Raw genomic sequence first — 57,671 nt, 5'->3', positions numbered from 1 at the left:
TTTTATCCAAGCGGCACGTGATAAAGAATGTGGCTGATATTTTTCAGCCTTACGTGCTAAAGGAACTTGGAAAGAGCGAGGTTTTTATAGGGGTTGAACAACCTTTCTCCGGGACACGAAGAAATCTTCTTTACCGGGTGAAAGATGATTATTTGGTGCAAGATCTGGATGCATTGGTGGATAAGGAGAGTAAAAAAGAGTGAGACGGAAGGACAATACTAACATGGCGTAATCTGTGAGGAAATATGTGGTTACTGTAAATGTTTTTTGTTAATATTGCGAAAAACTATTTTCAACATGGATTTGTTTACGATCGTGACCGCACGTGCGGATTATGAGCTGGGTGCGTTGGTGATTATTGACCAGACGCAACTTCCGGAACGGGAAGTTTATTTGGCGTTGAAAACTCCGGAGGAAATTTGGGAGGCCATTTATTTGTTAAAGGTAAGGGGTGCGCCTGCCATCGGGGTGGCTGCCGCTTACGGGATTTCTGTGTGTATGCAAAAGGTGGACGAGGTTGATGATTTCTACCGGGAGTTTGCAAGGGTGAAGAATTATCTGGCATCTTCCCGGCCTACGGCGGTAAATTTATTTACGGCATTGGAGCGAATGGAAGTTGCGTTGTTGAAATGTCAAGGTGCGGGGGTGGAAGTTTTGAAACAAGTCTTGCGGGAAGAGGCCGAGGCGATTCGGAAAGAAGATGCGGCGGCGTGCCGGAAAATTGGAGAACATGGATTGTCGCTGTTGAAACCGGGAATGGGCTTGCTCACGCATTGTAACGCGGGGCATCTGGCGGTTTCTGAATACGGTACGGCTTTGGCCCCGATTTATTTGGGACAGGAACAAGGATTCGGTTTTTCGGTTTTTGCCGATGAAACCCGCCCGTTATTGCAAGGGGCGAGGTTGACGGCCTTCGAATTGCAGAAAGCGGGAGTGGATGTAACCTTGATATGTGATAATATGGCCTCTTCGGTGATGAAACAGGGATGGGTGCAGGCCGTGCTGGTTGGGTGTGACCGGGTGGCTGCCAATGGAGACACGGCAAATAAAATCGGTACTTCGGGGGTAGCCGTGTTGGCTAAATATTATGGGATTCCGTTTTACGTGCTGGGGCCGACGTCTACCATTGATATGGATTGTCCCACGGGCAAAGAGATTAAAATTGAGGAACGTGATCCGGCAGAGGTGACCGAGAAATGGTATGCTCGAAGAATTGCACCCGAGGGGATTCACGTGTATAATCCCGCCTTTGACGTGACTCCTGCCGAGTTGATCACTGCCATTATCACGGAGAAAGGGATCGCTTATCCTCCGTTTAGTGACACATTCCGGGGATGGAAAGAATGTAAATAATTAAGTCATTTTGTCATGTAATTTGTAAAACATGAAGACAAAATGACATATTTGTAATGCCTCTTGTTTTAGAAAACGAAAATCAATAGTTCGTTTTTTTATTGATTGTTAATGTTATAGGTTGAAATGTTTTTTCATTTTGTCCAGATGAAACTTTTGGATAAGAGTTTCGGTATATACTTTGTAAAATTGAAGGCAGAAAGGAGAAAATGAGACTATGAACATGAACAATTATACAATTAAGTCGCAAGAGGCCGTGCAGTCAGCCGTGCAACTTGCGCAGGCAAAAGGTCAGCAAGCCATCGAAACAGGTCATCTGTTGAGAGGCGTGATCGAGAAAGGCGAGAACATCACGAACTTTATTTTTAACAAGTTGGGTGTAAATAGCCGGAATGTCTTGGCAGCTTTGGATCGAATCGTGGATGGATACCCGAAAGTGTCGGGAGGTTCTCCCTATTTGTCCGACGAGGCTAATAAGGTGTTGGAGAAAGCCACGACGTTGGCGGGAGAGATGGGTGACCAGTATGTTTCTTTGGAACATATTTTATTGGGATTATTATCAGTGAAGGATCCGGTTTCCGGTATGTTGAAGGATGCGGGAATGACCGAGAAGGAAACCCGTGCGGCGATTGACGAGTTGCGGAAGGGGTCGAAAGTAAATTCTCAGTCGGCAGAAGATAATTATGATGCGCTGGGGAGGTATGCCATCAATTTGAATGAAAGAGCCCGGAACGGTAAGCTGGATCCTGTAATCGGACGAGATGATGAAATCCGTCGGGTATTACAGATATTGTCCCGGAGAACAAAAAATAACCCGATTTTAATCGGAGAGCCGGGTGTTGGTAAAACGGCTATTGCCGAGGGATTGGCACAGCGTATCGTGAACGGGGATGTGCCTTCAAATCTGGCATCCAAGAGTATTTACTCGCTGGATATGGGAGCCTTGATCGCGGGGGCAAAGTATAAAGGAGAATTCGAGGAACGTTTGAAATCGGTTGTGAACGAGGTGTTGTCTTCAGAAGGAGAAATTATCCTGTTTATCGATGAGATTCATACCTTGGTGGGGGCTGGAAAGTCTGACGGGGCAATGGATGCGGCGAATATATTGAAACCCGCTTTGGCTCGTGGTGATCTAAGGGCTATCGGTGCAACCACGTTGAACGAGTACCAGAAATATTTTGAACAGGATAAAGCCTTGGAGCGTCGTTTCCAGAAAGTGATGATTGACGAACCGGACGTGATGAGCGCGATCAGTATCATGCGGGGATTGAAGGAGCGTTACGAGAATCACCATAAGGTACGGATCACGGATGATGCCATCATTGCATCCGTGGAGTTATCTCACAGGTATATTTCGGATCGATTCTTGCCGGATAAAGCTATCGACTTGGTAGATGAGGCGGCTGCCCGTCTGCGTTTGGAGATGAATTCCGTGCCGGAGGAGATTGATGAACTGGACCGTAAGATCAAACAGTTGGAAATCGAGAAAGAGGCGATTAAGCGGGAAGGGAAAAGTAAGAAACTGGACGAGATCCAGAAAGATTTGGCCGATTTGAATCAAGAGCGTACGAAATTGCGAGCCCAATGGGAGTCTGAGCGTTCTTTGATTGACGAGATCCAGAAGAATAAGGATGCGATTGAACAGTACCGTTTCGAGGCAGACCGGGCCGAGCGGGAAGGCGATTACGGAAAGGTTGCCGAGATTCGTTACGGTAAGATTAAGGAGGCCGAGCGTCGTATTGAAGAGGTGAAGGCCAAGCTGGCGGATATGAAACATGGAGAGTCGTTGATTCGGGAAGAGGTGACGGAAGATGATATCGCGGCTGTCGTGTCCAAGTGGACGGGCATTCCGGTGAGCCGGATGATGCAGAGCGAGCGTCAGAAATTATTACACTTGGAAGACGAGTTGCACAAACGGGTAGTCGGTCAGGAAATGGCCATTACGGCACTGGCAGATGCCGTTCGTCGTAACCGTGCAGGATTGCAGGATGCGAAACGTCCTATCGGTTCGTTTATCTTCCTCGGAACCACGGGTGTCGGTAAGACCGAGTTGGCAAAGGCATTGGCAGAGTTCCTGTTTGACGATGAATCCTTGATGACCCGTATTGATATGTCCGAGTACCAGGAGCGTCATTCTGTTTCCCGGTTGATCGGGGCGCCTCCGGGGTACGTGGGATATGATGAAGGTGGTCAGTTGACGGAGGCTGTTCGTCGGAAACCCTATTCCGTGGTATTGCTGGACGAGATTGAGAAGGCTCACCCCGACGTGTTCAACATCTTGTTGCAAGTGCTGGATGACGGGCGTTTAACTGATAATAAAGGTCGGGTAGTCGATTTCAAAAATACGATTATCATCATGACTTCGAATATCGGTGCGCATATCATTCAGGAACGTTTGAAAGGCATCGATGAGAATAACCGGGATGAGGTACTTGACAAGACGAATCACGAGGTGTACGAGATGTTGAAACAGACGATTCGGCCGGAGTTCTTGAACCGTATCGACGAGATCATCATGTTTGCCCCGTTGAAGAAGTCGGAAATCGTGGATATTGTACGTTTGCAATTCAATGGCGTAAAGAAGATGTTGGAAAACAATGGTATTGCCATCGAGATTACCGACAAGGCTGTTCAATGGCTGGCAGATGCCGGGTATGATCCGCAGTTTGGCGCTCGTCCCGTAAAACGGGTTATTCAACGTACATTGTTAAATGATTTGTCAAAACAGATTCTTGCAGAGGAAGTCTCCAAAGATAGCCGTATCGTGGTAGACGTGAAGGATGACAAGATCATTTTCGAAAATAAATAAGGATTCTTAAAATCATATGAGGTAGGTCGTTTTTCTTTTGAAACGGCCTACTTTTTTGTGGGTTAGTAATATGTCGATAATTTTGATTCTTGGCGAGAATGTCTATCTTTGCATGAATCATAATTGTCGATTTAGATTTTTGTATGGTATATAGCGAATCGGAAATTGTACACGAACTGGAGGCAGGAAATGAGGTCTGTCTGAATATGCTTTTTGATAATTATTATCGGGCATTGTGTGTGTATGCGTTGCGGTTTGTTTCGAATGCGGATGATGTAGAGGATATTGTGCAGGAGGTGTTTGTTTCTTTCTGGATGAACAAGAAACGAACTGTTTTTTCCGGTTCCGTTCGTTCTTATCTTTTCGGGGCAGTAGCCAAGGCTGCCTCAAAGTTTGCGACACGTCGGGGAAGGATCATGTTTGACGACGTGGAGAAGTATGTGGATCAGTTTTTAGAAGAATTGGCAGAGTATGATGAGAGCGAGTTTGCTCGATTGCGTGATAAGGTATATGCCCGGGTGGAGGCTTTGCCGGAAAAGACAAAAGAAATATTTAAAGCCGTGGTGTTGGATAACCTGACCTACCAGCAAGTGGGCGATCGTTTTGGGATAACCGTGAATACCGTGAAAACGATGTATTACAGGGCATTGAAGCAGTTAAAAGAAGAGTTGGGTGGAAACGCTTTGGCGTTGTTTTTTATTATTCTGCGATAAATTTTTACTCCTTCATTTTGTTAAAATTATTTTTCCTGCAATTTTTCCTAAAAAAGTTGTCATCTCTTTTTCAATCTTCCGGTATATAATATAAAAGAGATTGAGATGAACAATAAAATTTGGCACTGGATTGGTGATTATTGCTCCGGACTTTTGGATAAGAGCGAGGAACGGGAGTTGCGAGCGTGGATGGATGAGGCGGAGGAAAACAAACAACTTTTTATGGAGGGAGTGAAAATGGTGCGTGAGTATCAAATGGTTGCTTGTTCAAGCAAGGGGGCTCCTGATTCATTGAAACGTGTACAGGAAAAAATTCGGGCTCGCAGAAGAAAGCAACGATGTATTCAAGTTGTTGTAGCAGCTTCTGTTGTGATCTTGTTCGCTTTATCATTTGTATTCTTTTATACTCCGGAATCAGAAGAGATGTCTCCCGTATTGGCGAAGGTGCATGCCGGAGGAACGAAAGCGACTCTAATCGTGGCTGATGGGATACAAGTCGATTTGACACAAGATAATTTACAAGAGGTAATCGGGCAGTACGGGGCGACTGTTTTGAAAGACAAAAAGAATGAATTGCGATATGATAACGTGGAGGTAAATGACGAGATAGAAGAGAAACCAGTATATCACACCATTTCGGCTCCGGTTGGAGGGGAATATCATTTCACGTTGGCAGATGGCACCATGGTATGGTTGAATTCATCTTCGCGATTAACATTCCCTACTCGTTTTACGGGAGATATGCGAGAGGTGCTTGCTGAGGGGGAAGTGTATTTTGACGTGCGGCATGACGAAAATAAACCTTTTATCGTGCGGGTAAATGATGTGAGCGTGCGAGTGTTGGGAACGAAATTCTGTATTTCAGCTTATCCGGAAAATGAAGGAATTCTGACAACTTTGGAGCAGGGTGCCGTGCAAGTAACCTCCGGAGATAATTATGCGGTATTAAAACCGGGATATCAGGCCGTGGTAGATCAATATTCCGGAACAATCAGCCAGCGAGCCGTGGAACTTTCTTTGTACACCTCGTGGGTGCGGGGAATATTTGAGTACGAGAATATGGAATTGGATGATATTGTGGTGCAATTGGCTCGATGGTATGATGTACAATTTACTTTTTCGGCATCAGAATATAAAAAGCGTCGTTTTACCGGAGTGGTGCGGAAGTATGAAGATCTAAATGGCGTGCTAGATATGATAGAAAAAACAACTAACGTAAAATTTATTATCAATGGAAGAAATGTGACAATAACTTCAGTGATGCAATAGAAGAAACATAAAAACGGGAAATGTTTCCAGCATTCCCCGTTCTATGTTGAAAATTTAATAGCAGCCTTCGGCAAAAGGCTACGTTTATTAATCAAAGTATCCAAATGTATGAAAAAAAGACGAAATTCTACACAAGCCTCGCCTGAAAATGCGAGGGGAAAAATTTATTTAGCAATGAGATTGACTTTGCTTTTGACTATGTTCTTCTCTTTTACGGCGATAGCCAGTGTATCGTCACAATCTGTGACGTTGAAATTAGAGAATGCAAGTCTCAGGGAGACTATTAAAGAGTTGAAGAATCAGACAGGAGTTTATTTCGTGTTTAACGAGGAAGAGATTGCAAGTTTGAACGTGAAACTCAATATGGTTCTGACGAATGAACCTTTCGAGAAAGCGTTGGATCGTATTTTCGAGGGTTTGCCTTTTAGTTATGAGTATGCAGAGGGAGTGGTAATTGTTAAGCCGTCTGCACAAAAAAAGGATGATGTTAAGCTAAAATTGATTAAGGGAAAAGTGGTCGACACGGATGGGATGCCTCTTCCGGGAGTTTCTGTTGTTGTGGAAGGAACAACTCGTGGTGTGGCATCGGATGTGAACGGTTTATTCCGGATGATGATTGAAAATAAAGTCGGGCAAAAATTACTTTTCTCTTTTGTGGGGATGGAGCAAAAGGTAATTACTTGGCAGGGACAGGATTCTTTGCATGTCGTAATGAAGTATTCTGCGGTGGATATGGATGAGGTTGTTGTGACCGGGTATCAGACATTAAATCGGAGAGAGTCAGCCAGTGCGGTTTCGGTAGTGAAAACCGATGATATATATATGGCGGGAGCTGCTTCTATTGATCAAATGTTGCAGGGACAAGTCCCCGGATTGATGGTTATGAATACTTCGGGAGAGCCGAGTGCTACGCCTAAAATTCGTATTCGGGGTACTTCAACGATTAACGGTAACAAAGCTCCTGTATGGGTGGTTGATGGAGTGATTTTGGAACAAGATGTTCCGATTACAGCCTCGGAGTTGAATAGTGAAGATGCCGAATATTTAGTAGGTAATGCTATTTCGGGAATTAGTCCGCAGGATATAGAGTCCATTACGGTTTTGAAAGATGCTTCTGCCACGGCGATTTATGGAGTAAAGGCTGCGAATGGGGTGATCGTGTTGACGACGAAAAAAGGAACAGTTGGCAAGCCCACGGTTTCGTATCATGGTGAAGTGGTACTAAACGAACGTCCTTCTTACCGGAATTTTGATCGTATGAATTCTGCGGAACGTATGCAATTGTCCAAGGATATTTTCGAGCAAGGATTATCATATAGTTCAAATATATCGTTGGATCCGGATGATTCTTACGAGGGACTATTGAACGAGTTGGTTAATCGTCGGATGTCGAAAGAGGAGTTTGCACTTCGGTCAGAGGAGATGGCGAAGCGTAATACAGATTGGTTTGATGTGTTATTCCGTAATGCGGTAACTCATTCGCATAATTTGAGTATTAATGGAGGTTCTGAGGCAACAAAGTATTATTTCTCTGCTGGTTATAATAATAATCAAGGAGCTGCAAAAGGTTCTGTTAGCGAGCGTTTCACTACTTTAGCTCGTGTGGATGCATCCGTGGGTAAGTATGTAAATTTTATGGCGAAAATTGATTTCAGCACGACGAAGAATGAAGGTTATTCTGTTGTAAACCCGTTTAGTTATGCGTATAATACTTCTCGGACAGTGCAGCCATACGAGGAAAATGGGAAATATCACTTTTACAAGAAAGATTCAAAATACTTGTATAACGTGTTGAACGAGTTGGCAGAAACAGGTAAGGAGAGTAAATCGAATGATTTTAACGCGTTGTTAAATTTGAATGTAAAGTTGTATGATGGACTATCTTATCAAGGAACTTTTTCTTATCATAATTCATCGACGAATCAGCGGGATTGGAAAACAGAGGAATCTAGTAGTGTTGCTTCCATTCGTACCTATGATTACAAGCAATATGATGAAAATGATGATGAATATTGGAAATCTCCTCTACCATACGGAGGTGTTTTGGAGCAGGGAAATACGGTGAAGACAGGGTATACTGTGAGAAATGGTTTGAGCTATGTTAAGGTTTTGGCTGATGTTCATGATATGAATATAATTGTTGGTTCTGAGTTGCGAGGAACGAAGTACGAGGGGGTACGTTCGACGGGGTATGGTTGGACTCCTACTTATGGAGAACGATTTATGCCAGTGCATACAGACAATTTTGTAAACAATTATATTGATAGAATGCTTCCAACGAATACGAACTCGATTTCGAGAGTGGCTTCATTTTTTGGTTCGGCCACGTACACTTATAACAATCGTTACGTGATGAATTTCAATATTCGTTCGGATGGGGCCAATAAATTTGGGAGTAACCCGAAATATAGGTGGTTACCTACATGGTCCATTGCGGGTAAATGGCTATTGACGAATGAAGGTTTCATGGCTCGATTTGCTCAAAACGGACATTTTGTATCTGTAAGAGGTAGTTACGGTATCCAAGGAAATATTCATGATGATGCTACTCCTAATTTGATTTTGGAAGTAGGAGATCGTAATACAACAAGTAACTTGGAACAGTCAACGATATACCGTTTACCTAATCCAGATTTGAGATGGGAGAAAACGACCTCTTGGAACGTTGCAGCAGACTTTTCTTTTTGGAATGGAAGGCTTTCAGGTAGTTTGGACGTGTATAAAAAACATACGGAAGATTTGATCATGGAAAAAACAGTGGCAACATCTAATGGAAAATCACGTTTGTACATGAATGCAGGAGAGATGGATAACCAAGGATTTGAAGGTAATTTGAGCGTGGAGATCATTCAAAGAAAGAAGTTGAATTGGAGGTTTAACGTAAACTTCGGAAGAAATACAAGTGAGGTGACCTTGGCAAACGATGAATTATACAGCGATTTGGAGGTCATTAATAAAATGTTGGATGGTAATTTAGCGATTAAGGGTGAGAAGTTAGGTTCAATGTACTCTTTCCGTTATGGGGGATTGTCTAGTGAAAACGGGTATCCATTATTCTACGGGAAAGATGGTAAATTGTGGCATACAGCTGACCCGAAGCGCATGGAACTGGTGAAAAGCGGGTCCATTTATCCGGATCTTTCCGGAGGGTTCGACACGCAGTTGACTTTTGATAAACGTTTATCGCTATCCGTGGGTTTCACGTATAATTTGGGTGGAGTGAAACGTTTACCGAGTGTGTATGCCGATAAAAATTCTGCATTGAATCCGGTTGCCAATGTATCTACGAATTGGAAAAAAAGGTGGAGAAAACCCGGTGATGAAAAATACACGGATGTGCCTGTTCTGTATAATGATCGAGTAGCTTCGGATTTTGAACGTAATGTTTCAGCCGAGGATCGGGGTGCTGCTGAAGAGTGTACCTATTTCTATGATTTGTCGGATTTCCGCGTGGCGAAGGCTGATTTCTTACGTTTACGTTCTGTGGGGTTAAGCTACATCATGCCTGAGAAATTATTGAAGGGAATGGGAATATCTTCTATGATGATTCGTTTCCAGGCTTCGAATTTGTTCGTGTGGGCGCATAAGGATTGGAAGGGGCTTGATCCGGAGACTCCGGAAGCGAATATTCCGATATTACCTTCTTATAGTTTGGGTATTAATGTTTCATTTTAATAGGAAGTGATTATGAAAAGATTTGTAAAGATATATACCTACTGGCTTTTAGGGATACTTTTGTTCACTGGGTGTGACGATTATTTGAAAGAGGATTCGGGAGATTTGTTGATTCCCGGGAAAGTGGAAGAGTTTTTACCGATGTTGTATAGAGAAGGTTTTCCCCGAAATTTTGATGACGAGGTGGCTTGGTTATATTTGATGACCGACGATGTGGAGATGGGACAACTGGAATTGGATCCGGATGATGAAAATAATGATACCCGGGATAAAAATTCCGTGGATGCTTTTAGCGTGGGAGAAGGCGAAGAACCTTACAAGTGGGAACGAGATATAAAGAGTTATGCGGATAATTTTTGGGAGCGTCGTTACGGGAATATTTTGGCTTGTAACTTGGTTATAGATGCGTTGCCTGAAATGGTGTACGTGGAGGCCGATTCGGGAAGTTATAATTTTCTTGCAGCCCAAGCTTATGCGATGAGAGCTTATCATTACTGGTGTTTGGTGAATTCATACGCTTTACCTTGGTCTAAAGAGAACTTGGATGAGCCGGGAGTGGTTATCCGGACGGAACCGCAAATAGATATAGCTGCTAGAAGACGTTCATCCATTCGGGAGGTGTATGATTTGATTAACGAGGATATTGAGAATGCGGAGAAATATATTAAAGTTGCCACGTTTGACGGGAATATACACCGGCTTTCTGAACCGGCGATCCTGTTGCTAGCTTCTCGTATTGCTTTATTCCAAGAAAATTGGGATGAGGTTATCCGAACCGGTAAATTGTTTTTGGCTCAGAATTCCATTATTTTGAATCTGAACGATCAAGATACAACGTTATTCGGAACGGAGAAAGGTCTTAGTAATAAGATATTTACAATGATGGATGGAACTATAAATAAGGAAGTCGTTTTTACATTCGGAACCTCTAGTTATTCTCCGTATCAATATTTGTCAACCTCGGGAGAGCTTTTCGGATTGGGATTCAGACCTTCACATAATACGGATGCGTCATTGATTCGCTCTTATGAAGAGGGAGATTTACGGAAAAAAGCTTATTTCTTAAAGGACATTCCGGCTAAAAAGGCAGAAAGTATGTGGGAAGAAGATAGACCCTATAAGTACAAGTATTATTATCCGATAAAATATCGTCAAATGTCGGGTTCAACATCCACAAAACCGAGCGAAAATCTTCTCCATGAGAATTGGCGGAGTGTGGAGGTAATGTTGAATCTGGCGGAGGCCTATACACGTAAGAATAATGAAGTGACGAGTGATGCTCTTGATTTGTTGAATAATTTACGGCGGTGTCGTTTGGACCCGAAAGTGTATGTGGAAAAAACGTCAGCGGATTTTTCGAATGGACAAGCTTTGTTGAAGTTTATCTGGGAAGAGCGGCGTCGGGAACTTTGTTTCGAGGAGGCCATGCGTTTTTGGGATTTGCGAAGACAGGGGATGCCGGAATTGAAACACAAGTGGTATTCGAGTTGGGATAAATACGAAACCTATACTTTGCCGCAAGGAAGTAAAAATTATGTGCTTTCAATTCCTCGCAGTGAACTTGATTATAACAATGGATGTTATGATAATGAGCGCAATTTGATTAAACCCGAATAGTGATATTAAAATTTGTAAAGTATGAAAAAGATTACAATATATTTGATAATGATCTTGTTCCTAGGGATTTCCTGTTCCGAGGAGGTTAAGGTAAATCCCGAGTTAGCCGGTCCGTTATATGGTTTGACGAAGGGGGAACCTGGTTCGGTGGATGAGTTGATTTATAATACTTGGGAAGAGTGGGGTATGTATTATTTGTATAAATTTGAACCCTATGCTTTTCAGGTAACGAATTGGAGTGGTTATTTTAACAAATGGTATACTCCAGTAAAAGAAGAGAACACTGAAGTGATTCGGAAAATTATTAACCATATACAGGATGGAATATTCGTGGGGTTAGATAAAAGTTTGGTACAAGGAAGTTGGTTTGTACGTACGTTTTTGTGTGATTCGCTTTGTAATGATTATGATTATAATCCGGACAAGGTGGTGGATATTTACTTAGATAATGGAGATTGTATTATTCTCGCTGGTATTGGGGATAGAATGAATAATTTTACGGATGAGGACTGGGATAAGTGGAAAGCGGAGTTGTCAAGTTTGTTGATTTCGCGCTTGTATTTGGGAGCAACGGAGCAACCAGATGATTTTTTTAACTTACGCATGAAGAAAGCCAATGGAAAAGAGGAGATAATGATATTAGCTCCTTGGCCAGAAGATCCGGCAGGCAAATATTCCCCCAATGTTTATATATTCCGTTCGAATGGTTATGTTCGTTCACAACCGACTGGCTTTCAGGTTGAGACTATAAAAGTGCCTGGTCAACAAATGGATTTAGCTGATTATATTTCTTTCTTGACGGCCACGACAAAGACAGAGTTGGATTATAATTTTGAGGTATTCCCCCGTATGTTGGAGAGGGCTGTTGCGTTGATCCCTTATCTACAACGGGTATTGTCAATGGATCTTGAAGCGATGCAAAATGCTAATTGTCCTAATGATCCGGTGGGTGCTGATTATTTTAAGAATCTGAAAAAGTGATTCGTCTGTATAATATAAGAGATATGTTGAGAAAGACAATCATGATATTGGTTTGTGTCGGATGCTGCTTAGCAGCATCTGCACAAACTGACCTAGAAAGTTTGAAAGAGAAATACACGGTAAACAAGCGTGACATTAAGGTCGTGAAGGAATACGTGGAGGCCTTGGAGGATGCGAGAAAGGGAAAAGAGGCAGAACAGGTGATAAAGGAATATATGTCTCGGTGTCCGGTGTTGCAGGTGGAAGATAAGGATACTTACTTGCTATTAAATAAATATGTATTTGCAGACCCTTATTCCAATGTTTTTGAGTATGGCATTTATGCTGTGAAAAAAATGAAATGGGATCGGGAAGAAAGCTCCGCTCCGGAGGATAAGGCTGCACGTTTGAAGAGACTTTTCAAAGGATTGGGAAGTGGGGTTAGTGGGGATAATGAGATTGATAAGAGATATGAGGTATTGATGGTGTTGAGTCGAAATTTGAACAAAGAGATCGAGAAACAATGCGAGCCTCATTTCCAGGATGAACGGTATGTTTGGCCATTGTATGATTCATTAAAACTGGAACGATTGACGTATCTGGTAAATAAAGGGCAATTATTGGGACAGGATGGAATGCGTTTAAAACTCGCTATTATTAAAGCTTTGCATACAGGAGATAACGAACAGGTGTTTCGAGACTTGGAAGTAGCTGCGAACTTGCACATGACAGATGTTCGGGGTGAATATATTGTAGCAGTTTTGACCCTCCTTTCTGAAAGAAATTTGAATAAGAATTTAATTGACAGCGTCTTGTCATTCGTGTTGAGGATAAGTGAACAGGAGAAGGCGGAGGGTGGTTCGACCAATTATTATAACTTGTTAGGTCGTTTGTATGCTCTTGTGGGCGATAGGGGTAACGCTGATAAATATAAAAAGATGGGGGATGCCATAGAAGCGGAGCGGATGGAACGGTATAAGGATTTGTTTAAAGCAACTCAGTCTAATTAATCTGGAAATATGATGAAAAAACGGATAGTTGTAATGTTTGCCGTTTGGCTGTTTACGACTTGTAATTTATTGGGGGTAAAAGCTCAACAGGTTCGTGACTATGTGGTTGTTACCTCGAAAAAGGTTCAGGCTGACGGGGAATGGATGAAAGTGGTAGAGGCTTTAGCTAAAAGACATAAAGCAACCGTGTTATATTACGACAAACAGCCGCGAGAATTGTTGGCGGAGTTACGGCGTTTAACTCCCCGTTACGTGGCAGTGGTGGAAAAACCGGAAAACCTCAATCGGGAGTTTGCCATGGAAGGGCATCGTTTGAGTCGGGAAATAGATGATGATATTTATGCGGATTACTTGTGGGGAATTATCACGGGGTATTCAGCTACAGATGCTATGCGAATGGTCGAGGGGAGCGCTAAACCTTTTGTGATTCATACAGCATTGAACACGACGGCAGAATTGAGCGGTGGAAAATATTTTGATCGTTTTGCATTTATGAATGACGGGGGAACACCCGGCGGTTGGGGCGAGAAGACAACCCGCAACGGGGAAGTGAAGAATGAGCAGATCAATAAATGGGAAATACTGAATAAATGGGTAGAGAAATATAAAGAAATTGATCCCGATTTGCTGGTAACCTCTTCACACGCAACCGAGAAAAATCTTGAAATGCCATTTACGGTTGGTAATCTGAAACCACGGGGAGGGCGGTTGTATGCCGACTTCATGACTCCTGAGTTTTTGGAAGGGACGGCTCACCCGAGAGTTTATTTTGCGGCGGGTAACTGTCTGATCGGGAATATTGACAATGACCCGGAGAGTATGGCTGTGGCTTGGTTGAGCGGAATGGATGCAACTTCCATGGTGGGATATGTCGTTACAACTTGGTATGGCCGGAACGGTTGGGGAGGTTTGAAATACTGGGTTGCCAATGCCGGGCGGTTGACCTTGGCGCAGGCCGTTTATCTGAACCAGCAGGATATGTTGAGGACGGAAAACGAGTGGCATCCGAAAATGTTGACCGTAAATTATCCTTTTTCGGAAATAGATTTTGGGGAGAGGGAGATGTTTGAAAAACAATTCAAGGCGGTGACGGGTCAGCAGCCGACGAAAGACCAGATGGGATTTGTACATGACCGGGATGTAGTTGTTTTGTATGGCGATCCGGCTTGGGATGTAAAGATGCAAAATCCGAAACCATTAGGATTCCGTGTAGATTTCAAGATAAAAGGGAAACAATGTTTCGTGACGATCACGACCAATGAATATTTTGACGGAGGATTGATGAGAGGAGGAAAATTGAAACAGGAACACGTGACGGATATTCCGTTTGCCTATTATTTCCCGAAACGTGTAAATAACCCGTGTTTGGCGGGGGGACAGAAATGGGAAGTTGCCGTGGCAGAGGATTTCTTGTTGCTTTATAATTGTGATTTTGAGAGGAATAAAAAATATACAATAGTATTGGACATAAACTAAAGGGATTGTAAGATGAAAAAATTAGTATTGTTAGTGACGATTTTAATCACTGGTTTAACCGTGTTTTCACAGGGGATCGACTTCCAAAAGGGGCGTTATGCAGAGGTACTGGAAATGGCGAAAAAACAGAATAAACTGGTATTTATAGATATATATACCTCATGGTGTGGACCTTGTAAGCACATGGCGGATAATGTATTCCCGCAAGCTAAAGTCGGCGAATATTATAACGCTCATTTTTTGAATTTGCAATTGGATGCAGAAAAGAGTGAAGACGGGAAAATGGTTGCGAAAACATTTGGAGTATCTGCTTATCCCACGTTCCTTTTTGTTAATGGGGACGGGGAATTGGTTTATCGTTTCCTGGGCGGTAAAACCGTGGATATGTTTATCAAGGAAGGCGAGAAGGCCGTGGATGCGTTTGCCGCACAACCGGAATTGAAGAAATACATGAAAAAATACGAGGAAGGCAACCGGGATAAAGAATTTTTGAATCAGTATTTTATATTGAAAGACAAATCCGGATTGGATTGTAGCGATGTATTACTTGATTATTTTGCATTGGTGGACGATGCTCATTTATTGGATTCTGTCAATGTTCCTCGTATTGCCAAAATCACGGTTTTCGACAAGAAATTAGCCAACCGCTTGGTGGATGCGGCTTGTGCGGAGGCTGTCAATCCGGCGAAGGACAAAAAACATTCTACTGCCGTGAATAAAGCGATTTGTACTTTCTTGAGTGCTAGCGTTCAAAAGACGGCACAAGCCGATCAAGAGGAAAACTTTGAGGAAGTGCTGGCTTTGAAAGATCGTTTATTTAAGGCGACGGGAGGTAAGGATAGTGCCACGGCGGCTTCATTGGGGGGAGGAAATATCTATATCCCTTCTGAATTACTACGTTTAAATTATTATTCGGCTAAAAAGAAACTGGATAAGTTTAATCAGCTTTTTATCAGTTATATAGCGGAACTTCAGAAAAAATATGAGGAAACTCATAAGGAGAAAATTGCCATGCTAAAGGCCATGGAGGCTAAGTTGAAAGAGGCAAAAGAAAGTGGGAATGAAGAGGAATATCAGGCAGCGAGAAAACTGAACGCGATGATGTTCGCTTTTTCAAGTATCGATGATTACTATACTTCAACGAGTATGGTTGAGAACGTGGAACGTTACGAGGAGATATATACAGGAGAGAAAGATGCGGCATACAAGGATCGGGTTGCCGGTTGGTACGTGTTTTTACATCAGTTGAGCCCTTCCGCAAAGACGGCGGCATACGTGGCCGATAAGTTATTGGCCTTGGATAAAAAGGAACAAGCGAAAGAAGTTTTGACCTTGGGATTGAAAGATGGAAGTTCAGCGGCCGGGGTCGAAGAGAGTGACGTGAAAGCTTGTCAGGCAAAATTGGATGAATTAAAATAATAGCATATTTGTAAATAGGATTGATTATGAAAAAGATTGGATTTATAGTACAATTTTTATGTTTGGCCTTGTTTTCGTTCGGGCAGTCGGCCGGAGACGGGATTCGTTTTATCGAAGGCGAGAAATGGGAAAATGTCTTGAAAATGGCTCAAGAGCAGGACAAATATATCTTTATGGATTGCTATACCTCTTGGTGTGGCCCGTGCAAGGCTTTAGCCAAAGATATTTTTACTCGCAAAGACGTGGGCGACTTTTTTAACGCGAATTTCATCAACGTGAAATACGATATGGAAAAGGGTGTGGGGAAAGATCTGTATAAACAATATAAATCCAATATTATTGGTTTCCCGACACTCTTGTTAATTAATAAGGAAGGAAAAGTTATGCATCAAATGGCGGGATTCCAAGAGGCAGATGTATTGATTGCCGGGATGAAAGCGGGTAAGGAAGGTAAAAGTTTGTTTGCTTGTCGTGATAGGTACGAGGCAGGAGAACGGGACTTGGCGTTTCTGAAAGAATATGTTGCCGCGTTGGAAGGAGCCTTCTTGAAAGATGACATCGAGAAAATCGTACTTGATTACATGAATACGATACCTGTGGAAAAATTGCAGGAAAAAGAAATCTGGGATTTTGTGGGGGCTTTTATCAAAAACCCTTATTCTCCGCAATTTGACTACGTGATTTTCAATATAGACCGTTTGGCTCATAAAGTGAAATTTGATCGCTATAACGTGGAGAGACAATTAAGTTGGGCGCTGGAAAAAGCAGTAGATCGAGTGGTTGAAATTAAATTTGATGAGAATGGGGTTCCCTTGCGTTTGGTTGCCGAGCAAGGAAAAATAGATACTTTGTTACGTTTGATTGACCGCGGGAATTTGAAACGTGCAGAAACGTATCGTGCCAAAATAAAGATTTATGAATTGGAGTTGGCTCAAAAGTGGAATGAAGTATACGAAAGCCAGATGATGTATCGTGACATCAAGGCTTTGGGTTATTCTGATCGTGATTTGGATGAAACGGCTCGATACCTTGTGGCATATTGTCAAGATAAGGGCATAATAGAGAAGTACTTGGTTTTAATTGAAGGTTTGCAGAAAGAAGAAGATAAGGGAAGTGCTAAACTAAAATCTAATTATTACGGAACTCTTTCTGTTTTGCATGCTAAACTTGGCAATAATGCAAAGGCAAAAGAATTCAAAAAGATGGACGAGAAAATCAGAGCCGAGAAAGCGAAAGAGTTCGAGTCATTTTTGAAAAAATCAGAATAAATATAAACGATACTTGATTTAAAAATGTTAAAATAATTCCGGAAGTATGAGAAAAATTATCAGTGGATTATTGATAGGCTTGTTGTTCATGGGGTGTGCCAAACAAGAGACAACTTATACCATTCAAGGAGAGTGGGAAGGTGGAGATGGAAAAGTAGTCTATTTAAAAAAGGACTTGGGAGACAAAAAATATGAGATATTGGATTCCGCTATCGTGGCAAACGGTAGTTTTAAAATGCAAAAGCCGCTTGGAGACGTGGATGAGCGGATTTTGGAAATAAATGGTAGTACGAATATCGTTATTTTGGACTCTATTCCAATTCATGTAAAATGCATAACCGTGAAAAAAACGGTCAAGGGAAAAGAGATTGAGAATGTCAGAGCAGAAATATCGGGGAGCGTGGAGCAGGATATTTTTAAAACAATGCTGTTAGCACAGCGGGATGAGATGTTGATGATGCTGGGACTTTCCTTCATGGGTAGAGATGAGAATACGAGTGCTGCCATGCAGGACTCTTTAATACAGATGTATACGGCTATGAAGGAGAAAACCGTGCGGACGATTGACAGCTTGGTTACAAATTATCCCGATTGCCATGCAACTGCGTTGATTATTAATAATTTCGTGATCAAGGATAGAGATTTGGCGGAAGTTGAAAAAATGTATGAAGGTTTGACTCCCCGTATCAAAAATGCTTATTTAGGACGTAAATTGAAAACATCAATAGATAATATTAAAAAAACATCCATCGGTAGTGTTGCCCCGGATTTCACCTTACAAGCTCCGGACGGAAAGGATGTTTCTTTATCTGATTATCGTGGGAAGATCGTTTTGCTTGATTTCTGGGCATCCTGGTGCGGTCCTTGCTTGCGTGAAGTTCCCAATGTGAAGAAAGTATATGACAAGTTTCATGATAAAGGATTTGAAATACTGAGCGTGTCACTGGATGATAAAAAGGATAATTGGGTAAATGCGATTGAAAAGAACGATTTGAATTGGGGACATGTTTCTTCCTTGAAGGGATGGAGTTGTCCGGTGGCAAAATTGTATAACGTGAGCGGGGTTCCGGCTATGTTATTGATTGACAAGGAAGGGAAAATTGTCGCTACCAAATTGCGGGGAGATCTGTTGATGGAAAAAGTTGCAGAACAATTTGGAGAATAACGATTGATAGAAATAATGAGAAGAATATTTTTAACAATAGTCGTTTTGCTTTTCTCATGGAATGTTTTTTCACAGGGGATTCAGTTCGAAACCGGTAGCTGGAAAGAGGTTTTACAGAAAGCAAAACAGGAGAATAAACTGATCTTTGTAGACCTGTACACGACGTGGTGCGGTCCTTGTAAGAAAATGGCTGCGGAGACTTTTCCCCAGCAGGTCGTGGGGGATTACTTCAACAAAAATTTCGTCAATTACAAGATTGACGCGGAGAAAGGTGAAGGACCGGAACTAGCGGGTAAGTACGAGGTTTCGGCTTACCCGACGTTGGTTTTCGTGAATGCTGCAGGCGAGTTGGTGTATAAGTTTATGGGAGTCCGTACAGCCGATAAACTTATCGCTGAAGGAGAGAAAGCTGTGCGTTTGTACGCGCTGGCTCCCCGTATTGCGGCAATGGAGAAGGAATACGAACAAGGAAAACGGGGAAAAGTTTTCCTAGGAGAGTATTATGCTTTATTGAAAGAGTCCGGGGCAGGCGGTGGCATTGTCCTGAACGAGTACTTGAAATGCCTCTCTGATGGGGAGTTGTTGTTGGAGGAGAACGTGAGTAATATAGGTAATATTTCTACTTTTGATCCGGTTCTTTTTGATCGTTTGGTGAAGGGCATCAAGAAGGTCGAGGGCGAAAACAAGAAGTTGGGTAATCGTTTGAATGCATCCGTGATGAAGAGCTTGAGCGCTTGTTTTGCCACTTGCGTGAAAGAGAAGGATGAAAAGGCGTTAGAAGGAATTCTTGGCGTGAAGGCCGGGTTGGGAAATCTGGAGAATGGAATGTCTGCCATGATGGGTGGCGGTAAATCTTATCTTCCGGCAGAGCAGTTGCGTTTGGATTTCTATTCGAACAACCGTCTGGACGATAAATTCAAGACGTTGATGAACGAGTATATGATTGCCCAGCAGCAAGAGAATAGCATTGATTCCCTGAGAAAAACGGAAGAGATAACAAACCAGCATTTTAAGATGCTGATTGATTCAGCTAAAATGAAGAATGATTCAACCGCGATTGTGAGTATAAAGAAGACGATGGGTATGGCGAGTTTGTTTGGCGGGGTGAAGTATAAACTATTGTCCTCTTTCGTGATCAGTGCTACCCGTCATTACTGGAAGATTACCGATCAGCAGAATGTAGGAGAGAAAAAGAAATGTATCGATTGGGTAAATTATGCTTATCAGTTGGATCGAACTCCGGCGACGGCTTGGGGATGTGCGGATCTCATGGAAGAGATCGGGGACAAACAGGGGGCGAAGAGGCTCTTGATTGATGTGTTGGAAGTTATTAAAAATAACTCGCTAAGTGATGCTGAGCCGAAGGATATTCAATCTGTAAAGGAACGTGTGGAAAAAATGTAGCATGTGTTTTATTTGAAATAGGCTATTGTAGTATAGTACAGAACTGCCTCCAAAAAGTGAACAAAAAACTTTCAGGGGCAGTTTGTTTTTGAGCCAATTTTAGTGCCAGATGAGAATAACGAAATTGGCTTAATGCTGGCATAGGTTTGCTTGGGTTTACGGCAAACTTTTTCAGGGTAATATACGGTGTTTACCCGTTGCATATTCGATGTACTTAGGGGTTAAAGACGTATCAACTTCGTTACAAAGACGTATCAAAGACGTCCACGAACGTCTTTGATACGTCTTTGGTAGATCTTTAATCTGTGATTATCTGGTAATTATCTTAAGTGTTCATCCTTTCTTCATTTGATAACAGGGGGTAATACATATTGTTGTTATGATCGATTATTTTATCGGGTACGATTTATTTGTTGAGGGAAATATTTTTTTGGTATTTTTGCCTGAAAATAGAAGAATGAGAAACGTGTTATTAGAAACGGGACGGTTGGTTCTAAGAAAGTTAGAACAGGGTGATTTTGACGAGGTGTGTAAATTGTTGCAGGATCCCGTGGTGATGTATGCTTACGAGGGCGCTTTTAGCGATCAGGAAGTTCAGGCATGGTTGGATAAGATGTTTCGGCGGTACGAGGATGACGGTTTTGCCCTGTGGGCGGTCATAGAGAAAAGCAGTGGCGAGCTTATCGGACAATGTGGTATTACGTACCAGGAATATAACGGGAATAGGGTGCCGGAAGTTGGTTATTTATTCCGAAAAGAGTTTTGGCATAAAGGATTTGCCACAGAGGCGGTCATTGCTTGTAAGGAGTACGCTTTTCAAGAGTTGAATTTTGACGAGGTTTATTCCATTATTCGGGATTCGAACGTGGCATCCCAAAACGTGGCTCGGCGGAATGGAATGGTGGAGGTCGATACTCTTGTCAAACACTACCGGGGTGTCGAGATGCCACATATCGTTTTTAGGGTATCGAGAGGGAATAATTTAAAAAAGTGATTAGAGTTTTCTGGATAAAATAAAAGGAGTTAGTGATTACTAACTCCTTAATATTCCGTGTACTCGAGGCGGGACTTGAACCCGCACAGCCGCAATGGCCACGGGATTTTAAGTCCCGCGTGTCTACCGATTCCACCACTCGAGCAACTTGGAGCGAAAAACGGGACTCGAACCCGCGACCCTAACCTTGGCAAGGTTATGCTCTACCAACTGAGCTATTTTCGCATGATTGCTTGCAAAATTTTCAAGGAACGCTTTCCTTTTTTGCGATTGCAAATATAGAGCATTTTTTGTTTTCAGCAAAGGGTTTGATAAGAAAATGCAAAGGATTTTTTTAATTCATTTCTTGAAAACTGTTTTTCATGCAGTTACTAAAGGGGAAAAGAGGTGAATGTTGGAGAACGGGAGGGCGAATGGGGGCTAGTGGAGATGTGATTTTGCGATTTTTTTTTAGAAATGGGTTGTTCTCGGGTGTAGAATGATTATATTTGTCAAGTTTTTAAGACAGAAAAAATGTCGCGGACAGAAAGTAGAAAGGGAAAAAGTGCTTATTTTGTTCCCACAATCAGTATTTCTCTGGTATTGATTGTGGTCGGTATGCTTGTATTTATTTTATTGAATGCTCGGGCGGTTTCGGATCACGTGAAACGGAATATCGGTTTTGCCGTGATCGTGAAGGATAACACGAATGAGGTGGAGATCAAGCGGGTGCAAAAGATTTTGGATACCCAACCTTACGTTTACACTTCGAAGTATATTACCAAAGAACAGGCGGCGAAGTCTTTCAAGAAAGAGATGGGAGAGGATTTTGAACGGATATTGGGAGCTAATCCTTTGTTGCCTTCCATTGAGATCAAATTGAATCCGGCATACGCGAATAACGATTCGCTGGCGATGATAGAGAAAGGATTAGCAAGATTTGATATTATTCACGAGGTATATTACCAGAAATCCATGATCGAGAGTATTAACGAAAACATACGGCGGATCACGATTATCTTTTTGATTGTCGGGGCGGTGTTGGTGTTGATTTCGTTCACGTTGATTCGTAACATGATTCATTTGGCGGTTTACTCGCAGCGACTGTTGATCAAGACGATGCAGTTGGTGGGGGCTACTCCGTTTTTTATATGCAAGCCTTTCGTGTACGGGAGTATGTGGAGAGGGTTCTTCGGGGCTCTGATCGCTAACTTGGTGTTGCTGGGTGCGATATTTTTCGTGCAGGAGAACGTGGGGAACGTGATTAATATTATGCGGCAGGACGTGATCCTGTTGATGGTGGGTTTCGTGATCCTTTCCGGGGTGGTGTTGTCATTTTTCTCGGCTTGGTTCTCGGTACGTCGTTATTTGCGGCGGGATTTGAATGATTTATACGTGTAAATAAAAATATATGGCAAGAATTTTAAACGAAAAAAAAGACGGTTTTCCTATACCGAAGGATAATTACAAGATGATCCTGATCGGTTTCGGGATCGTTATAGTGGGTTTCCTCTTGATGATGGGAGGGGGAGCGGATTCGCCCGATACATTTAATTATGACATTTTTAGTTTTCGCCGGATCACGTTAGCGCCCATCGTGGTGTTATTCGGTTTTGGTTTCGTTTTCTGGGGTATCATGCGGAAACCCAAAACGAAGGGAGAGGAGAAAAATTAAATATTAATGTAATTGAATATTGACGTGCGTGCATTTTCAATTTTCAATTCTCAATTTTCAATTCATAGATGGAGTGGTTTGAGGCATTGGTGCTTGGTATCATCCAGGGGCTTACAGAATTTTTGCCGGTGAGTAGTTCCGGGCATTTACAGATTTTTAGCGCTCTTTTCGGGTTAGAAGGAGAGGAGAATTTAACGTTTGCCGTGGCGGTTCATGCTGCGACGGTTTGTAGTACGATCGTGATTTTGTGGAAGGAAGTGTCCGTGTTGTTCAAGGGCTTTTTCACGTTCAAGTATAATGATGAGATGGCCTACGTGCTAAAGATATTTCTTTCCATGATACCGGTGGCTATCGTGGGATTTTGTTTCAAGGATTACGTGGAGGCGTTATTTGGTTCGGGATTGACGGTCGTGGGGTGTATGTTGCTGGTAACGGCGGTGTTGTTGTCGTTCGCTTATTACGCTAAACCCCGGGTGAAAGAGAAAATCTCGTATCGGGATGCGTTCGTGATCGGATTGGCGCAAGCATGTGCCGTGTTGCCTGGCTTGTCTCGTTCCGGTTCGACTATTGCTACCGGGATATTGTTGGGTAACAAGAAGGAGGCGGTGGCCAAGTTCTCTTTTTTGATGGTATTGATTCCTATTCTGGGGGAGGCTTTTCTGGATCTGATGAAAGGCGGGTTCTCGGCAGAAGCAAGTGGTATTTCGACCGTATCACTATTGGTTGGATTTGCGGCAGCTTTTATCTCGGGATGTATTGCTTGTCGCTGGATGATTAATATCGTGAAAAAGGGTAAGTTGATTTGGTTCGCTCTTTATTGCGCTATTGCGGGTATATTGACGATTGTTTTAGGATAATGAGCAAGTGGGGTAATATTTTTTTTAGAGAAGGAGAGGATTTTCGGGCAGGAGCGGTGTTCGTGGTCGATAAGCCATTGCGCTGGACATCGTTTGACGTGGTGAACAAAGTTCGTATTTGCTTGAGAAAAGGATACGGGAAGATAAAAGTGGGGCACGCAGGGACGTTGGATCCTTTGGCATCGGGTGTGGTGATTATTTGTGTGGGGAAGGAGACAAAGAAGATCGAGGAGTATATGGGGCAGGAGAAAGAGTACGTGGCGGAAATTACTTTCGGACATACGACTCCTTCTTATGATTTGGAGACATCTTTTGACGAAGAGTTTTCGTATGAACAAGTGGATCGAGCCTGTTTGGAGCGGGCGGTCCAGCAGTTTATCGGGGAGATTGAACAGTTCCCGCCTTCTTATTCGGCCGTCCGTGTTGACGGGGTCCGGGCGTACGAGATGGCTCGCCGAGGGGACGAGGTGGAGATGAAGAGCCGGAAGGTGATGGTTCGGGAGATTGAAATATTGAAAGTGGAACTTCCAATAGTGGAACTCCGGATCGTGTGTAGCAAGGGGACGTACATCCGTTCGCTGGCTCATGATCTGGGAAAAGCCTGCGGGAGCGGTTCGCATCTGTCAGCTCTAAGAAGAACCCGTGTAGGAGACTTCCGGGTGGAAGATGGGTTTAAAATGGATGAAATTATTGGAGTTTTACAGGAAAATTTGTAATTTAGCAAGATTTGATTAATATATAAACATTATTCAACATGAAATTATCTAAGTTTAAATATAAGTTGCCGCCGGAGTTGATTGCGTTACATCCGACGCCTAACCGGGATGAAGCCCGGTTGATGGTTCTGGATCGGAAAACCGGGAAGATTGAACACAAGGTATTTAAAGATGTGATTGATTATTTTGATGAAAAGGATGTGTTCGTTTTTAACGATTCCAAGGTGTTCCCGGCGAGGTTATATGGAAACAAGGAAAAAACCGGGGCGGAGATCGAGGTGTTTTTGCTGAGAGAGTTGAACCCGGAATTGCGTATCTGGGATGTACTGGTTGATCCGGCTCGGAAAATACGTATCGGGAATAAGTTGTATTTCGGTGAAGATGATAGCATGGTGGCAGAGGTCATTGATAATACCACTTCTCGCGGGAGAACTTTACGTTTCTTGTTCGATGGTGAATATGACGAGTTCAAGAAGGAATTGTATGCGTTGGGCGAAACCCCGCTTCCTCGTTTTATTAACCGGAAGGTGGAACCGGAGGATGCCGAGAATTACCAAACTATTTTTGCCCGGCATGAAGGTGCGGTGGCAGCCCCGACTGCGGGTATGCATTTTAGCCGCGAGTTGATGAAACGGATGGAGATTAAGGGGATTGATTTCGCTTATATCACGTTACACGTCGGTTTGGGGAACTTCCGGGAGGTGGATGTAGAGGATTTGACGAAACACAAGATGGATTCGGAACAAATCTTCGTGACACCGGAAACGGTGAAAATCGTGAATGACGCAAAAGATGAAAAGCATAAAATTTGTGCCGTGGGTACGACGGTGGTACGTACGTTGGAGAGCTGTGTGACCACGAAAGGACGGTTGACCGAGTTTGAAGGGTGGACGAACAAGTTTATCTTTCCCCCGTATGATTTCAGCGTGCCGGATGCTTTCATTTCCAATTTTCATTTGCCTTATTCAACGTTATTGATGATGGTGGCGGCCTTCGGTGGGTATGAACACGTCATGGAAGCGTATAATCAGGCGGTTAAGGAGAAATATCGTTTTGGTACTTATGGCGATGCCATGCTTATCATTTAAAATATAGAACCTGAGGGTTGAAGACGGTATGCTGAAAGGTATGCCGTTTTTTTGATAAAGGGACAAAGATTTGGAAGCAAAAGAGTTATTAGATTTATTTCAAGATCATCCTGTTGTTCAGAAAATTGCCAATCGGCTGCGTAAGCAGACGAGGACAAAGATAAAGTTGGAGAACGGGATCGGTTCGCTCGTGGCTTTTATTGCGGCCGCTGTGGGACGGGAAATGAAGGGATTACAGCTTTTCGTGTTGAACGACAAGGAGGAGGCAGCTTATTTCTACAATGATTTGTTGACGTTTTATGACGAGGAGAACGTGCGTTTTCTGCCTTCCTCGTTTCGGCGTTCCGGTAATTTTGAAGATAAAGATAACGATTCAATCCTGGTTCGAACAGAGGTGCTGAATGCCTTGACGGCAAAGGAGGTAGGGATGGTGGTCACTTACACGGAGGCGATGGCCGAGAAGGTGGTGAGCAAGAAGATGTTGGCCGATATGTCGATGCCTGTGATCAAGGGTAACAAGCTGTCGATAACGTTTTTGGAGTCGTTGTTGGGAGAGTACGGTTTCGAACGGAATGATTTCGTGTATGAACCCGGTCAGTTTTCTATCCGGGGAAGTATCGTGGATGTCTATTCTTTCGCGGAAGAACGTCCGGTACGAATAGATTTTTTCGGGGACGAGGTGGAAAGTATTCGTTATTTCGATGTGGAAACACAGCTTTCCGAGCAGTTGATTGACAAGGTGGTGATCGTACCCGATTTGAGTGAGTCAACGGATAAGAATGATAACGTGGGATTGACCGAGTTTCTTGGGAAAGAGGCCACTTGGTGGATGAAAAATTCCTTGTTGATTCATGACCGCATGAATTCGTTAAAAGAGCTGGATGCCGGGGAGTTCCTAATCACGTCGGATAGTTTGTTCCGGACGATCGAGGGGAACAGTGTGGTGGAGTGGGGACCGGAGTTGTTTTTCCGGGGTGAGGTGATTCGCTTGGAGGCGGAGGTGCAACCGGCCGTGAACAAGCAGTTCGATTTGCTGGCAGAGCATTTGCTAGACAAGCAGATGGATCGCTACACGGTTTATCTTTGTTCTACGAACGATATGCAGCTCCAGCGATTGCGGGATATTTTCTCGGACAAGGGGCATGAGGTGAATTTTGTCCCCGTGGAGGGAACGATTCACGAGGGGTTCAGTGATGCCCAGATCAAGGTGTGTATTTACACGGAGCATCAGATTTTCGATCGTTACCAGAAATACCGTTTGAAGACTTCGCAGATCCGGAAAGGGCGGGAGTCCATCACGATCAGCGAGTTGCAGAACCTGCATCCAGGTGATTACGTAGTGCATATAGATCACGGGATCGGGCGTTTCGGTGGGTTGACGAAGATTGATAATGACGGGAAGATTCAGGAGGCCATACGTTTGGTATATAAGAATAATTCCGAATTGTACGTGAGTCTCCATTCATTGCATAAAATTTCCAAGTATAAGGGGAAGGATGGTGAACCGCCAACCGTGAGTAAGTTGGGCGGGGAGGCCTGGAATAAATTAAAACAGCGAACCAAGTCGAGGGTAAAGGATATTGCCCGGGAGTTAATAGCCCTGTATGCCAAACGCAGGCGGGAGGAGGCTTATGCATTCTCGAAAGATAGTTTCTTGCAGGACGAGATGGAGGCATCCTTTATGTACGAGGAAACGCCGGATCAGATGAAGGCGATCGAGGCGGTGAAAGCGGACATGGAGAGTCCTCACGTGATGGATCGTCTGGTTTGCGGGGACGTGGGATTCGGAAAAACGGAAGTCGCTATTCGTGCGGCATTCAAGGCGGTGGCTGATAGTAAGCAGGTGGCCGTGTTAGTGCCGACGACGGTTTTGGCTTATCAACATTATAATACTTTCAAGAAACGTCTGGAGGGGATGCCTTGCCGGATCGAGTATATCAGTCGGATGAAAAAGAGTGCCGATATTAAGCGGATTTTGAAAGATTTGGAAACGGGGAAGGTGGATATTATCATCGGGACGCATCGTTTGACAAGTAATGATATAAAATTTAAGGACCTCGGTTTGCTAGTGATTGATGAGGAGCAGAAGTTTGGGGTGGCGGTGAAGGAGAAGTTGAAACGTTTGAAATTGAACGTGGATACTATTACTATGACGGCGACACCGATCCCGCGGACGTTGCAATTTTCGTTGATGGGGGCGAGGGATATGTCGATTATCCGTACGGCCCCGCCTAATCGTTACCCGATCGTGACGGAGTTACATCGTTTTGACGAGAAAGTGATTAAGGATGCGATTTCTTACGAGGTGAGCCGTGGGGGACAGGTGTTTTTTATTCATAACCGGGTGGATAATATCCGGGATATTCAATATATGATTCATCGTCTGATTCCCGGCATCAAGAGTTGCGTGGGACACGGGCAGATGGGCGGGGAGGAGTTGGAGACGGTGATGCATGATTTCGTGCGGGGAGATTACGACGTGTTGATTGCCACGACGATCGTGGAGTCGGGGTTGGATATTCCTAATGCGAATACTATTATTATTAATCAGGCCCAGAATTACGGGTTGAGTGATTTACACCAGTTGCGGGGACGGGTGGGACGTTCCAACCGGAAGGCTTTTTGTTATTTGCTGGCCCCGCCTTTGGAATTAGTGAATGCGGATGCCCGGAGGCGGTTGAAAGCGATCGAGGATTTCAGCGGCTTGGGGAGTGGGTTCAATATTGCCATGCAGGATTTGGATATTCGTGGGGCCGGGAATATTTTAGGGGGAGAGCAATCCGGTTTTATTGCAGAAGTGGGGTACGAGACCTATCAAAGAATTCTGAACGAGGCGTTAGTGGAATTGAGGGACGAGGAATTCCCCGAATTACAGAAGGAGCATCCGGATGAGCCGATGGCGTTCGCCACGGATTGCGTGATCGACACGGATTTTGCTTTGTTGATTCCCGATACTTACGTGGAGAACGTGAGCGAACGAATCCGCTTGTACCGGGAGTTGGATAATATTGCGAACGAAGAGGCTTTGCAGCGTTTCGAGATAGAGATGAAAGACCGTTTTGGCGAGATTCCGGCTTCGGTTGGCGGGTTGATGGAAGTGGTCCGAATTCGTCAGAGATGTATAGACTTGGGAATCGAGCGGTTGATGGTGAAGAATAACAAGATGATTGTTTATTTTATCAGTGATCAGAATTCGCCATTCTATGCCTCTCCCGTGTTTAGCGAGTTATTGAAATTTATACAGAAACAGGTGATCCCTTGCAAGATCAGCGAAAAGAATGATAAGTTGAGTCTGGTTTTCACGAGTATTGTCGATATTAATCGGGTATCGGAAATTACGCGGGAGATGCGGGACTTTGCTTATGGTAATAATTAAGCTATGAATCTAATTGTTGATATTGGAAATACACGAACCAAGTACGCCGTTTTTGACGAGGGCGATTGGGTGGAGTGTGGATTGGGATTACCGGAAGTATATGATCTGGCGACGACTTACCGAAAAAGCGGGAAGGAAGTAAACTTGATTTTGTCAAGCACGGGAGCTATCTCGGCGGAAGTTCGGGAAAGATTGCGTGAGGTTTCCACTTTCTTTTGTGAAGTGTCGTCGGAAATCCCTTTGCCGATACGCTTGGGATATGATACCCCGAAGACCTTGGGTGTTGACCGGATTGCCGGTTGTGTGGGCGGGGCATTCCTTTTTCCGGGCCGGGAGTTGCTGGTGATTGATTCCGGTACGGCGATCACGTATGATTTTGTCAGTGCGGACGGGGAGTTCCGGGGAGGGAATATTTCTCCGGGGCTAGGTATTCGTTTCCGAGCGCTAAACGAGTTTACTGCGAGTCTTCCGTTGGTGAAGTGTTCCATGGAACACGGGTATGTCGGGAAGAACACGCATGATGCAATTTTGAACGGGGTGATGAATGGTATACTTTTTGAAGTAAGAGGGTATATAGATGAGTTGCTCCGAAATAATCCCCATGCTGCGGTAATTATAACGGGTGGCGGAAGTGAATATCTGAGAAAAACGTTGAAACGGACGGTTTTTTTTGAAGACAAGTTAGTGATCACTGGTTTAAACAGAATTTTAGAATACCAAAAAACGGTTAATTATACATGAAAAATATGTGAAACATTTCCGTTTTAAAGAAATAGTGGTAATTTTGCGATAGTCCTCACGTGGGTGGACTGGCTATGATGAAAAAAAACTTATTCGAACTAACTTAAATAAAAGGGATGACCATGAAAAAGATTGCTGTTATAGCATTTGGGATGTTTCTATTCATTCTACCGACAAAAGCGCAAACGTTGGAGTCTCAGTACGGATTGGATAGTGCGAATACCATTCTGAATGCTTCTCTGTACACGGAATACTGGAAACAGAAAAATTACGAAGAAGCGTTACCCTCTTGGAGATACGTTTTCTTGAACGCACCTGCATTTCAATTAAATACCTATATCCGGGGGGAAGATATTATTGAGTTCATGATCCAGAAGACGAAAAAGAAGGAGTATGTGGATACTTTAATGATGGTTTTCGATCGTCGTCTTCAATATATGGGAAAAAGGAGCCGTGAAGGATATGTTCTTGGGAAAAAAGGTATGGCTCAAGTGAAATATTCCAATGGGGATATTAATATGTTGAAAGCCGGGTTTGATAATTTGATGAGATCGTATGAATTGGAAGGAGAAGGTACTCCGGCACAGTTGATCCATGCCACTTTTGAAGTGGGTTGTGGGTTGGTACAACAAAATCAGTTATCTCAGGAGGAATTTATTAATTTGTACATGAAATTCTCTGATTTTGCGGACAAACGTTTGGCATCGGGTGAAAAAGGATGTGATAATTTTGCCGTATGTAAATCTGCATTGGATGCCATTTTCTTCGAGTCCGGGTATGCTGATTGTAATACATTGGCCGGTTTGTTGAATCAGAAATACGAGGCGAATAAAGATAGCTTGTCTGTTTTGAAAGAAATTTCTTCTATCTTAAGAAGACGAGAATGTACGGATTTACCGTTGTACGCCACGGTTGCCGAGAAGATTTATCAGCAGGAACCGAGTGCCGATGCTGCTTACAGTTTGGCTATGATGTTCTTTTCAAAACAAGATATTGCGAAATTCGAGCAATATTTGAAGGAGGCTATTGATAAATCAGATGATCCGAAAGCTAAAGCAGATTATAATTACAAGCTGGCACAGGTGTATTTGTCAAAGAAGAATTATCCGTCAGCCAAAAAATATGCTTTGGATGCTTTGAAGACAAACCCGAATATGGGTGATGCTTACATCACGATAGGTTTGGCTTATGCGGTAAGTAGCAATGACTATGAAGGAGACGAGTTCGACAAACGTACCGTATTCTGGGCTGCCGTGGATAAGTTTGTGAAAGCTAAACAAGTTGATCCATCAGTAGCAGGAAAGGCTAACGAATATATTGAACGGTATTCTCCTCACTTCCCGACGAAGGACGAGGCTTTCTTCCGTGATATTACGGCAGGGAAAAGCGTGAAAGTCGGTGGATGGATTAACGAGACAACGACTGCCAGATTTAGAGATTAGATACATGACATTTCTATATCGTGCATTAAAAATAAAAAGCATTACCGTCCTTGCTTTAGGGACGGTAATGCTCTTTTCGTGTAAAACGAATATGAAGGATGTGGATGCGATTGGGAACCGGAACGGTATGCCTGAAATGTCCGGGGAGAACATGGAGTTATTTTATTCCGATTCCGCATTGCTGAAGTATAAAGTAATAACGCCCCTTTATAATAAGTATAACCAGGATGACAAGAAATATGATGAATTTCCGAAAGGGATTCATGCGGAGTTGTACGAGAAGGACGGTAGCATGGTCGGTTCCATTACCTCGAAATATGCGAAAAAATTGGAAGACGAAATGCTGTGGGAGTTGCGTAACGAGGTCGTCGTGATCAATGCCGAGGGGAAGAAGTTGGAAACCGATCTGATGTTCTGGGATATGAAAAAAGAGATCGTTTATTCCGATCGCTATTCCCGGCTCACTTCCGGGGACCAGATTATAGAGGGGAATAAAGGTTTCAAGTCGGATCAATCCTTGAAAAACCCGGTCTTTAACAAGATTACGGGGGTGGTAGAAATTGAAAATAAACCTTAAATGTCAGGATTTGTTGCCATATTGATCTGTTTGGTCTTGTCTGCATTCTTTTCGGGTATGGAAATTGCCTTTATGGCCTCCAATAAACTTCGGATAGAGATAGATAAATCGAACAAGGGTATCACGCAGAAGTTAATCGATCTTTTTGTTTCCAATTCGGGAATGTATATCACCACGATTCTGGTAGGGAATAACGTGGTGATGGTTATTTACGGTATCTTTATGTCCGATTATCTCGATCCTAGGTTGGAGGGTGTCGGGATTTCGCTGGGATTGCGAATGATTCTCGTGACGTTGATCTCTACGTTGATCATGCTGGTGACGGGAGAGTTTTTCCCGAAAGCGGTGTTCCGTTTGAGGCCGAATGTGTTTTTACGAGTATTCGCTATTCCGGTATTTTTGTTTTATATCCTGTTTTTCCCGATCTCGTATTTCTCCGTGTGGTTCGGGGGATTGTTGCTGAGGATATTTACCGGACGCAAACTGACGCATAAAGAGGAAAACCGGGCTTTTGGCAAGATAGATTTAAATAATCTGATAGAAGAGGGTGAGACCGGGGGAGAAGAAAATGAAGACGAACACGATATTAAATTGTTCCGGAATGCGTTGGATTTTTCGGAAGTGAAATTGAGGGAATGTATTGTTCCCCGTCCGGATATTGTGGCCTTATCGATAGATGGCAGTCTGGATGAGTTGAGGGAACTATTTGTGAAAACGGGGTTGTCCCGGATATTGATTTACCGGGATTCGATTGATAACGTGATCGGTTATGTACATTCATCCGCCTTGTTTCATCATCCCGAAACCGTGAAGAAAGCGGTGAGCAAAATATTGATTGTTCCCGAAACTATGTCGGCCTTGAGGTTGTTGAATCTTTTCACGAAGGAACAGAAAAGCGTGGCGGTCGTGGTTGATGAATTTGGGATAACGGCCGGGATGGTTACGATTGAAGATATTATGGAGGAGATATTCGGGGAGATCGAGGATGAGCATGACCGTTTGAATCTGAAAGAAGAACAGGTCGCTCCCGATGAATATATTTTCTCCGGCCGTCTTGAAGTGGATTATCTGAATGAAAAATATGATTTGAATCTTCCGGAGAACGAGGAGTACGAGACTTTGGCCGGGTTGATTCTTTATTACAATGAGGATATTCCGGAAGAGGGGGAACGGATCTCTATTGAGGATATATCTTTTGAAATTGTGAGTGTCAAGAGCGCCCGGATAGAGGAGGTTCGGGTAAAGATATAAAAAGAAAAGGAGCTTTAATTAAGCTCCTTTGTTGTATGTTTTAGCATATCGTCGAAATGTCGGATATTATCCTCGTGATCCCGGTGGCAGATCATTAAAATATCATTGTTTTCCGCGATAATGCAATTCTCGATCCCTTCAATAATGACTTTCTTGTCTTGGGGAACGTTAATAATACATTCTTTTGTTTCGATTAAGCGGACTTGTTCGCTGTTGGATACATTGTTATTCTCGTCTTTCGGGCTGATTTCATGGAACGAGTGCCACGTGCCGACATCGGACCAACCGAACTCACCTTTCATGACATAGACTTTCGCGGACTTCTCCATGATACCGAAGTCGATGGAAATATTACGGCATTGTCCGTAGATATGAGCGATATTTTCGGGAGAATCCGGGTCCTCCACATTTTTATATTCCTGCTCGAACAATAAATACATATCTTCGAGGTATGTTTTGAACTCTTCGATAATATCTTCTACTTTCCAGATAAAAATTCCGGCATTCCAAAGGAAATCACCCGATTCCAAAAAGACTTTTGCCAGTTCCTTGTCCGGTTTTTCGGTGAACGTTTTAACTTTGGATATGAATTCGGAGAACTTGTTTTTCTTGATCTGGATATACCCGTAGCCTGTTTCCGGTCGGGTTGGTTTGATACCGATGGTGAGTAATCCGCCGAACTGTTCAACGAAAGAAATCCCTTTCTGAATGTTATCGAGATAGACTGCGTCATTGGTGATAAAATGGTCGGAAGGGACAACTACCATACTTGCGTGCGGGTTAACCCGGGCAATCCGGTAGGCCGCGTAAGCCACGCATGGGGCGGTGTTCTTGCCGAAAGGTTCTTTCAGAATATTCTCGGAAGGAATTTCCGGGATTTGCTGTTTAGTCAGCTCTTCGTAGGCGGTACCTGTAACAATGAATATATTTTGGGTATCAAAGATTTGATTTGCTCTTTCAAAGGTTTGACGGAGGAAGCTTTTCCCGACATTTAAGATGTCACAAAATTGTTTCGGACAGGCTTTCGTACTCACGGGCCAGAAACGTTTTCCGAGACCGCCGGCCATTATAACGCAATATGAGTTCTTATTCATCTTATTTAGTTATACATTTAAAATTAAATTCATCTTATTGTTGTCGAAATTAGTAATAAATCCGTGAATAATTTCTATTTTTACGATAAAATTTGAGACAGGGTTTACAGGAGGGTATTATTTAAGGAGTTAGTATAGATGAAAGTATTAGATAAGATAGGAGCTTACATATTATTCATGGGGCGTATCTTCACGAAACCTGAGAAGAAGAAAGTTTATTTAAAAGAATTGACTAACGAGTTGGAGAAGTTGGGGTTGAATTCCGTTATGTTGGTGATGATTATTTCTTTCTTTATCGGGGCGGTGTTGACGCTTCAAACGGCTTACAATATGTCGAGTCCCCTGCTACCTCGCTATCTGATTGGTTATTTGACCCGGGAGACGTTATTGCTGGAGTTCTCGTCGACGATCGTGAGCTTGATTCTGGCCGGAAAGATTGGGAGTAATATCGCATCCGAGATCGGTAGCATGAAAATCACGGAACAGATCGAGGCGTTGGAGGTGATGGGAGTGAATTCCGTTTCCTATTTGGTGGGGCCGAAGATTGCGGCGGCCTTGGTGGTAAATCCGGTTCTTTATATATTCAGCGTGTTTATCGGTATTATCGGGGGAATCCTTTCGGGATTGGCATCCGGGGTGGTAAACTATGATGATTATATACACGGGTTGCACTTTTCATTCAATCCTTATTACGTGACCTATTCTATTGTCAAAACTTTGTTTTTTGCCGTGATATTTACTTCTATTCCCGCCTTTTACGGGTATAACGTGCAGGGAGGGGCGCTGGAAGTCGGAAAGGCGAGTACGAAAGCCGTGGTGGATAGTAGTATTGCCATCCTGCTTGTGAACTTGATATTAACCAAAATATTATTGTAATGATACGGGCGGAAGGGGTATGTAAGTCATTTGATAAAAAAGAGGTGTTGACGGATATAGATGCCGTTTTCGAACCGGGAAAGGTAAATCTGATTATCGGGAAGAGTGGTTCTGGGAAGACCGTGTTATTGAAATCGTTGATTGGCTTGCACTCGATTGATAAAGGAAAGATATTCTACAATGACCGGGATATTACCGTGATGAATAACAAACAGATAAAGGAGATCCGGAAGGAGCTGGGAGTGGTTTTTCAAGGCGGGGCATTGTTTGATTCGCTTTCCGTGTTGGAGAACGTGAAGTTCCCGTTAAATCTGTTTTCCTCGATGACGGAAAAGGAGAAAACGGAGCGAGCTATTTTCTGCCTCAACCGGGTGAACCTGAATAACGTGGAAAATCTTTATCCCGCGGAGATCAGTGGAGGAATGAAAAAGCGTGTGGCTATTGCCCGGGCTATAGTTTTACAGCCTAAATACTTGTTTTGTGACGAGCCGAATTCCGGTTTGGACCCTTTGACCTCGATCGTGATTGATAATCTGTTGTCCGAGTTGACACATGAATATGATATGACCACGGTTATAAACACGCATGATATGAACTCGGTTTTCGAGATTGGGGAAAAGGTATTGTTTATCCATGAAGGACACAAAGAATGGGAGGGCAGTAACGAAGAGATCATGTACACGAACAACAAGGCGTTGAACGAATTCCTGTTCTCGTCGAAGTTGAACAGGATGGTGCGGGAGAAACTAGGAAAAAAGAGCGAGGAATAAATACTAAAAGTTTTAGCGATATGAAGCGTATTTTATGGGTGATATTGATTATTGCGGCGATAACGGCTTGTTCGAAGAAGGTCCCGTTGGACAAGGATCAATTCACATCTTTGTTGATTGATATGCACACGACGGATGGAATGTTGTCGGTCGCACGGGGTGATATACGAACCGAAAAAGACAATTATTTATATTATAATGACCTGTTTGAGAAATACGGGATTACACGGGAGGATTTTGATTCTTGCGTAACTTACTATTCCCTGCAATCAGCGTTATTCAATAAAATTTATGACGTGGTGATCGATACCTTGAGTCGTCGCCAGACGAAAATCATGCGGGAGTGGAAAGAGTTGACCGTGAATGATACGGTTAATCTGTTCCCGGGGTACACGATGATCGTGGCAGATACCATACGCTCGGATTCTACACAAGCTAAAGTCCGGAAGAAAGATTCTATCGTGTACGAAACACGTGTGGTGAAAGCCGATACGGTTTATTTTGACAAGCGAAATCAATTCGTGCTGGTGAAATTGGATAGCATTGTTCCCGGTATGTACAAATTTACCTCGACGATAAAATTGGAAAAATCCGACCGGGGAAAACGGAATTTCATACAGACTTATTTTCTGTCTGCCGATAATGACACGTTGAAAGTTCCGGATCAGTACGTGGGAGTCGACACGTTGCGCCCTTACAAGAAAGACTGGGAGTTCTACGTGGCGGATTCCAGCTACACGAAGTTATTCATGAAGATTCCCAAGAGTGACCGGGATACGAGGGTGAAAGTGAAGAAGTTGAATGATCGGGAAGGCTGCGTGTACAAAACCGAGATCTTTAAAACGTACGTGGCCCCGAACCGGGAGAAACAATTGAAAAAGGAATACGAACAGAGGAGACAGATGGAGCTTGAAAGGAAATCTGCAAAAAAGAAATAAGATCATATTCTGAATGAGAAAGATTGCGGCTAATTATATTTTGTTACCCGGATTTGAGTTCGTGAAGAATGGATATGTTGTTTTGAAGGGCGGGAAGGTGGTGGACGTGGTGAATACCGGAGGTGAGATCCGGGAAATTCCTTGTCTCGAATTCTATGGGGGAATGATTGTTGATGATTGTGTCCGACAGCATATCCAGTGGGTTCCCGGTGATCCGATTCGAGAGAAAATACTTCAATTATACCGGGAAAATGGAGCGTGTGGGAATAGCCTTGCCCTTATTCAAGGGGTTGATTTTACTCGTTTTATCTGGATGCCGGAATCCCGGATCGTATATTTGCGCTAAGTTAAATACCAAAATAAATGAAGGATGAATAAAATCGTATTGACTGTTACTTTTTTACTGGTTGCTTTTTTCGTTCAGGCGGGACCGCTTTGGATGCGTTATCCGAAGATTTCACCCGATGGAAAGCAAATTGCATTTAGTTATAAGGGGGATATTTATGTTGTCCCCGTGGAAGGTGGCGAGGCTCGCCAGTTGACCACGCATCCGGCGTATGAATCGTATCCCGTGTGGTCTCCGGATGGGAAACAGATTGCGTTCACGAGTGATCGGAATGGTAATTTCGATATTTTCGTGATGTCGGCCCGGGGAGGTGATGCCCGGCAAGTGACGACGAATTCAGCTAGGGAGATACCCTACACGTTTACCCCGGATGGAAAAGAAATTGTCTATGGGGCGCAAATGAGTGATCCCGCTCAGAGTGCTTTATTTCCGGCAGGTTCCATGACCGAATTGTATGCCATTTCGGTAAATGGGGGACGTCCTCGGCAGGTATTGGCAACCCCGGCAGAAGAGATTTGTTTCTTCAAATCGGGTGATGCATTCTTGTACCAAGATAAAAAAGGCGGGGAGAATGAATGGCGTAAACATCATACCTCTTCTATCACACGTGATATTTATCGCTATGATATGAAAAGCGGGAAACATACCCGTCTGATTGATCGGGCGGGGGAAGATCGTTCTCCCGTGTTGTCTCCGGACGAACAAAGGGTATATTTTCTGAGTGAGCGAGAGGGTTCGTTTAACGTGTACTCGTTCCCGGTGGCCGATCCTTCTGCCGTAAAGGCAGAGACCTCTTTCAAGACTCACCCGGTGCGTTTCTTGAGTATCGCGGGTAACGGGCGTTTGTGTTTTGGTTATGACGGTGAAATATACGTGAAAGATGCATCCGGAAGTCCCAAGAAAGTGAAAGTGGATATTATTGGTGACAATGCGAAAGATAATATTGCCTCGTTGCGTTTCACTTCCGGGGCAACTAGTGCGACTGTTTCGCCGGACGGGAAACAGGTGGCCATGATTATCCGGGGAGATGTATTCGTGACTTCTACCGATTACACGACGACAAAACAAGTTACCACGACTCCGGAGGGAGAGAAGTGGTTGAGCTTTGCTCCTGATAACCGGACGATCGCTTACGCTAGCGAGCGGGGAGGAAATTGGAATATCTACACGGCGAAGATTGCCCGTGAGGAAGAGGTGAATTTCCCGAATGCGACTTTAATCGAAGAGGAAGCTGTTCTTCCGGCTTCAACCAAAGAGCGGTTTGCCCCACAATTCTCTCCGGATGGAAAAGAGTTGGCCTTTATTGAGGACCGTACGAAATTGATGGTCGTTGATTTGAAGACGAAGAAAGTGCGGCAGGTGGCGGACGATAAATATCAATATCGCACGGGTGACGGTTTCTCGTATACATGGTCTCCGGACGGGAAATGGTTCGCGATGGAAATCATCGGGAATCGTCATGATCCGTATAGTGATATTGCTATCGTGAGTGCCGATGGGAAAGGGGAAATTGTAAACCTGACCAATAGCGGCTATTTTGATAGTAATCCCCGGTGGGTGTTGGATGGAAATGCCATCTTGTTTTCCAGTGAGCGTTACGGGATGCGTAACCATGCATCGTGGGGTTCTTTGCAGGATGTGATGATCGTGTTCATGAATCAGGATGCTTACGATAAATTCCGGTTGAACAAGGAAGATTACGAGTTACTGAAAGAGGAGGAGAAACGTATTGCCTCTCTGAAGAATAAAGAACAGAAAGAGGATCAGAAAGATAAGAAAGGTGAGACGAAACCTGCCGTGAAAGAGAAAAAGAATATCGAGGTCGAACTGCAAGGTATCGAGGACCGGGTGATGCGGTTAACGCCGAATTCTTCACAATTGGGAGATGCGATATTAAGTAAGAATGGTGACAAGCTTTATTACATGGCCTCTTTCGAGGGAGGTATGGATTTGTGGGTGAGCGATCTGCGTTCACGGAGTACCAAGGTGATGCATAAGTTGAACAGCGGTTGGGCGTCTTTGGAGATGGATAAGGACGGGAAAGATTTGTTCCTGTTGGGAGGACGTTCTATGCAGAAGATTAGTCTGGGTTCGGAGAGAAGAAGTCCGATTGCGTATTCTGCCGAAATGAAACTGGATCAGGCTGCCGAGCGGGCGTATATGTTTGATCGGGTACGTCGTCAGGAGGCCAAACGTTTCTACGAGAAGAATATGCATGGTGTGGATTGGGCAAAAATGACTAAGGCTTACGAGAAGTTTTTACCTTATATCAATAATAACTATGATTTCTCCGAGTTGTTGAGTGAGTTGTTGGGTGAGTTGAACGTTTCACACACCGGATCGGGTTACCGCCCCGGGTCAAGAGGTGAGGCGACTGCCGAACTGGGCCTCTTGTTGAACGTGAACTATGCAAAGGATGGGTTGCTAGTTGACGAGGTGTTGGAGAAAGGACCTTTTGATCATGTCCGTTCGAAGTTGAAAGCCGGAATGGTCATTGAGAAAATTGACGGGCGGGCGGTGAAAGCCGGGGAAGATTACTATCCCCTGCTGAGAGGCAAGTCCGGTAAACGTGTATTGTTCTCTATTTATGACCCCTCTACCAAGGAACGTTGGGATGAGGTGATCGAGCCGATTTCAAAGGGTACGATGAATGGGTTACTTTACCGGCGGTGGGTAAAACAAAGAGCTGCCGATGTGGATCGTTTGTCGGGAGGACGTTTGGGTTACGTGCATATTTCCAGCATGGACGATCCAAGTTTCCGTTCCGTGTATGCCGATATTCTGGGTAAATATAATGACCGGGAAGGAATTGTGATCGACACTCGTTTCAATGGTGGTGGCCGTTTGCACGAGGATATTGAGATTCTGTTCAGTGGTAAGAAATATTTCACGCAAGTCGTTCGGGGCCGGGAGGCTTGCGATATGCCAAGTCGTAGGTGGAATAAGCCTTCGATTATGGTGACCTGTGAGGCGAACTACTCGAACGCCCACGGAACGCCTTGGGTTTACCAACATCAAGGAATCGGTAAGGTTGTCGGAATGCCTGTGCCGGGAACCATGACGAGCGTGTCTTGGGAGACTTTGCAGGATCCGACGCTGTATTTCGGAATCCCGATCGTCGGTTATCGTTTACCGGACGGTAGCTATCTGGAGAATAAACAACTGGAACCGGACGTGAAGATTGCCAACTCTCCGGAGAAAATTATCAAGGGGGAAGACGAGCAATTGGAGACGGCGGTGAAGGAGTTGTTGAAAGAGATTGATTCGAAAAAATAGAAAGCTGAGAGCGACAATCCTACATCGACTACCCCCTCCAACTCCCCCTTACACAGGGGGAGAGCTGATTACCAATCGTTTTCCCCTTCTATGTAAGGAAGGGTTAGGGGAGGTAGTTGATGCAGGATTGTTTTTTTCATATTCTTCTTTTTCGGTTTACATGAGGGGGTGAAGTTTCCCGTCTTGCATGATTAATAATATCTTATCTTTATTTAGTCTGGAACGTACGCCCCTGTCAAAATCTCTCAAGTTTCTCAAGTATTGGCTTGTTTGGGATGGAATGAGTACTTTCTTATTCTCAGGTAGGTAGAGAGTCAGCGTCACTCTTTGAGCCCTCCATTGTCCCGCGAGCTTGATGTAATTATCAAATCGGAGCGTGTCGTTTTTGTAATTCCAGTTAAAATCCATGTTGTCATATACGGGTTTTTCTTCTTGGGTGTAAAATTGTACACGTAATGTCGGGGTCGATCCCTCGGCCGAATATATCCTGATGTCCGGAGTAATCATGTTGCTGGAGGCTAATTGGAACACGTTGTGGTCTATGTAAAGATTCTCAGGTATCTTGTAGCGTTCATTTACAAGCAGGACGAGCGTGTCCTGTTGGCTCAGTTCGAGCGATTCTCCATAGCGGGTGCCATCAATCGACCAGCTTCGACCTTCGCTGATCCCCACGAATATGAGTATAACGAGTCCCAGCATCCAACATGAGAGGGCAGAAAGGGCGATCACCTTGTTATTACTCTTGAAGGAGAACAACAATTTGATCGCCATATAAATGATCATGATAATAGGAATTCCAATCAAGAATGATATAGCGATTTTACCCAAAGTGAAGTTTAAGGGCGTGAACGCGTAAGCGAGTTCCATAAAACCACTTTTCCAAGGATAAAGGTTAGGTAAGAATAATGCCGACAAGAAGGCGAACAGCATGAAGATTCCCCCGACGAAGAAGGCCACGCCAATAATAATGGCCAACACTTTTCCGATGATGGTGAATACTTCGTATAAGCCTTCGCCTACCCGGTTCACGAAAGCGGCACCCTTGCCGTTTTTAATCTCCTGGTACTCGTCTTTTATGGAGCGTTCGATGTTGGAGACATTTATATTTTCTCCTTTCATTTCGAGTTTCTGTTTGGTCGTCTTGGCCTTGGGGACGGAAATCCACAAAATGCTATACACGATAATGAATATTCCATAGTAGAAAGACAGAAGTACGAAACCTATCCGGATGAGCAAGGGGGATATGCCCCAATACGCGGCTAGGCCCCCGGCCACTCCGCCAAGTACTTTGTTGTCCGGGTTTCGGTATAGTTTTTTTGCCTGTTTCGGGGCGGATTTCCGGGGTTGCTCGTCTTCGTCGATGATGTCGTCAGGCGTACCCATCGTGGCGATCACTTGATCCACGTCGTCGAGAGTAATCACCTCGCGGAACTGTCCTTTCAAGTTTTCCGTGAAAAGCTCCCCGATCCGGTTCTCGATGTCATCCATGATCTCGTTGCCGTCTTCTTCTTGCGTGTAATATGTTTTGAGGGTATTGATGTATTCTTGTAGTTTTTCCAAAGCGTCTTCATCGATATGGAAAATCTTACCGCTTAAGTTTATAGTATATGTTTTTTTCATGATATGGGTGTTTAGTTGTTATGGTTTTCTTTAATGCTGTTCACGGCAGAGGTCAATTCATTCCAGGAGTTTTCGAGTTCCTTGAGAAAATCTCGCCCTTGTTCCGTGATGCTGTAATATTTGCGGGGAGGGCCTTGCTGTGACTCTTCCCAGCGGTATGACAATAATCCGGTATTTTTCAACCGGGTTAATAAAGGGTATATCGTCCCTTCGACCACGATCATCTTGGAGGCTTTCAGTTTACTGATAATGTCCGGTACGTAGGCGTCCTGTTGTGCGATGATCAGTAAAATGCAGTATTCCAAGATACCCTTCCTCATTTGAGCTTGTGTGTTTTCAATGTTCATCTCTTGGTTCTTTTGTAATGCCAGACAAAGATATGAATAAAAAATAGTATTATGCAATACATAGTACTATTAATTTTAATATTTTATTCTTTCCATCGGAATAAACGGGCGGGGAGCTTTAAAACGTTTTCGTTGATTTTCCTTGATTGTAAGGCACTAAACTGGATATTAAAGATTAACTTTGCTGTGAATTTAAAAAAGTAAATAATAAAAAATAAAATAGATATGAAGAGAGTTTTATTGATGATATTGGACGGTTGGGGTGTTGGAAAACACGATCATTCGGACGCGATCGGGAGTACTCCGACTCCTAACATCACGGAGTTGACGAGTAATAATCCCCGTGCCTTGTTGTACACGAGCGGGGAGAATGTAGGTTTGCCCGACGGTCAGATGGGAAATTCCGAAGTGGGACACTTGAATATTGGAGCCGGACGGGTGGTTTACCAAGATTTGGTGAAGATTAACCGGGCTTGTCGGGATCATTCCATTGCCCAAAACCCGGAGATCGTGAAGGCGTTTAATTATGCCAAGGAGAACGGGAAACAGGTGCATTTCATGGGACTGGTTTCTAACGGGGGAGTACATAGCTCGCTGGATCACGTGTTCGCCTTGTGCGATTTGTCGAAGGAGTTCGGGATCGAGAAGACTTTCGTTCATTGCTTTATGGACGGTCGGGACACGGACCCGAAGAGTGGAAAGGGTTTTGTCGGTGAGTTGCAGAACCATATGAAACAATCCACGGGTAAGATTGCTTCCGTGATTGGGCGTTATTATGCCATGGATCGGGATTCCCGCTGGGAGCGTATCAAGGAAGCTTATGATTTGTTGGTGAATGGTGTGGGTACTCCGGTGACGGATGTCGAGGCGGGAGTGCAGGCCTCTTATGACGCGGGGGTGACTGACGAGTTCATCAAACCGATCGTTTGCGTGGACGAGGCTGGGAAACCCGTGGGAACGATACAACCGGGTGATATGGTGATCTTTTTTAATTTCCGTAATGATCGGGCCAAAGAGTTGACGATCGTGTTGACGCAAGAGGACAAGCCGGATTTCGGGATGAAGACCATGCCGTTGTATTATTGTACGATGACTCCTTATGATGCTAAATTCAAGGGATTACATATTTTGTTCGATAAAGAAAACGTGGTGAACACGATCGGGGAATATATTTCCAAGCAAGGATTGAAACAGTTACGTATTGCAGAGACGGAGAAATATGCTCACGTGACGTTCTTCCTGAACGGGGGACGGGAAGAGCCTTTCGAGGGAGAGAGCCGTATTCTGGTACCTTCTCCGAAAGTGGCAACCTACGATTTGCAACCCGAAATGTCTGCCCCTATCGTGACCGAGAAGATCGTGGAGCAATTGAATGAAAAGAGTGTTGATTTTATTTGCTTGAATTATGCGAACGGGGATATGGTGGGGCATACCGGCGTGTACGAGGCCATCCGGAAAGCAGTGGCTACCGTGGATGAGTGTGTTGGGAAGACCGTGGCTGCCGCACGTGCTAACGGTTACGACGTGTTGATTATTGCCGACCACGGGAATGCCGATAATGCAGTGAATGAGGACGGGACGCCGAACACGGCTCACTCGCTGAATCCCGTGCCTTGTATCTGGGTTACCGATTCTAAGTGCGATCACCTGCGGGATGGGGTGTTGGCCGATGTTGCCCCCACGGTTCTCGCGATTATGGGACTTCCGCAGCCCAAGGAAATGACGGGAAAATCGTTATTAGTTTGATATAAAAATGGGGAGGTCGTGTCAAAAGTCATTTTTCAAACTCCCTCCCCCCTTCGGGGTACTCCCTCTATAAACAGAGGGAGAGTTGAAATACTCCCTGTCTTCGGGAAGAGTCAACAGCTCCTCCTCTGTTTATAGAGGAGGTGGCACGAAGTGACGGAGGAGTTTTTCGAGGATAAAATACCTTTTGACACAACCTCTTTTTGTTTGTCGTGTATTTGAGATTTTTGTAATTGGCAGTGAGAAAAAGAAAAGTCTTGTTATTACTTCTTTTTCAATTGTTCTTCCAATAGGGCAACTTTTTCCTGTTCGGCCTTGACTAATCGTTCGTAAAGTTCTACAATTTTGTCTATTGGATTGAACGTGTATTGACAATTTTGAGAAAAGAAGTGTTCGTTTTCGCTATTCGTAAACGTGTTAAAATAGTTAATAGTTGCCTCTTCGCTCATCGTTTTCAAGGCCTCCGTGGAAACGTGCAATATTTTTACAATCTTATCAAGCATTTCGTCTTCAATTTGTTCTTTTTGCTCTAATTTTGAAAATGCTTGTTGTGTCATGTTTAATTCGGCCGCGAGGGTTTCTTGTTTAATCCCTAGCATATCGCGAATGCGTTTTATACTGTGTCCATGGTGTGTTTTGCTCATAGGTATAGTTTCTGTACTCATAGTTGTTTTATATTCAGTTATACGGGCAAATATACGAAATAATTGTTTATTATGGGTTGTAAATTACACCATTTCGGGAGTTATTTACAAGGCTTGATTGTCGTTTACCTGTAAATTCTCGGCTTTATTTGCATAGGTGTTATAAATAATGGTATTGAGGAAATGAAAATCTATCAGCGTCAATTGGAAGAATGTTACCGGAAACTGGAACAAGCCGAGCAAGTCGGGAAAACGAGGGAATTGCGAGTGAGCTTGGGAAAAGTGATTGATAAGATACAATTAATTAATACAATAGATGATTTGATTCATAAGAAATCGGAAGAAATGAGGCGGTTAGTAGAGGAAGTCTCGGGGGACATTGATGATCTAGCCCGACGGCATCACATCTTTTGATATATTTCCCAACTGGCGATTTTCACATTTTGCCATGATGGATTCTACCGGGGTGTACGAGATGATTGGGCAGAGTGTGGCTGTAATTATCATGATTGACATATATTCTCTTTTGCCTGCCATTCTATCAGTAGTTCATCTGCAAGATATTCATCGCTTAGACAATGCATATCGCCTATTCCTTCGCTTATCAAAGAATAGGTGTCTGAATTATAAAAGAAATCAAGGGCATCTTCGTATGATATATGAAGATGATCGGCAAACAGCTTAACTATTCGGGCGTATTTCATTTGTAGTATGGTCTTATCTGCTTGCATCTTCAATTCCTCCTATTGTTATTTCTGTTGCTTTGATAAAATGTAAATGATGAACTATTACCAACGTAATCTAACCACTCTTCGTTGTAACTACAGAATGTTTTAATTTTAAAATCACTCAACTCATCATCTAATAAATATTCGTTAATATAAGCTTTCTGCTTTTTAAGTAAAAAGCGCATGGCATATTTCCGAGCTTGGTCATATAAAGACGTTAGGTAAAATCCTTTGCCAAAATCTAGATGATCGCATGAGTGATATACATCCGCGAGTTCAATTATAAATGGTGATGCGTGATACAGTTTCATGCTAACAATCCTTTTTCTTTCATATATTGAATAAGATCTTCTACGATGTATTCTTTACTGAACGTGTGAAGTACATCGTATCCTGGAATCAGATATTCTGTAAGGATACCAGAAGAACGTAGTAGCCCGTATACTTTTCCGGCACTCATCTTTAATGTGTCCGCAAGGTTGCCCACGCAAAAAGTTATAAAACTCAATATCTCAAGATTCATATTTTGTTCACTGATTGTTATTGCAAAAATAACACTATTTCTCCGTAATTCAATCGATTCTTATTGTTTTATATTCGTTTGTATCTTAGACTTTTCGTGCCGACTTTTTCAGCAAATATTGGATCGAGGTTCTTTAATCGGTCGGTCGGTTCTCCATGATATAATTCCGGTAAGGGATCGCGGGTGTATTTCGAGTAGGTTGAAGGGTACTCTCGTTAAATTTTCATGCATGGATCAAGCCAAGATGAAAGACAATTGATCCTCTCCGTCCCGTTGACTTCCCGTTGATTTCCCGTTGACTTCCCATTGACTAATTAACGAGACATCGGCACAAGTATGCCGGGAATCCCCGTTATCCTTAAGTCATTACACTGAAAACTGATTACTTCTGTCGTCCCCTAGCGCTTGTAATGGTGGCGGGAGATTAACGATTCTATCTTTTTTATTGTAACTTTGCGAGATCATTTTCAATTTTCAATTAAAACATGATACAGATAGGGGATACAATTATAAGCTTGGATATTTTCGAGAAGAAATTTTGTTGTGATTTGGCAGTTTGTAAAGGAATTTGCTGCGTGGACGGGGACTCGGGGGCACCATTGGAAGAAGGGGAAGCGGAACAGATCCGGGAAAATTACGAGAAGATTAAACCTTACATGAAACCCGAGGGAATTGCCGCCGTGGAGGAACAGGGCTTTTCCGTGGTTGACATAGAGGGTGACACGGTTACCCCGCTAATCGATGGGCGGGAGTGCGCATATATTATCGAGGAGAACGGGTGTTCGTGGTGTGCCATTGAAAAAGCGTGGAGCCGGGAAGAGAGTTCTTTCCGTAAACCTATATCTTGCCACATGTACCCGATCCGGGTGAAACAATACCAGAATTACGAGGCTATGAATTATGACCAGTGGACGATTTGTGCTTGCGCCCGCTTAAAGGGTGAGCAAGAGGGGATTCCGGTGTACGTGTTTTTGAAAGATGCTCTCATTCGCAAATACGGGGAGGAGTGGTACGAGCAATTATGCTACGCCGCACGGGAGATTGAGACGGGAAAAATCAAGTTTGGACGCTAATTTTTTTGGAACTTTTCTTTGCGGAAAAAGAAAGTTATTCTATCTTTGCAGCGCAAAAGCAAAATGGTGGATGTAGCTCAGTCGGTTAGAGCGTCGGATTGTGGTTCCGAAGGTCGTCGGTTCGAGACCGATCTTCCACCCACGGAAACGGAGAATTGAAATTCAGTTCTCCGTTTTTTTATTTCTTCCCGGTTGGGAAGAATGGAAATTCGGATGAAAATCAAGTGGTCTCTTGTAATATAACACGGTGAAATCGAATTCCTAGAAGGAGTTGTTATATCTTCTTTGAATAAAGGGTATATTCATGGTAATATTTCGGTAAAATTTTCAACTGTACTTGAAAATTCTTGTGTTTGTAGGAAAATATTCGGTTATGATTGAATATATATTCCTATGCTGTTTTTTTGCAAGGACGAGAATTATGTCTATTTTTACACAATCGTTGACGAAACGGTGTAATTGAATATAAATCATTAATAATTAGAATAAATTACATGGCAACAGAGAAATTTTTGTGGAGACACATAGGGCCGCGTCCGGAGGATATTGAAAATATGCTCAAAGTGGTTGGTGTTAGTTCACTTGACGAGTTGATCGAGCAAACCGTGCCGGAGTCTATCCGTTTGAAAAAAACGTTGGATTTGCCGGCTCCTCTTACCGAGTTCGAGTTTATTTCTCGGATGAAGGCGGTAGCTTCAAAAAATAAATTATACAGAACCTTTATCGGTCAAGGATATTATGACACGATTACCCCTGCCGTGATCCAACGGAATATTTTGGAGAATCCGGCTTGGTACACGTCATATACTCCCTATCAGGCTGAAGTTTCACAAGGTCGTTTGGAGGCTTTACTGAATTTCCAGACGATGGTGGTGGAACTTACCGGGATGGAAATTTCTAACTGTTCGCTGCTTGACGAGGCGACGGCTGCTGCCGAGGCCATGACGATGATGTACGGCCTGCGCGGCAAAGAGATGAAAAAAGCGGGTGCCAACAAATTGTTTGTTGATAACCAGATTTTCCCGCAGACGAAGGACGTGTTAATCACCCGTTCTGCCCCGCAAGGAATCGAGTTGGTTTATGGTGATTACGACACGTTTGAATTTACCCCGGATGTATTCGGTGCTATTATCCAGTACCCGGCTGCTAACGGAGAGGTTCGTGATTACAAGGCTTTTGCTGATCGTGTACACGCGAACGGAGCATTGTTGTCGGTTGTGGCTGATATGATGAGCCTCGTGTTGCTGACTCCTCCGGGAGAATGGGGTGCTGACGTGGTTGTGGGAACAACGCAACGTTTCGGTATCCCGATGTCTTACGGTGGACCTCATGCTGCTTACATGGCAACGAGAGAGGAATACAAACGTAACATCGTGGGACGTATTATCGGTGTGACGATTGATGCACAGGGAAATCATGCATTGCGTTTGGCTTTGCAGACCCGTGAACAACATATCAAACGGGAGAAAGCTTCTTCCAATATCTGTACTGCCAAGGCTTTGAATGCCACGATGGCCGGATTCTATGCCGCTTATCACGGTCGGGAAGGATTGGAAAGAATTGCCCGTCACATTCATTCTGCGGCCGTGATTCTGGCCGAGGAAATCCAGAAATTAGGCTACAAGCTGAAAGTGGATAAATTCTTTGACACGTTGCGTTTCGAGTTGCCGGAGGGTGTTTCTCAGGCTGCCGTTCGTGACGCTGCCTTGGAGCAGGAAATCAACTTGTTCTATTGCAACTGCGGTTGTGGTAAAGTAGTTGGTTTGTCAACTGACGAGAAGATCAACGAGAAAGAAATCAACACGTTAATCGGTATTTTCGCTAAGGCTGCCGGAAAGACTGCCGAGCATGTCGAATTCCTTGACGATCGCACGGTGCTTGACCCGACGATGTTGCGTGACGACGAGATTCTGCAACAATCCGTGTTTAACATCTATCACTCCGAGACCGGAATGATGCGTTACATGAAGAATCTGGAAAGAAGAGATATTTCTTTGGTTACTTCCATGATTTCTTTGGGATCTTGTACGATGAAATTGAATGCTGCTGTTGAGATGTTGCCGATCACGTGGCCGGAACTGGGTGCTATCCACCCGTTTGCCCCGATGTCTCAAGCAGAAGGTTACCAACAAATGATCCGGGAAACCGAAGAAATGTTGTGCAAGGTGACCGGATTTGCCGGATGCAGTTTGATGCCGAATTCCGGTGCCGCCGGAGAGTATTCCGCTTTGATGGTGATCCGTCAATATCATATCTCTCGTGGAGAGGGGCATCGTAACGTGATCCTGATCCCGGCTTCTGCTCATGGTACGAACCCGGCTTCCAGTACAATGGCAGGTTTCAAGATTCTTGTTACCGCTACTGACCCGGAAGGAAATATCGACGTGGAAGACTTCCGTAAGAAAGCTATCGAAAACCGGGATAATTTGATCGGAGCGATGATCACCTACCCGTCAACTCACGGTATTTTCGAGGAATCAATCAAGGAATTGTGCAAGATCGTTCACGAGAACGGCGGACAAGTATTCATGGATGGAGCCAACATGAACGGGCAGTGTGGTTTGACCAGCCCGGGAGAGATCGGTGCTGACGCTTGTCACTTGAATTTGCACAAGACGTTTGCTATGCCTCACGGTGGTGGTGGTCCCGGTGTCGGCCCGATCTGCGTGGCGTCTCACTTGGTGAAATTCTTACCGTCACACACGATGGTGAAGACCGGAGGCGAGGAAGGTATTCACGCCGTGGCTGCCGCTCCTTACGGTTCTGTTGGAATGTTACCTGTAACTTACGGTTACTTGTTAATGTTAGGTGGCGAAGGTTTGGCTATGGTGACCAAGATGGCGATTTTGAACGCGAACTATCTGGCTTCATCTTTCGAGAAATTAGGATTCAAGATTCTGTTCAAGGGATCGAAAGGTCGTGTAGGTCACGAGATGATCTGGGATTGCAACATGTTCAATAAAGAATACGGAATTTCTGAGTTGGATATTGCCAAACGTTTGATGGACTTCGGTTTCCACGCTCCTACCTTGTCATTCCCCGTTCACGGGACCTTGATGGTTGAGCCGACGGAGAGCGAGCCGAAAGAAGAGTTGGATCGTTTCATCGAGGCGTTGAAGACTATCCGCGAGGAAATGATCGAGGTGGGTGAAGGTAAAGCCGACAAGACGGACAACGTTTTGAAGAATGCACCTCACACGCATAAAGTGTTGACGGCTGACGAGTGGTCTCACGCTTACCCGCGTAGCAAGGCGGCTTACCCGCTTGCATGGGTGGCTGAGAACAAATTCTGGCCGCAAGTAGGTCGTGTGGATGATGGTTATGGTGATCGTAACCTGATGTGTACCTGCGATCCGCTTGAGTCATACACGGACGAGAAATAAATTCTTTTAAATTATAGGGAAAGCGTTTCATGTTGAGGTTGAAACGCTTTCCTCTTCTTATTTTCCATGGAGGAAAGCATGTTAGATCAAGATGTTTTGTTGGATTTGTTGGCACGTAAGGATAACCGGGCTTATCAATATTTGTATCAATGCTACTACGTGGCATTGAAGGCTTTGGCAAATTATTACGTGAAGGATAATGACGTGGCGGAAGATCTGGTGCAGGATGTGTTTATTTCTTTGTTGGAAAGTGACTACAAGTTCAAGACGGAGAATGACATCAAGTATTTTTTATACAGTTCTCTGAAAAATAGATGTATTAGTCATTCCAGAAAACAGAAAGTCCGGGATAAATATTACCGGGATGTTGTGTCCTCGCAGAATGAAGAGGAACATTTTTGGGATAAGGTGTTGGAAGAGGATGTTTATGCCCGGTTGATGGCAGCTATCGAGACTCTACCGCCTCAGTGTAAATTAGTAATGATGATGACCCTAGATGGGTTGAAAGCGTCGGAGATTGCCGAACGTTTGCATATTTCCGTGGATACCGTGAAGGATCATAAAAGTAACGGGAAGAAAAAATTGACCGCCCAGTTGAAAGATGCAGAGTTGCTCTGTTTGATCGGGTTCCTTTGGTTGTAATACTCGTCACGGAAGTGCTATTTTTTCAGGTGTAAAAAAAATTTTTTAGGAGACACCCCCCTTTTGGGAGGTCGTGCGTTTTATTTATAGAACTGGGAATGAAATAGGTTTAAACGTTCCGTTATTGATATTTTAAATATTTAGATTTCCCTTTTTACGTTGGAATTTTGCTTTTTCTTAAGGCGTTTGTAATCAGCGTTTTTCCAATCAAAATGATTTAATAGATTTCTCGTTATTAAACCACCTTTATGCTCTCAATAAAGGAACGTTTAATGCGATTTTATAAATTGTATACTGATGAACGATAAAGAAATGTTATTCAAAATATCCTTGTTGATTTCCAAGAGTTTATCTGGGAATATCACGAAAGAGGAACAAGCCGAATTAGATTCGTGGCGGGAAGAATCCGAATATAACAAGAAGTTGTTCGAGCAAATTTGTTCGGAGACGGTAATGCGTGAAAAACTTGCTCAATATAAGAGTGCGAACGTGCAGACTGCGTTTGATACCTTTGTTAAAAGGAGAGAGAAACTACATTCTCGTCAGCGCTGGATAGGAAAGTTATCCCGTTACGCGGCTATTTTTATCGTACCCGTGTTGGCCGTGGTGTTTTATTATAGCCAGAGAGAGAACGTTGAAATAACTGAAGAACCACAATCCAAGAGTGGGGTGGTTACGGTTCAGAGAAATTTGCCGGTGTTGACGCTTTCTAACGGGAAAGAAATGGTCTTGTATAATCAGGAGTTGTTGTTGGAAGAAGAGAACGGGGTGAGAATTTCAGTGAATGAAGAGGGGCGTATGCAATATGACCGGGCGGATTCCGTGGGAACGGAAATGGTGTATAACACTTTGACAACGCCTTCACAATGTGATTTTACGTTCACTTTGGCAGATGGAACAAAGGTGTGGATGAATGCTAAATCTTCTTTACGCTATCCGGTTGCTTTTCAGGGAAAAGAACGGGTGGTTTACGCGGAGGGAGAGATATATCTGGAAGTGGCCCGGGATGAGAAACATCCGTTTTTCGTGATGCTTAACGGGATGAAGGTGGAGGTGCTGGGAACTTCTTTTAACGTGAATTCCTACGCGGATGAGAATTACACGGAGGTGACACTGGTGGAAGGACACGTGGCGGCTTACGTGGACGACAAGAGCTACGATCTATTACCAAGCCGACAATTACGCTGGGATAAGGAGAATGAATCCGTGGATGTAAGAACCGTGAATGTTAATGATTATATCGCTTGGAAGAAAGGGCAATATGTATTTAAGGGGCGGTCTTTGGAAGAGGTTGCTAAAGTATTGGAGCGTTGGTACGACGTGGAGATCATCTTTGAGAATGAAAAAAGTAAGGAGACGGTTTACACCGGGGTAATTAATAAAGAGGAGAATTTTGATGCTTTTGTCTTACGATTGAGAGAGACGTCATCTCTATCGTGTCGGATGGAAAGTAATAGATTATATGTCAAGTAATTTTAATCGTAAAGAAAAATTGTATGAAAAGAATTTTAGTATTAGGATGTTTGTTGATGTCATTTGTCGGGCTTTTCGGGCAAAATGAAACCTCAAAAGAGACGAAAGATTGTACGATTCAAGGAGTGCTAGATGGTGTTTATAAAGGAACGAAGGTTTATTTGGTGGAGGAAGAGGAGATTAATGGTGCGTCCAAGGTGATTGATAGTTGTGATGTCAAGGATAATCGTTATACGTTTGTTATAAAGAATGTGACTGTTCCACGGATGTATTTTGTGAAAAGTGGTGATCCGAACAGTTTGAGCCCGATCACTCCGGTTTGGGTAGAGCCGGGAAATGTGAAAGTTCGAGCTAATTCTGAGTTTTTTGTGAATTGTACAGTCACGGGAACGGCTAATAACGAGATTTTTAGTGCTTACAATGCAGAGATGAAACATTTTGTGGATAGTATGCTGCGTTCGGCTAATATCGATCGGTTGTTGAATAGAAATCAATCACAGGCGGAGCAAGATAGAGATTTTAAAGCTCGTACGGCTCAACATAATAACAGATCTTTGCGTTTGCAGGAAGAATTAGTTCGCAGGTATTATGATCAGGCAATAGCACCGTTTATGATTTTCTGGGAGATGAAAGCGAACGTTACTCTTGACCAGTTAAAAGAATTACGTGCAGTGGTTTCCCCGAGTCTGAACGGACATCCTTACACGAAACAATTGGATGAATATATTCGTTTAGCTGAATTTAAGGTAGGGAGCGATATGCCGGATTTCGAATTACCGGATAAGGATGGAAAATCGTTTAAATTGAGTAGTTTGAGAGGTAAGTACGTGTTAGTCGATTTTTGGGCTTCTTGGTGTGGTCCGTGTATGCGGGAAATGCCTAACGTGGTGAAACTGTACAACGAATGTAAAGGGAAGAATTTTGAGATCGTGGGTGTTTCTTTGGACCAGAAGCGTGATGCATGGTTGAATGCCGTGGAGAAGAACAAGATGAAGTGGATTCAAGTGAGTGACTTGAAGTCTTGGGCAACCCTTCCCGTGAAATTGTGTAATGTTTCGGCTGTACCTTATACCGTTTTGATCGATCCTCAAGGTAAAGTGATCGCCTTGAATTTGAGGGGGGAGGAGTTAATTAATAAGGTGAAGGAAGTTTTGAACAAGAAATAACAGGAATACATGAAACATATATTTTTGATTATAGGATTAGTAAGTGTTCTTACTTTTCCGGCGGAGGCCAAAGGACGCCCTACCGTGATCAGCGCGGAGATTTACGGGTATGTACGGGATCAGGTGTATTTTGATTTTCTGGAGAAAGAGGGGATTAATATGGAATTCCCGTATAAGGAGGGACAGGTGATCGAGTTTACCGTGGACTTGGACGATGTGACCACGTTGGTGTTGAATACATTTATCGAGATGTATTTACAGCCGGGGGATTCTATCCATGTGAAACTGACTTACGATGGAAAACGTTACGAGTCGGTAGAGTTCTCCGGAACCCCGGCAGCGGTCGCTATCTGTTCCGCGATAAATAAAAAGGAGATGTTACAGCGGGAACGTCGTTATAAAACTAATATCCCGGCCATGTTGGTGACTCAAACTGATGCGAAGAAGTTTCACGCGGCAACGGTGCAGGAAGTGAAAGATGAGGAGAAGATTATAAGTGAGGTGAAAGATCAAATTGATCCCCGGGTGTATAATATGGCGATGGCGCAAATTGAAGGAACCTTGTTGACGAATCTGATTACCTATCCTTACGCGAGTGCAGATTTTCACAAGAAAAAATTGGAGGATTGTCTGGCCGAGGATTATTGGACGGCTTTGGATGATTACAAGCTCCGGACGGATGAGGCGTCATTGAGAAATCGGGTGTATATGGCTTTTCTCTTACCTTACAAAGATTATATGCGTCGCAAAGAGGCTCATGATCAAGGGAAGGATTATCAGCCGTTGACTTCCTTGGAGGAACAATATAAGGATGTGGCTGCTTTTTACAAGGGGTCTTTACAGGATGCTGCATTATTCGTACTCCTGTACAATTCAATCACATCCAATGGAGATTTTAACGTGATCGAGAAACTGGTAAAAGATTATTTGAAAAAGTATAATAAGAATAAGGAATACAAGAAGATTTTGAATCAAGTGATGCAGTAAATTAAAAAGGGGAAATGTATTGCAGTACATTTTCCCCACTCTGAATTTTAATTTAATTTCTCTAAATTAAAAGCAATACAAAATTATGCAAAAAAAGAAGTGTCTATGTAGAGATTTAATCATTAAATCGATTTGTTGTGTTTTTTTATATGCTTTGCTGCCAATTTCGTCTGTTTTGGGGCAGGAACAGGATTATAAAAAAACGAGAGTAACGCTGAATGTGAAGGATATGAAATTGAACGACGTGCTTGATACGCTGGCATCAGTGGCTAAAGTACGATTCTTTTATAATCATTCGCAAATAGATGTTAATAGGAAAGTGTCCTTTGATGTGAAGGATCGAGAACTGGATTACGTGTTGATGCTTGCTTTGGGAGATCAACCGGTGTCCGTGGAGTACCAGATGAATCGTGTCGTGGTTTTGAAGTATCAAAAACCGACACAAGGAGTAACTATTTATAAAATTAACGGAACTGTTATTGATGCATCCACGAAAGAGCCTCTTCCCGGTGCGAGTATTATCCTGAAAGAGAATAAGGGGATGGGAGTGGTGACGGATTTTGACGGGAAATTTTTTATCGAGGTTCCTCAGGGAACATCTGCCTTGTTGATTTCATTCGTTGGCTACGAGGAAGAAACGATTACGGTGACCGGGGATATGAAAGATTTGGAGATCAAGTTGACGGCGAAAACCACGGAGATCGAAGACGTGGTGGTGACGGGTATGGCACCTCGTAAGGTGGAAAGTTTCTCGGGTGGTTATGTTTCCGTGAAAGGGAGCGAGTTGAAGAAGATAAGCCCGAATAATCTGTTGAAGGCTTTACAGGTTTTTGATCCGAGTTTTCGTATCGTGGAAAATAATAATGCTGGTTCGAATCCGAATGCCATGCCGGAATTCCGCTTGCGGGGTGACGTGCAGCTAGGAAACGGCGGGGTGGATGCTAATAGCATGGAGATGATGATGGGAGATTATTCTCAACGCCCGAATATGCCGCTTTTCGTGTTGGATGGATTTGAAACCACCTTACAACGGATTGTAGACTTGGACCCGGAACGTGTGGAATCCATTACTATTTTGAAGGATGCTGCTGCAACGGCAATTTACGGTTCGAAAGCCTCTAACGGGGTGCTTGTTGTGGAGACAAAGAAACCCCTTCCGGGAGCGTTGAATATTTCATATAGTATGAATATGGGTATTTCTGTTCCTGATTTGTCGGATTATAATTTGATGGATGCGGAAGAGAAGTTGGAATACGAACGGATGGCCGGGGTATTCAGCACGACGAGCCAGTTGAATTATTACAATAAATATAAAGAAGAAATTTTAAGAGGGGTTGACACGTACTGGTTGTCAGAGCCCTTGCGGACGGCCGTCACTCACCGCCACACGTTGACAATGGAAGGTGGAGATGAGGCGTTAAGATATAACTTGGGAATAAATTATTCAAGAGAACCGGGAGTGATGAAGGAATCCGGGCGTAACAGCATGGGTTTGAATCTATCTCTTCAATACCGTCGGAAAAAATGGAATATCCAGAATCAATTGAGCCTGACGAACGTGAGAGGGGATAATTCTCCTTACGGTTCTTTCAGTCAATACACGAAATTAAACCCGTATTACCGGAAAACGGACGAGAACGGACGTTATACCAGTCTTTTGGACCAGAAGAAGTTACCGGGCGAAGGGGGAGGAACGGTGAATATCGTGAACCCGTTGTATAATTTGTTGTGGAAATATAAGGATTTCACGGAGAATTTTAGTGTCGTGGATAACTTTAATATCGAGTGCGCGATTCTGGAAAATCTCCGGGTGTCAGCGGGAGCGTCCATCACGAAAGGTACTTCCCGGATGGAGGTTTTCAAATCCATGAATCATACGGATTTCTTGGGAGAGACGGATTTGACCAGAAAAGGGTCATACAACAAGAGTACAGGGGATAATGTTTCTTGGAGCGTGAATGCTTCTGTAAGTTATAACTACACGAAGGATAAGCATTTGTTAAGTGTGTTCGGACGTTGGAACGTGGATGAGAACAAGAGTAATAGTGTAAACTTGTCGGCTATGGGTTTCCCGAATGATAATATGGATGACTTTTTGTTTGCTTACGAGATGGAAGACCGGGTGAGCGGGTCGGAATCTACTTCCCGGACGGTCGGAATTATCGGACAGCTTAGTTATATGTATGATATGCGTTTCTCGGTAGACTTTAGTATTCGTGGGGATCTTTCCTCGCAATTCGGGTCGAACACGGGTATGGCTCCTTTCTGGGCAGCCGGGGCTCGTTGGAATGTACACCGGGAAAAATGGTTGCAAAATACTTTCATCTCAAACTTGGTGTTACGCGGATCATACGGTATCACGGGATCACAAAGTTATTCCCCTTATCAGGCGAAAGAGACTTACACGTATGATGATTTGTTGTTCCCCTATCCCTCTTCGGATATATTGGGAGCGCAGTTGAAAGGTATGGGTAACCCGGATTTGGGATGGTCCACGACGAAGAATCGTAGTTTGGCGATAGAAGTCGGACTATGGAATAGTCGGGTAAATGCATCCTTCTCGTATTACAATAATTACACGGATGAGTTGCTGTTGGATTATAATATGGCTCCTTCTACCGGATTTGCGAGCAAAACCATGAATGTGGGAGCTGTTGAAAACGAAGGATATGATATTTCGTTAAGCGTGATGCCTATTCAGGATTACGAAAGACAGATTCAATGGAGTATCTCAATGAACGGTTCGCATAATCGTAACGTGATCAAGAAGATTTCGAACGAGATGAAGGCTATGAACCAGACAAATTTGGAGAAAAAGAACGGGAGCCCGGAGGCTATTTACGAGGAAGGGAAATCTACCACCCAGTTGTTCGTGGTTCCTTCTTTGGGAATTGACCCGGCCACGGGGCAAGAAGTGTTCTTAACCCGCAACGGGGAGAAAACCTATATCTGGGATCCGCTGGATAAAGTGGCAATCGGTGACACGGAACCGAAATTGAGAGGTTCTATTTCTTCCGCGTTTACGTATAAGAATTGGAGTGTTTCTCTGGCTTGTTCGTACGAGTTGGGAGCATGGTGGTATAACCAGACACTGGTAGATAAAATAGAAAATTCAAGTGCTGCTTATAACTTGGATCGCCGGGCGTTATCACACCGTTGGAGCGAGAATAACCGGAATGCCCGTTATAAAGCGATAACGATGACG

At 43.6% G+C, this 57,671-nt stretch carries 45 protein-coding genes and 3 tRNA genes (2 of these 48 cut by a window edge); 40 read left to right on the top strand and 8 right to left on the bottom strand.

Going from position 1 to position 57,671, the window contains the following annotated elements; genetic code table 11:
- The 15 genes from F1644_RS10105 to F1644_RS10035 all read left to right on the top strand — a co-directional run.
- Nucleotides 1-203: the 3' end of a hypothetical protein gene (locus tag F1644_RS10105; RefSeq protein ID WP_118303851.1), read on the top strand. Its footprint begins 793 nt before the window's first position; the window shows 203 of its 996 coding nt (coding positions 794-996); its start codon lies off the left edge, out of view; the stop codon is at nucleotides 201-203.
- 94 nt (nucleotides 204-297) lie between these two features.
- On the top strand, nucleotides 298-1,353 hold the full coding sequence (gene mtnA, locus F1644_RS10100; RefSeq protein ID WP_118303853.1) for an S-methyl-5-thioribose-1-phosphate isomerase: 1,056 nt from the start codon (nucleotides 298-300) through the stop codon (nucleotides 1,351-1,353).
- Nucleotides 1,354-1,570: 217 nt separating this feature from the next.
- Nucleotides 1,571-4,162, top strand: coding sequence for an ATP-dependent chaperone ClpB (gene clpB, locus F1644_RS10095; protein ID WP_118303855.1), 2,592 nt, complete (start codon nucleotides 1,571-1,573; stop codon nucleotides 4,160-4,162).
- 143 nt (nucleotides 4,163-4,305) lie between these two features.
- Nucleotides 4,306-4,875, top strand: coding sequence for an RNA polymerase sigma factor (locus tag F1644_RS10090; protein WP_118303856.1), 570 nt, complete (start codon nucleotides 4,306-4,308; stop codon nucleotides 4,873-4,875).
- 105 nt (nucleotides 4,876-4,980) lie between these two features.
- Nucleotides 4,981-6,144, top strand: coding sequence for a FecR family protein (locus F1644_RS10085; RefSeq protein ID WP_118303858.1), 1,164 nt, complete (start codon nucleotides 4,981-4,983; stop codon nucleotides 6,142-6,144).
- A gap of 108 nt (nucleotides 6,145-6,252) precedes the next feature.
- The gene (locus tag F1644_RS10080; protein WP_118303860.1) at nucleotides 6,253-9,819 is read left to right on the top strand and encodes a SusC/RagA family TonB-linked outer membrane protein; all 3,567 of its coding nucleotides are present in this window, start codon (nucleotides 6,253-6,255) and stop codon (nucleotides 9,817-9,819) included.
- A gap of 12 nt (nucleotides 9,820-9,831) precedes the next feature.
- On the top strand, nucleotides 9,832-11,436 hold the full coding sequence (locus F1644_RS10075) for a RagB/SusD family nutrient uptake outer membrane protein (RefSeq protein ID WP_118303862.1): 1,605 nt from the start codon (nucleotides 9,832-9,834) through the stop codon (nucleotides 11,434-11,436).
- A 21-nt stretch (nucleotides 11,437-11,457) separates the two neighbouring features.
- Complete coding sequence (locus F1644_RS10070) at nucleotides 11,458-12,417, top strand: hypothetical protein (RefSeq protein ID WP_118303864.1); 960 nt, start codon at nucleotides 11,458-11,460, stop codon at nucleotides 12,415-12,417.
- Nucleotides 12,418-12,440: 23 nt separating this feature from the next.
- The gene (locus F1644_RS10065; RefSeq protein WP_118303866.1) at nucleotides 12,441-13,406 is read left to right on the top strand and encodes a glutaredoxin family protein; all 966 of its coding nucleotides are present in this window, start codon (nucleotides 12,441-12,443) and stop codon (nucleotides 13,404-13,406) included.
- Nucleotides 13,407-13,418: 12 nt separating this feature from the next.
- The gene (locus tag F1644_RS10060; protein WP_147344453.1) at nucleotides 13,419-14,882 is read left to right on the top strand and encodes a hypothetical protein; all 1,464 of its coding nucleotides are present in this window, start codon (nucleotides 13,419-13,421) and stop codon (nucleotides 14,880-14,882) included.
- A gap of 12 nt (nucleotides 14,883-14,894) precedes the next feature.
- Nucleotides 14,895-16,301 (top strand): thioredoxin family protein, encoded by a 1,407-nt coding sequence (locus F1644_RS10055; RefSeq protein ID WP_087421456.1) that lies wholly within the window; start codon nucleotides 14,895-14,897, stop codon nucleotides 16,299-16,301.
- Between the two features lie 26 nt (nucleotides 16,302-16,327).
- Entirely contained in the window at nucleotides 16,328-17,569 is a 1,242-nt protein-coding gene (locus F1644_RS10050) for a thioredoxin family protein (protein ID WP_087421457.1), read from the top strand.
- 46 nt (nucleotides 17,570-17,615) lie between these two features.
- The gene (locus tag F1644_RS10045; RefSeq protein ID WP_087421458.1) at nucleotides 17,616-18,734 is read left to right on the top strand and encodes a TlpA disulfide reductase family protein; all 1,119 of its coding nucleotides are present in this window, start codon (nucleotides 17,616-17,618) and stop codon (nucleotides 18,732-18,734) included.
- Nucleotides 18,735-18,749: 15 nt separating this feature from the next.
- Nucleotides 18,750-20,138 carry a thioredoxin family protein gene (locus F1644_RS10040; RefSeq protein ID WP_118303870.1) on the top strand — a complete coding sequence of 463 codons (1,389 nt, stop codon included), beginning with the start codon at nucleotides 18,750-18,752 and terminating at the stop codon, nucleotides 20,136-20,138.
- A 457-nt stretch (nucleotides 20,139-20,595) separates the two neighbouring features.
- Nucleotides 20,596-21,132 carry a GNAT family N-acetyltransferase gene (locus F1644_RS10035; protein ID WP_118304026.1) on the top strand — a complete coding sequence of 179 codons (537 nt, stop codon included), beginning with the start codon at nucleotides 20,596-20,598 and terminating at the stop codon, nucleotides 21,130-21,132.
- A gap of 60 nt (nucleotides 21,133-21,192) precedes the next feature.
- Here the strand turns inward: F1644_RS10035 and F1644_RS10030 are convergent.
- Nucleotides 21,193-21,277 (bottom strand) — tRNA-Leu (locus F1644_RS10030).
- A 4-nt stretch (nucleotides 21,278-21,281) separates the two neighbouring features.
- Nucleotides 21,282-21,357: transfer RNA gene (locus tag F1644_RS10025), tRNA-Gly, on the bottom strand.
- Between the two features lie 288 nt (nucleotides 21,358-21,645).
- On the opposite strand from F1644_RS10025, the gene F1644_RS10020 reads away from it, so the two are divergent.
- The 10 genes from F1644_RS10020 (at nucleotide 21,646) to F1644_RS09975 (ending at nucleotide 32,834) form a co-directional block, all read left to right on the top strand.
- Entirely contained in the window at nucleotides 21,646-22,512 is an 867-nt protein-coding gene (locus tag F1644_RS10020) for a cell division protein FtsX (protein ID WP_087421461.1), read from the top strand.
- 10 nt (nucleotides 22,513-22,522) lie between these two features.
- Entirely contained in the window at nucleotides 22,523-22,786 is a 264-nt protein-coding gene (locus tag F1644_RS10015) for a DUF3098 domain-containing protein (protein WP_027200463.1), read from the top strand.
- A 68-nt stretch (nucleotides 22,787-22,854) separates the two neighbouring features.
- The gene (locus tag F1644_RS10010; protein WP_118303872.1) at nucleotides 22,855-23,643 is read left to right on the top strand and encodes an undecaprenyl-diphosphate phosphatase; all 789 of its coding nucleotides are present in this window, start codon (nucleotides 22,855-22,857) and stop codon (nucleotides 23,641-23,643) included.
- Entirely contained in the window at nucleotides 23,643-24,359 is a 717-nt protein-coding gene (truB, locus tag F1644_RS10005) for a tRNA pseudouridine(55) synthase TruB (protein ID WP_087421463.1), read from the top strand. Before F1644_RS10010 ends, truB begins: the two co-directional genes overlap by 1 nt.
- Before the next feature lie 38 nt (nucleotides 24,360-24,397).
- Nucleotides 24,398-25,447 (top strand): tRNA preQ1(34) S-adenosylmethionine ribosyltransferase-isomerase QueA, encoded by a 1,050-nt coding sequence (gene queA / locus F1644_RS10000; RefSeq protein ID WP_027200460.1) that lies wholly within the window; start codon nucleotides 24,398-24,400, stop codon nucleotides 25,445-25,447.
- Nucleotides 25,448-25,517: 70 nt separating this feature from the next.
- On the top strand, nucleotides 25,518-28,823 hold the full coding sequence (gene mfd, locus F1644_RS09995; protein WP_118303874.1) for a transcription-repair coupling factor: 3,306 nt from the start codon (nucleotides 25,518-25,520) through the stop codon (nucleotides 28,821-28,823).
- A gap of 3 nt (nucleotides 28,824-28,826) precedes the next feature.
- A complete protein-coding gene (locus tag F1644_RS09990; RefSeq protein WP_118303876.1) occupies nucleotides 28,827-29,564 on the top strand; it encodes a type III pantothenate kinase in 738 nt (245 codons plus the stop codon).
- Between the two features lie 122 nt (nucleotides 29,565-29,686).
- Nucleotides 29,687-31,006 carry a tetratricopeptide repeat protein gene (locus tag F1644_RS09985; protein ID WP_229782402.1) on the top strand — a complete coding sequence of 440 codons (1,320 nt, stop codon included), beginning with the start codon at nucleotides 29,687-29,689 and terminating at the stop codon, nucleotides 31,004-31,006.
- A 4-nt stretch (nucleotides 31,007-31,010) separates the two neighbouring features.
- Nucleotides 31,011-31,583, top strand: coding sequence for an LPS export ABC transporter periplasmic protein LptC (gene lptC, locus F1644_RS09980; RefSeq protein ID WP_087421467.1), 573 nt, complete (start codon nucleotides 31,011-31,013; stop codon nucleotides 31,581-31,583).
- The gene (locus F1644_RS09975; RefSeq protein ID WP_087421468.1) at nucleotides 31,584-32,834 is read left to right on the top strand and encodes a hemolysin family protein; all 1,251 of its coding nucleotides are present in this window, start codon (nucleotides 31,584-31,586) and stop codon (nucleotides 32,832-32,834) included.
- 14 nt (nucleotides 32,835-32,848) lie between these two features.
- Here the strand turns inward: F1644_RS09975 and F1644_RS09970 are convergent, their stop codons facing one another.
- Nucleotides 32,849-33,928: a mannose-1-phosphate guanylyltransferase gene (locus F1644_RS09970; RefSeq protein ID WP_118303880.1), complete on the bottom strand. Its 1,080-nt coding sequence runs from the start codon at nucleotides 33,926-33,928 to the stop codon at nucleotides 32,849-32,851.
- A 138-nt stretch (nucleotides 33,929-34,066) separates the two neighbouring features.
- Here F1644_RS09970 and F1644_RS09965 point away from each other — a divergent pair, with 138 nt between their 5' ends.
- The 5 genes from F1644_RS09965 to F1644_RS09945 are packed head-to-tail and all read left to right on the top strand — an operon-like array spanning nucleotide 34,067 to nucleotide 40,134.
- On the top strand, nucleotides 34,067-34,804 hold the full coding sequence (locus F1644_RS09965) for an MlaE family ABC transporter permease (protein ID WP_087421470.1): 738 nt from the start codon (nucleotides 34,067-34,069) through the stop codon (nucleotides 34,802-34,804).
- The gene (locus F1644_RS09960) at nucleotides 34,804-35,574 is read left to right on the top strand and encodes an ABC transporter ATP-binding protein (protein ID WP_087421471.1); all 771 of its coding nucleotides are present in this window, start codon (nucleotides 34,804-34,806) and stop codon (nucleotides 35,572-35,574) included. The genes F1644_RS09965 and F1644_RS09960 overlap by 1 nt, the downstream gene beginning before the upstream one ends.
- Before the next feature lie 20 nt (nucleotides 35,575-35,594).
- Nucleotides 35,595-36,512 (top strand): DUF4296 domain-containing protein, encoded by a 918-nt coding sequence (locus F1644_RS09955; protein ID WP_118303882.1) that lies wholly within the window; start codon nucleotides 35,595-35,597, stop codon nucleotides 36,510-36,512.
- Nucleotides 36,513-36,525: 13 nt separating this feature from the next.
- Nucleotides 36,526-36,858 (top strand): hypothetical protein, encoded by a 333-nt coding sequence (locus tag F1644_RS09950; protein WP_118303884.1) that lies wholly within the window; start codon nucleotides 36,526-36,528, stop codon nucleotides 36,856-36,858.
- A 24-nt stretch (nucleotides 36,859-36,882) separates the two neighbouring features.
- Nucleotides 36,883-40,134, top strand: coding sequence for a S41 family peptidase (locus F1644_RS09945; protein ID WP_118303886.1), 3,252 nt, complete (start codon nucleotides 36,883-36,885; stop codon nucleotides 40,132-40,134).
- A 156-nt stretch (nucleotides 40,135-40,290) separates the two neighbouring features.
- Here the strand turns inward: F1644_RS09945 and F1644_RS09940 are convergent, their stop codons facing one another.
- Together F1644_RS09940 and F1644_RS09935 are read right to left on the bottom strand one after the other, a co-directional pair.
- A complete protein-coding gene (locus F1644_RS09940) occupies nucleotides 40,291-41,754 on the bottom strand; it encodes a PspC domain-containing protein (RefSeq protein WP_118303888.1) in 1,464 nt (487 codons plus the stop codon).
- Nucleotides 41,755-41,765: 11 nt separating this feature from the next.
- Nucleotides 41,766-42,101: a PadR family transcriptional regulator gene (locus F1644_RS09935; RefSeq protein WP_118303890.1), complete on the bottom strand. Its 336-nt coding sequence runs from the start codon at nucleotides 42,099-42,101 to the stop codon at nucleotides 41,766-41,768.
- A gap of 225 nt (nucleotides 42,102-42,326) precedes the next feature.
- Between F1644_RS09935 and gpmI the strand changes: the two genes are divergently transcribed.
- Complete coding sequence (gene gpmI / locus F1644_RS09930) at nucleotides 42,327-43,847, top strand: 2,3-bisphosphoglycerate-independent phosphoglycerate mutase (RefSeq protein WP_189021495.1); 1,521 nt, start codon at nucleotides 42,327-42,329, stop codon at nucleotides 43,845-43,847.
- 263 nt (nucleotides 43,848-44,110) lie between these two features.
- Here gpmI and F1644_RS09925 read toward each other — a convergent pair whose 3' ends face one another.
- The gene (locus tag F1644_RS09925) at nucleotides 44,111-44,491 is read right to left on the bottom strand and encodes a helix-turn-helix domain-containing protein (protein ID WP_262889273.1); all 381 of its coding nucleotides are present in this window, start codon (nucleotides 44,489-44,491) and stop codon (nucleotides 44,111-44,113) included.
- Between the two features lie 183 nt (nucleotides 44,492-44,674).
- Between F1644_RS09925 and F1644_RS09920 the strand changes: the two genes are divergently transcribed.
- Nucleotides 44,675-44,905 carry a hypothetical protein gene (locus F1644_RS09920; protein WP_087421480.1) on the top strand — a complete coding sequence of 77 codons (231 nt, stop codon included), beginning with the start codon at nucleotides 44,675-44,677 and terminating at the stop codon, nucleotides 44,903-44,905.
- 319 nt (nucleotides 44,906-45,224) lie between these two features.
- Here the strand turns inward: F1644_RS09920 and F1644_RS09910 are convergent, their stop codons facing one another.
- Both F1644_RS09910 and F1644_RS09905 read right to left on the bottom strand, forming a co-directional pair.
- On the bottom strand, nucleotides 45,225-45,530 hold the full coding sequence (locus F1644_RS09910; protein WP_118303898.1) for a DUF3990 domain-containing protein: 306 nt from the start codon (nucleotides 45,528-45,530) through the stop codon (nucleotides 45,225-45,227).
- Nucleotides 45,527-45,742 carry a DUF3791 domain-containing protein gene (locus F1644_RS09905; protein ID WP_118303900.1) on the bottom strand — a complete coding sequence of 72 codons (216 nt, stop codon included), beginning with the start codon at nucleotides 45,740-45,742 and terminating at the stop codon, nucleotides 45,527-45,529. The genes F1644_RS09910 and F1644_RS09905 overlap by 4 nt, the downstream gene beginning before the upstream one ends.
- Before the next feature lie 485 nt (nucleotides 45,743-46,227).
- Between F1644_RS09905 and F1644_RS09900 the strand changes: the two genes are divergently transcribed.
- The 8 genes from F1644_RS09900 to F1644_RS09865 form a co-directional block, all read left to right on the top strand.
- A complete protein-coding gene (locus tag F1644_RS09900; RefSeq protein WP_087421482.1) occupies nucleotides 46,228-46,815 on the top strand; it encodes a DUF3109 family protein in 588 nt (195 codons plus the stop codon).
- Nucleotides 46,816-46,880: 65 nt separating this feature from the next.
- A tRNA-His gene (locus F1644_RS09895) sits at nucleotides 46,881-46,956 on the top strand.
- A 353-nt stretch (nucleotides 46,957-47,309) separates the two neighbouring features.
- Nucleotides 47,310-50,198 (top strand): aminomethyl-transferring glycine dehydrogenase, encoded by a 2,889-nt coding sequence (gene gcvP / locus F1644_RS09890; protein ID WP_118303902.1) that lies wholly within the window; start codon nucleotides 47,310-47,312, stop codon nucleotides 50,196-50,198.
- Nucleotides 50,199-50,276: 78 nt separating this feature from the next.
- Nucleotides 50,277-50,840 (top strand): RNA polymerase sigma-70 factor, encoded by a 564-nt coding sequence (locus F1644_RS09885; protein WP_229782400.1) that lies wholly within the window; start codon nucleotides 50,277-50,279, stop codon nucleotides 50,838-50,840.
- A 297-nt stretch (nucleotides 50,841-51,137) separates the two neighbouring features.
- Nucleotides 51,138-52,313, top strand: coding sequence for a FecR family protein (locus tag F1644_RS09880; protein WP_118303906.1), 1,176 nt, complete (start codon nucleotides 51,138-51,140; stop codon nucleotides 52,311-52,313).
- Between the two features lie 23 nt (nucleotides 52,314-52,336).
- The gene (locus tag F1644_RS09875) at nucleotides 52,337-53,479 is read left to right on the top strand and encodes a TlpA disulfide reductase family protein (RefSeq protein WP_229782399.1); all 1,143 of its coding nucleotides are present in this window, start codon (nucleotides 52,337-52,339) and stop codon (nucleotides 53,477-53,479) included.
- A gap of 9 nt (nucleotides 53,480-53,488) precedes the next feature.
- Complete coding sequence (locus F1644_RS09870; RefSeq protein WP_118303910.1) at nucleotides 53,489-54,466, top strand: hypothetical protein; 978 nt, start codon at nucleotides 53,489-53,491, stop codon at nucleotides 54,464-54,466.
- Between the two features lie 85 nt (nucleotides 54,467-54,551).
- On the top strand, nucleotides 54,552-57,671 hold the 5' portion of the coding sequence (locus tag F1644_RS09865; protein ID WP_118303912.1) for a SusC/RagA family TonB-linked outer membrane protein. The gene runs 249 nt beyond the window's last position; 3,120 of the gene's 3,369 nt are visible here — the first part of the coding sequence; it begins with the start codon at nucleotides 54,552-54,554; the stop codon falls past the right edge of the window.

The organism is Butyricimonas paravirosa (assembly GCF_032878955.1).
Taxonomy (GTDB): domain Bacteria; phylum Bacteroidota; class Bacteroidia; order Bacteroidales; family Marinifilaceae; genus Butyricimonas; species Butyricimonas paravirosa.
This window is presented reverse-complemented; position numbering and strand designations above follow the sequence as displayed.

Bases quoted from the DNA above. Each gene is read 5' to 3' on its own strand.
- F1644_RS10080 (WP_118303860.1), top strand. From the start codon at position 6,253: ATGAAAAAAAGACGAAATTCTACACAAGCCTCGCCTGAAAATGCGAGG.
- clpB (WP_118303855.1), top strand. From the start codon at position 1,571: ATGAACATGAACAATTATACAATTAAGTCGCAAGAGGCCGTGCAGTCA.
- F1644_RS09900 (WP_087421482.1), top strand. From the start codon at position 46,228: ATGATACAGATAGGGGATACAATTATAAGCTTGGATATTTTCGAGAAG.
- lptC (WP_087421467.1), top strand. From the start codon at position 31,011: ATGACATTTCTATATCGTGCATTAAAAATAAAAAGCATTACCGTCCTT.
- F1644_RS09985 (WP_229782402.1), top strand. From the start codon at position 29,687: ATGAAAAAGATTGCTGTTATAGCATTTGGGATGTTTCTATTCATTCTA.
- queA (WP_027200460.1), top strand. From the start codon at position 24,398: ATGAAATTATCTAAGTTTAAATATAAGTTGCCGCCGGAGTTGATTGCG.
- F1644_RS09885 (WP_229782400.1), top strand. From the start codon at position 50,277: ATGTTAGATCAAGATGTTTTGTTGGATTTGTTGGCACGTAAGGATAAC.
- F1644_RS09945 (WP_118303886.1), top strand. From the start codon at position 36,883: ATGAATAAAATCGTATTGACTGTTACTTTTTTACTGGTTGCTTTTTTC.
- F1644_RS10060 (WP_147344453.1), top strand. From the start codon at position 13,419: ATGAAAAAACGGATAGTTGTAATGTTTGCCGTTTGGCTGTTTACGACT.
- F1644_RS09880 (WP_118303906.1), top strand. From the start codon at position 51,138: ATGAACGATAAAGAAATGTTATTCAAAATATCCTTGTTGATTTCCAAG.
- F1644_RS10010 (WP_118303872.1), top strand. From the start codon at position 22,855: ATGGAGTGGTTTGAGGCATTGGTGCTTGGTATCATCCAGGGGCTTACA.
- F1644_RS09940 (WP_118303888.1), bottom strand. From the start codon at position 41,754: ATGAAAAAAACATATACTATAAACTTAAGCGGTAAGATTTTCCATATC.
- F1644_RS09960 (WP_087421471.1), top strand. From the start codon at position 34,804: ATGATACGGGCGGAAGGGGTATGTAAGTCATTTGATAAAAAAGAGGTG.
- F1644_RS10090 (WP_118303856.1), top strand. From the start codon at position 4,306: ATGGTATATAGCGAATCGGAAATTGTACACGAACTGGAGGCAGGAAAT.
- F1644_RS09870 (WP_118303910.1), top strand. From the start codon at position 53,489: ATGAAACATATATTTTTGATTATAGGATTAGTAAGTGTTCTTACTTTT.
- mtnA (WP_118303853.1), top strand. From the start codon at position 298: ATGGATTTGTTTACGATCGTGACCGCACGTGCGGATTATGAGCTGGGT.
- F1644_RS10070 (WP_118303864.1), top strand. From the start codon at position 11,458: ATGAAAAAGATTACAATATATTTGATAATGATCTTGTTCCTAGGGATT.
- F1644_RS09965 (WP_087421470.1), top strand. From the start codon at position 34,067: ATGAAAGTATTAGATAAGATAGGAGCTTACATATTATTCATGGGGCGT.
- F1644_RS09875 (WP_229782399.1), top strand. From the start codon at position 52,337: ATGAAAAGAATTTTAGTATTAGGATGTTTGTTGATGTCATTTGTCGGG.
- F1644_RS10055 (WP_087421456.1), top strand. From the start codon at position 14,895: ATGAAAAAATTAGTATTGTTAGTGACGATTTTAATCACTGGTTTAACC.
- F1644_RS10040 (WP_118303870.1), top strand. From the start codon at position 18,750: ATGAGAAGAATATTTTTAACAATAGTCGTTTTGCTTTTCTCATGGAAT.
- F1644_RS10015 (WP_027200463.1), top strand. From the start codon at position 22,523: ATGGCAAGAATTTTAAACGAAAAAAAAGACGGTTTTCCTATACCGAAG.
- F1644_RS09950 (WP_118303884.1), top strand. From the start codon at position 36,526: ATGAGAAAGATTGCGGCTAATTATATTTTGTTACCCGGATTTGAGTTC.
- F1644_RS10065 (WP_118303866.1), top strand. From the start codon at position 12,441: ATGTTGAGAAAGACAATCATGATATTGGTTTGTGTCGGATGCTGCTTA.
- F1644_RS09975 (WP_087421468.1), top strand. From the start codon at position 31,584: ATGTCAGGATTTGTTGCCATATTGATCTGTTTGGTCTTGTCTGCATTC.
- F1644_RS10085 (WP_118303858.1), top strand. From the start codon at position 4,981: ATGAACAATAAAATTTGGCACTGGATTGGTGATTATTGCTCCGGACTT.
- F1644_RS09970 (WP_118303880.1), bottom strand. From the start codon at position 33,928: ATGAATAAGAACTCATATTGCGTTATAATGGCCGGCGGTCTCGGAAAA.
- F1644_RS09910 (WP_118303898.1), bottom strand. From the start codon at position 45,530: ATGAAACTGTATCACGCATCACCATTTATAATTGAACTCGCGGATGTA.
- F1644_RS09935 (WP_118303890.1), bottom strand. From the start codon at position 42,101: ATGAACATTGAAAACACACAAGCTCAAATGAGGAAGGGTATCTTGGAA.
- F1644_RS10020 (WP_087421461.1), top strand. From the start codon at position 21,646: ATGTCGCGGACAGAAAGTAGAAAGGGAAAAAGTGCTTATTTTGTTCCC.
- F1644_RS09990 (WP_118303876.1), top strand. From the start codon at position 28,827: ATGAATCTAATTGTTGATATTGGAAATACACGAACCAAGTACGCCGTT.
- gpmI (WP_189021495.1), top strand. From the start codon at position 42,327: ATGAAGAGAGTTTTATTGATGATATTGGACGGTTGGGGTGTTGGAAAA.
- F1644_RS09925 (WP_262889273.1), bottom strand. From the start codon at position 44,491: ATGAGCAAAACACACCATGGACACAGTATAAAACGCATTCGCGATATG.
- F1644_RS10035 (WP_118304026.1), top strand. From the start codon at position 20,596: ATGAGAAACGTGTTATTAGAAACGGGACGGTTGGTTCTAAGAAAGTTA.
- F1644_RS10045 (WP_087421458.1), top strand. From the start codon at position 17,616: ATGAGAAAAATTATCAGTGGATTATTGATAGGCTTGTTGTTCATGGGG.
- truB (WP_087421463.1), top strand. From the start codon at position 23,643: ATGAGCAAGTGGGGTAATATTTTTTTTAGAGAAGGAGAGGATTTTCGG.
- F1644_RS09905 (WP_118303900.1), bottom strand. From the start codon at position 45,742: ATGAATCTTGAGATATTGAGTTTTATAACTTTTTGCGTGGGCAACCTT.
- F1644_RS10050 (WP_087421457.1), top strand. From the start codon at position 16,328: ATGAAAAAGATTGGATTTATAGTACAATTTTTATGTTTGGCCTTGTTT.
- F1644_RS09955 (WP_118303882.1), top strand. From the start codon at position 35,595: ATGAAGCGTATTTTATGGGTGATATTGATTATTGCGGCGATAACGGCT.
- F1644_RS09920 (WP_087421480.1), top strand. From the start codon at position 44,675: ATGAAAATCTATCAGCGTCAATTGGAAGAATGTTACCGGAAACTGGAA.
- gcvP (WP_118303902.1), top strand. From the start codon at position 47,310: ATGGCAACAGAGAAATTTTTGTGGAGACACATAGGGCCGCGTCCGGAG.
- F1644_RS10075 (WP_118303862.1), top strand. From the start codon at position 9,832: ATGAAAAGATTTGTAAAGATATATACCTACTGGCTTTTAGGGATACTT.